Origin of the sequence: Winogradskyella poriferorum (assembly GCF_036553625.1) — a bacterium.
Classification (GTDB): domain Bacteria; phylum Bacteroidota; class Bacteroidia; order Flavobacteriales; family Flavobacteriaceae; genus Winogradskyella; species Winogradskyella poriferorum.
This window is the reverse complement of sequence record NZ_JAZHOU010000001.1, coordinates 519045-576715: the sequence shown is the minus strand read 5'-3', so window position 1 is coordinate 576715 and position 57671 is coordinate 519045. Positions and strand designations below refer to the sequence as shown.

The 57671-nt window shown below is 32.4% G+C and carries 56 protein-coding genes and 1 tRNA gene (2 of these 57 cut by a window edge); 41 read left to right on the top strand and 16 right to left on the bottom strand.

Annotation, left to right across the window (positions count from 1 at the left end; all coding sequences use genetic code 11):
* Positions 1 to 47, top strand: partial view of a phosphoenolpyruvate carboxykinase (ATP) gene (gene pckA, locus V1468_RS02645; RefSeq protein ID WP_331808703.1) — the 3' portion only. 1570 nt of this gene lie to the left of the window's left edge; the window shows 47 of its 1617 coding nt (coding positions 1571-1617); its start codon lies beyond the left edge, outside the window; the stop codon is at positions 45 to 47.
* A gap of 85 nt (positions 48 to 132) precedes the next feature.
* Here pckA and V1468_RS02640 read toward each other — a convergent pair whose 3' ends face one another.
* Positions 133 to 882 carry a uroporphyrinogen-III synthase gene (locus tag V1468_RS02640; RefSeq protein WP_331808702.1) on the bottom strand — a complete coding sequence of 250 codons (750 nt, stop codon included), beginning with the start codon at positions 880 to 882 and terminating at the stop codon, positions 133 to 135.
* A gap of 17 nt (positions 883 to 899) precedes the next feature.
* The gene (locus tag V1468_RS02635) at positions 900 to 1550 is read right to left on the bottom strand and encodes a DUF4271 domain-containing protein (protein ID WP_331808701.1); all 651 of its coding nucleotides are present in this window, start codon (positions 1548 to 1550) and stop codon (positions 900 to 902) included.
* 141 nt (positions 1551 to 1691) lie between these two features.
* Between V1468_RS02635 and V1468_RS02630 the strand changes: the two genes are divergently transcribed.
* From V1468_RS02630 to V1468_RS02620, 3 genes are read left to right on the top strand one after another with little or no spacing between them, the layout of a single operon-like run.
* Positions 1692 to 2417: a polyprenol monophosphomannose synthase gene (locus V1468_RS02630; protein WP_331808700.1), complete on the top strand. Its 726-nt coding sequence runs from the start codon at positions 1692 to 1694 to the stop codon at positions 2415 to 2417.
* Between the two features lie 5 nt (positions 2418 to 2422).
* On the top strand, positions 2423 to 3766 hold the full coding sequence (locus V1468_RS02625) for a dihydroorotase (RefSeq protein WP_331808699.1): 1344 nt from the start codon (positions 2423 to 2425) through the stop codon (positions 3764 to 3766).
* On the top strand, positions 3763 to 4215 hold the full coding sequence (locus V1468_RS02620) for a DUF4296 domain-containing protein (protein WP_331808698.1): 453 nt from the start codon (positions 3763 to 3765) through the stop codon (positions 4213 to 4215). The genes V1468_RS02625 and V1468_RS02620 overlap by 4 nt, the downstream gene beginning before the upstream one ends.
* Before the next feature lie 11 nt (positions 4216 to 4226).
* On the opposite strand, the gene V1468_RS02615 is transcribed toward V1468_RS02620, so the two are convergent.
* Positions 4227 to 5240 carry an NAD-dependent epimerase/dehydratase family protein gene (locus V1468_RS02615; RefSeq protein WP_331808697.1) on the bottom strand — a complete coding sequence of 338 codons (1014 nt, stop codon included), beginning with the start codon at positions 5238 to 5240 and terminating at the stop codon, positions 4227 to 4229.
* A 126-nt stretch (positions 5241 to 5366) separates the two neighbouring features.
* Between V1468_RS02615 and tyrS the strand changes: the two genes are divergently transcribed.
* The gene (gene tyrS / locus V1468_RS02610) at positions 5367 to 6659 is read left to right on the top strand and encodes a tyrosine--tRNA ligase (protein ID WP_408647348.1); all 1293 of its coding nucleotides are present in this window, start codon (positions 5367 to 5369) and stop codon (positions 6657 to 6659) included.
* Between the two features lie 105 nt (positions 6660 to 6764).
* Here tyrS and V1468_RS02605 read toward each other — a convergent pair whose 3' ends face one another.
* Positions 6765 to 7745, bottom strand: coding sequence for a LuxE/PaaK family acyltransferase (locus tag V1468_RS02605; protein ID WP_331808696.1), 981 nt, complete (start codon positions 7743 to 7745; stop codon positions 6765 to 6767).
* A gap of 73 nt (positions 7746 to 7818) precedes the next feature.
* Positions 7819 to 10254 carry a lamin tail domain-containing protein gene (locus V1468_RS02600; RefSeq protein WP_331808695.1) on the bottom strand — a complete coding sequence of 812 codons (2436 nt, stop codon included), beginning with the start codon at positions 10252 to 10254 and terminating at the stop codon, positions 7819 to 7821.
* A 229-nt stretch (positions 10255 to 10483) separates the two neighbouring features.
* On the opposite strand from V1468_RS02600, the gene V1468_RS02595 reads away from it, so the two are divergent.
* Positions 10484 to 11167 carry a response regulator transcription factor gene (locus tag V1468_RS02595; protein ID WP_331808694.1) on the top strand — a complete coding sequence of 228 codons (684 nt, stop codon included), beginning with the start codon at positions 10484 to 10486 and terminating at the stop codon, positions 11165 to 11167.
* The gene (locus tag V1468_RS02590; protein ID WP_331808693.1) at positions 11167 to 12210 is read left to right on the top strand and encodes a sensor histidine kinase; all 1044 of its coding nucleotides are present in this window, start codon (positions 11167 to 11169) and stop codon (positions 12208 to 12210) included. Before V1468_RS02595 ends, V1468_RS02590 begins: the two co-directional genes overlap by 1 nt.
* Here the strand turns inward: V1468_RS02590 and V1468_RS02585 are convergent.
* Positions 12193 to 13236 (bottom strand): glycosyltransferase, encoded by a 1044-nt coding sequence (locus V1468_RS02585; RefSeq protein ID WP_331808692.1) that lies wholly within the window; start codon positions 13234 to 13236, stop codon positions 12193 to 12195. The genes V1468_RS02590 and V1468_RS02585 overlap by 18 nt on opposite strands.
* Before the next feature lie 65 nt (positions 13237 to 13301).
* On the opposite strand from V1468_RS02585, the gene trmB reads away from it, so the two are divergent.
* The 8 genes from trmB (at position 13302) to V1468_RS02545 (ending at position 18833) form a co-directional block, all read left to right on the top strand.
* Positions 13302 to 13976, top strand: coding sequence for a tRNA (guanosine(46)-N7)-methyltransferase TrmB (gene trmB / locus V1468_RS02580; RefSeq protein ID WP_331808691.1), 675 nt, complete (start codon positions 13302 to 13304; stop codon positions 13974 to 13976).
* Between the two features lie 3 nt (positions 13977 to 13979).
* Positions 13980 to 14612 carry a LysE family transporter gene (locus V1468_RS02575; protein ID WP_243473750.1) on the top strand — a complete coding sequence of 211 codons (633 nt, stop codon included), beginning with the start codon at positions 13980 to 13982 and terminating at the stop codon, positions 14610 to 14612.
* A complete protein-coding gene (locus V1468_RS02570) occupies positions 14612 to 14941 on the top strand; it encodes an MGMT family protein (RefSeq protein WP_299097269.1) in 330 nt (109 codons plus the stop codon). The genes V1468_RS02575 and V1468_RS02570 overlap by 1 nt, the downstream gene beginning before the upstream one ends.
* A 26-nt stretch (positions 14942 to 14967) precedes the next feature.
* Complete coding sequence (locus V1468_RS02565) at positions 14968 to 15846, top strand: hypothetical protein (protein WP_331808690.1); 879 nt, start codon at positions 14968 to 14970, stop codon at positions 15844 to 15846.
* Between the two features lie 129 nt (positions 15847 to 15975).
* Positions 15976 to 17112, top strand: a complete 1137-nt coding sequence (locus V1468_RS02560) for an Mrp/NBP35 family ATP-binding protein (protein WP_331808689.1) — start codon at positions 15976 to 15978, stop codon at positions 17110 to 17112.
* A 3-nt stretch (positions 17113 to 17115) separates the two neighbouring features.
* Positions 17116 to 17355 carry a NifU family protein gene (locus tag V1468_RS02555; protein ID WP_331808688.1) on the top strand — a complete coding sequence of 80 codons (240 nt, stop codon included), beginning with the start codon at positions 17116 to 17118 and terminating at the stop codon, positions 17353 to 17355.
* Positions 17356 to 17424: 69 nt separating this feature from the next.
* Positions 17425 to 18486: an NAD(P)/FAD-dependent oxidoreductase gene (locus V1468_RS02550; RefSeq protein WP_331808687.1), complete on the top strand. Its 1062-nt coding sequence runs from the start codon at positions 17425 to 17427 to the stop codon at positions 18484 to 18486.
* Between the two features lie 11 nt (positions 18487 to 18497).
* Positions 18498 to 18833 carry a 2Fe-2S iron-sulfur cluster-binding family protein gene (locus tag V1468_RS02545; RefSeq protein ID WP_331808686.1) on the top strand — a complete coding sequence of 112 codons (336 nt, stop codon included), beginning with the start codon at positions 18498 to 18500 and terminating at the stop codon, positions 18831 to 18833.
* 2 nt (positions 18834 to 18835) lie between these two features.
* On the opposite strand, the gene V1468_RS02540 is transcribed toward V1468_RS02545, so the two are convergent.
* The 6 genes from V1468_RS02540 to V1468_RS02515 form a co-directional block, all read right to left on the bottom strand.
* Positions 18836 to 19732 carry a metallophosphoesterase family protein gene (locus tag V1468_RS02540; RefSeq protein WP_331808685.1) on the bottom strand — a complete coding sequence of 299 codons (897 nt, stop codon included), beginning with the start codon at positions 19730 to 19732 and terminating at the stop codon, positions 18836 to 18838.
* Between the two features lie 51 nt (positions 19733 to 19783).
* Complete coding sequence (locus tag V1468_RS02535) at positions 19784 to 20515, bottom strand: SGNH/GDSL hydrolase family protein (RefSeq protein WP_331808684.1); 732 nt, start codon at positions 20513 to 20515, stop codon at positions 19784 to 19786.
* Positions 20516 to 20626: 111 nt separating this feature from the next.
* Complete coding sequence (locus V1468_RS02530; RefSeq protein WP_331808683.1) at positions 20627 to 21805, bottom strand: acyl-CoA dehydrogenase family protein; 1179 nt, start codon at positions 21803 to 21805, stop codon at positions 20627 to 20629.
* Between the two features lie 111 nt (positions 21806 to 21916).
* Positions 21917 to 22630: a tRNA1(Val) (adenine(37)-N6)-methyltransferase gene (locus tag V1468_RS02525; RefSeq protein ID WP_331808682.1), complete on the bottom strand. Its 714-nt coding sequence runs from the start codon at positions 22628 to 22630 to the stop codon at positions 21917 to 21919.
* A gap of 31 nt (positions 22631 to 22661) precedes the next feature.
* Positions 22662 to 23195: a ribosome maturation factor RimM gene (gene rimM, locus V1468_RS02520; protein ID WP_331808681.1), complete on the bottom strand. Its 534-nt coding sequence runs from the start codon at positions 23193 to 23195 to the stop codon at positions 22662 to 22664.
* A 66-nt stretch (positions 23196 to 23261) separates the two neighbouring features.
* Positions 23262 to 23762 carry a 30S ribosomal protein S16 gene (locus tag V1468_RS02515; RefSeq protein WP_331808680.1) on the bottom strand — a complete coding sequence of 167 codons (501 nt, stop codon included), beginning with the start codon at positions 23760 to 23762 and terminating at the stop codon, positions 23262 to 23264.
* Between the two features lie 215 nt (positions 23763 to 23977).
* On the opposite strand from V1468_RS02515, the gene V1468_RS02510 reads away from it, so the two are divergent.
* The 8 genes from V1468_RS02510 (at position 23978) to V1468_RS02475 (ending at position 34012) form a co-directional block, all read left to right on the top strand.
* Positions 23978 to 25234: a DUF6252 family protein gene (locus tag V1468_RS02510; protein WP_331808679.1), complete on the top strand. Its 1257-nt coding sequence runs from the start codon at positions 23978 to 23980 to the stop codon at positions 25232 to 25234.
* Positions 25235 to 25416: 182 nt separating this feature from the next.
* Positions 25417 to 25881 carry a ferritin-like domain-containing protein gene (locus tag V1468_RS02505; RefSeq protein ID WP_331808678.1) on the top strand — a complete coding sequence of 155 codons (465 nt, stop codon included), beginning with the start codon at positions 25417 to 25419 and terminating at the stop codon, positions 25879 to 25881.
* 164 nt (positions 25882 to 26045) lie between these two features.
* Positions 26046 to 30431 carry a DNA polymerase III subunit alpha gene (gene dnaE, locus V1468_RS02500; RefSeq protein WP_331808677.1) on the top strand — a complete coding sequence of 1462 codons (4386 nt, stop codon included), beginning with the start codon at positions 26046 to 26048 and terminating at the stop codon, positions 30429 to 30431.
* A 114-nt stretch (positions 30432 to 30545) separates the two neighbouring features.
* On the top strand, positions 30546 to 30863 hold the full coding sequence (gene trxA, locus V1468_RS02495; RefSeq protein WP_331808676.1) for a thioredoxin: 318 nt from the start codon (positions 30546 to 30548) through the stop codon (positions 30861 to 30863).
* 68 nt (positions 30864 to 30931) lie between these two features.
* On the top strand, positions 30932 to 31861 hold the full coding sequence (locus V1468_RS02490) for a DUF58 domain-containing protein (RefSeq protein ID WP_331808675.1): 930 nt from the start codon (positions 30932 to 30934) through the stop codon (positions 31859 to 31861).
* 75 nt (positions 31862 to 31936) lie between these two features.
* A tRNA-Asp gene (locus V1468_RS02485) sits at positions 31937 to 32010 on the top strand.
* Between the two features lie 296 nt (positions 32011 to 32306).
* Positions 32307 to 33512: a site-specific integrase gene (locus tag V1468_RS02480; protein WP_331808674.1), complete on the top strand. Its 1206-nt coding sequence runs from the start codon at positions 32307 to 32309 to the stop codon at positions 33510 to 33512.
* Between the two features lie 47 nt (positions 33513 to 33559).
* Complete coding sequence (locus V1468_RS02475) at positions 33560 to 34012, top strand: hypothetical protein (RefSeq protein WP_331808673.1); 453 nt, start codon at positions 33560 to 33562, stop codon at positions 34010 to 34012.
* A gap of 52 nt (positions 34013 to 34064) precedes the next feature.
* On the opposite strand, the gene V1468_RS02470 is transcribed toward V1468_RS02475, so the two are convergent.
* Positions 34065 to 34295, bottom strand: coding sequence for a helix-turn-helix domain-containing protein (locus V1468_RS02470; protein ID WP_331808672.1), 231 nt, complete (start codon positions 34293 to 34295; stop codon positions 34065 to 34067).
* A gap of 109 nt (positions 34296 to 34404) precedes the next feature.
* Here V1468_RS02470 and V1468_RS02465 point away from each other — a divergent pair, with 109 nt between their 5' ends.
* The 9 genes from V1468_RS02465 (at position 34405) to V1468_RS02425 (ending at position 41533) form a co-directional block, all read left to right on the top strand.
* Complete coding sequence (locus V1468_RS02465; RefSeq protein WP_331808671.1) at positions 34405 to 34854, top strand: lipocalin-like domain-containing protein; 450 nt, start codon at positions 34405 to 34407, stop codon at positions 34852 to 34854.
* A gap of 11 nt (positions 34855 to 34865) precedes the next feature.
* Positions 34866 to 35795 (top strand): hypothetical protein, encoded by a 930-nt coding sequence (locus V1468_RS02460; RefSeq protein WP_331808670.1) that lies wholly within the window; start codon positions 34866 to 34868, stop codon positions 35793 to 35795.
* A 188-nt stretch (positions 35796 to 35983) separates the two neighbouring features.
* Positions 35984 to 36328, top strand: coding sequence for a hypothetical protein (locus V1468_RS02455; protein WP_331808669.1), 345 nt, complete (start codon positions 35984 to 35986; stop codon positions 36326 to 36328).
* A 118-nt stretch (positions 36329 to 36446) separates the two neighbouring features.
* A complete protein-coding gene (locus V1468_RS02450; RefSeq protein ID WP_331808668.1) occupies positions 36447 to 37352 on the top strand; it encodes an AAA family ATPase in 906 nt (301 codons plus the stop codon).
* Positions 37324 to 38343, top strand: a complete 1020-nt coding sequence (locus V1468_RS02445) for a DUF3871 family protein (protein WP_331808667.1) — start codon at positions 37324 to 37326, stop codon at positions 38341 to 38343. The genes V1468_RS02450 and V1468_RS02445 overlap by 29 nt, the downstream gene beginning before the upstream one ends.
* A 56-nt stretch (positions 38344 to 38399) precedes the next feature.
* Positions 38400 to 38654: a hypothetical protein gene (locus V1468_RS02440; RefSeq protein ID WP_331808666.1), complete on the top strand. Its 255-nt coding sequence runs from the start codon at positions 38400 to 38402 to the stop codon at positions 38652 to 38654.
* Positions 38655 to 38831: 177 nt separating this feature from the next.
* Positions 38832 to 39563: a hypothetical protein gene (locus V1468_RS02435; RefSeq protein WP_331808665.1), complete on the top strand. Its 732-nt coding sequence runs from the start codon at positions 38832 to 38834 to the stop codon at positions 39561 to 39563.
* A 246-nt stretch (positions 39564 to 39809) separates the two neighbouring features.
* A complete protein-coding gene (locus V1468_RS02430) occupies positions 39810 to 40838 on the top strand; it encodes an AAA family ATPase (RefSeq protein ID WP_331808664.1) in 1029 nt (342 codons plus the stop codon).
* 11 nt (positions 40839 to 40849) lie between these two features.
* Positions 40850 to 41533 carry an NUMOD1 domain-containing DNA-binding protein gene (locus V1468_RS02425; protein ID WP_331808663.1) on the top strand — a complete coding sequence of 228 codons (684 nt, stop codon included), beginning with the start codon at positions 40850 to 40852 and terminating at the stop codon, positions 41531 to 41533.
* Positions 41534 to 41671: 138 nt separating this feature from the next.
* Here V1468_RS02425 and V1468_RS02420 read toward each other — a convergent pair whose 3' ends face one another.
* On the bottom strand, positions 41672 to 42700 hold the full coding sequence (locus V1468_RS02420) for a competence protein CoiA family protein (RefSeq protein ID WP_331808662.1): 1029 nt from the start codon (positions 42698 to 42700) through the stop codon (positions 41672 to 41674).
* 205 nt (positions 42701 to 42905) lie between these two features.
* Here V1468_RS02420 and avs2 point away from each other — a divergent pair, with 205 nt between their 5' ends.
* The 5 genes from avs2 (at position 42906) to V1468_RS02395 (ending at position 52437) form a co-directional block, all read left to right on the top strand.
* Positions 42906 to 47714 carry an AVAST type 2 anti-phage system protein Avs2 gene (avs2, locus tag V1468_RS02415; protein WP_331808661.1) on the top strand — a complete coding sequence of 1603 codons (4809 nt, stop codon included), beginning with the start codon at positions 42906 to 42908 and terminating at the stop codon, positions 47712 to 47714.
* 1 nt (position 47715) lies between these two features.
* A complete protein-coding gene (locus tag V1468_RS02410; RefSeq protein ID WP_331808660.1) occupies positions 47716 to 48804 on the top strand; it encodes an MBL fold metallo-hydrolase in 1089 nt (362 codons plus the stop codon).
* Between the two features lie 549 nt (positions 48805 to 49353).
* On the top strand, positions 49354 to 49527 hold the full coding sequence (locus tag V1468_RS02405) for a hypothetical protein (RefSeq protein ID WP_331808659.1): 174 nt from the start codon (positions 49354 to 49356) through the stop codon (positions 49525 to 49527).
* Between the two features lie 129 nt (positions 49528 to 49656).
* Positions 49657 to 51684 carry a tetratricopeptide repeat-containing sensor histidine kinase gene (locus tag V1468_RS02400; protein WP_331808658.1) on the top strand — a complete coding sequence of 676 codons (2028 nt, stop codon included), beginning with the start codon at positions 49657 to 49659 and terminating at the stop codon, positions 51682 to 51684.
* Positions 51685 to 51768: 84 nt separating this feature from the next.
* Positions 51769 to 52437, top strand: a complete 669-nt coding sequence (locus tag V1468_RS02395; protein WP_331808657.1) for a DNA-binding response regulator — start codon at positions 51769 to 51771, stop codon at positions 52435 to 52437.
* Positions 52438 to 52683: 246 nt separating this feature from the next.
* On the opposite strand, the gene V1468_RS02390 is transcribed toward V1468_RS02395, so the two are convergent.
* Positions 52684 to 53181, bottom strand: coding sequence for a DUF456 domain-containing protein (locus V1468_RS02390; RefSeq protein ID WP_331808656.1), 498 nt, complete (start codon positions 53179 to 53181; stop codon positions 52684 to 52686).
* Positions 53182 to 53306: 125 nt separating this feature from the next.
* Here V1468_RS02390 and V1468_RS02385 point away from each other — a divergent pair, with 125 nt between their 5' ends.
* From V1468_RS02385 to V1468_RS02370, 4 genes are read left to right on the top strand one after another with little or no spacing between them, the layout of a single operon-like run.
* Positions 53307 to 53666: a BlaI/MecI/CopY family transcriptional regulator gene (locus V1468_RS02385; RefSeq protein ID WP_331808655.1), complete on the top strand. Its 360-nt coding sequence runs from the start codon at positions 53307 to 53309 to the stop codon at positions 53664 to 53666.
* Between the two features lie 2 nt (positions 53667 to 53668).
* The gene (locus tag V1468_RS02380; protein WP_331808654.1) at positions 53669 to 55522 is read left to right on the top strand and encodes a M56 family metallopeptidase; all 1854 of its coding nucleotides are present in this window, start codon (positions 53669 to 53671) and stop codon (positions 55520 to 55522) included.
* A gap of 16 nt (positions 55523 to 55538) precedes the next feature.
* Positions 55539 to 56672, top strand: a complete 1134-nt coding sequence (locus V1468_RS02375) for a tetratricopeptide repeat protein (RefSeq protein ID WP_331808653.1) — start codon at positions 55539 to 55541, stop codon at positions 56670 to 56672.
* 41 nt (positions 56673 to 56713) lie between these two features.
* Positions 56714 to 57190, top strand: coding sequence for a hypothetical protein (locus V1468_RS02370; RefSeq protein ID WP_331808652.1), 477 nt, complete (start codon positions 56714 to 56716; stop codon positions 57188 to 57190).
* 86 nt (positions 57191 to 57276) lie between these two features.
* On the opposite strand, the gene V1468_RS02365 is transcribed toward V1468_RS02370, so the two are convergent.
* Positions 57277 to 57671 carry the 3' portion of a Bax inhibitor-1/YccA family protein gene (locus V1468_RS02365; protein ID WP_331808651.1) on the bottom strand. The gene runs 343 nt beyond the window's last position, so the window shows 395 of its 738 coding nt (coding positions 344-738); its start codon lies beyond the right edge, outside the window; it ends in the stop codon at positions 57277 to 57279.

Here is a 57671-nt window from a genome sequence, read left to right as displayed (position 1 = left end):
CTTCTGAAGAAATAAGAAGAGGTGGTCCGCAACGTTATGCATTTTAAAATAAAATATTAATAGATAAAAAAAAGCGATTCTAATTAATTATTAGAATCGCTTTTTTTATGTTAAGTTTTAAATTAAATAAGGTTATTTTCCTTTGTTAACACTGTCAATGTACTTCTGTAGGGCCATAGTCATTGAAGGTGTTTCTGGAGTTGGTGCTGCAATATCTACACGTAACCCTTTTTCTTTTACAGCTTTTATTGTTGTGTTTCCGAATACTGCGATACGCGTATTATTTTGCTTAAAGTCAGGGAAGTTGTGGAATAAAGACTCAATGCCAGAAGGACTAAAAAATACTAAGATATCATAATAAACATTAGCTAAATCAGATAAATCACTAATTACAGTTTTATAAAATGTAGCTTGTTTCCAATTTACCTCTAAACTATCTAAAGTTTCAGGTATAATAGGTTTTACCTTATCTGTGGTAGGTAATAGAAATGCTTCGTCCTTATACTTTTTGATTAGAGGTGTTAAGTCTTCAAAAGTACGTTTACCAACATATATTTTACGCTTTCTGTAAACCACATATTTCTGTAAGTAATAAGCAACAGCTTCAGACTGACAGAAGTATTTCATAGTATCTGGTACCTTAAAGCGCATTTCGTCTGCAACTCTAAAGAAATGATCTACTGAATTTCTACTAGTAAGTATAATAGCAGTAAACTTGCTAAGATCTATTTTTTGTTGTCTGATTTCTTTTGCTGAAACACCTTCTACATGTATAAAAGGTCTAAAGTCTACTTTTACTTTTTGCTTCTCTTGCAAGTCAAAGTACGGAGAATTCTCTATTTTAGGTTCTGGTTGCGATACTAAAATCGTCTTCACTTTCATATATAAACCCCTTTATTTTAAACGTTATACTCGCTAATCACCTTGTATAAAAGCACATAAGGTGCGATTTCGAGAGCGCAAAGATACAATAAAAAATAGAAAAAATTGGGATTTATTATTTTTTGATAGTTTCTGAATGAAGTCATAAACCCAATAAGATTTATTAAAAAAATCACAACAAAACTTGTAATTATTACAATTTTAGGATTTGTAATGGTATAGAGTAAGAGTAAGTTAGTGATTATTAAAACCAATCCAGAATAATTAAGAAATGTGATTTTTTGAAACAGGTAGGCATCAATAATGCTATCAATCTCAAATAGACTTGCAATGAGTCGTTCTAAAAGTGTTTTTATAATAACAACTGTTGCTACGGCTAAGAGTAATTTTAAAAATGATATTAATTCAAATGTTAGCGGAGACACAAAAGTTGAGTAGCAAAAAAACAAAAAGATACTTCCTGAAAAAGCAAGGTTAAGAAATAGTAAACCATCAAAAGGATCTATAAATTTTTGGTCCTTACTATAGATTTTCAGGTATTTAGAATTTCCTATTATAGATATAAAATCACCAAAACGTAATGTGTTGAGGTACTTTGCCACAGCTATGGCAAAAATCCCAAAAACAGTAAGTATTGTAAACCACTCGTGAGTAACATAATCCCTCATATTGCTAAATTATAAAGAAAATAAGGCTTTACATAATTAAAATCTTAATAAAGCTATAACAGTTTTTAATCCACTAAAAACTTTACATTTGTCAAAATTCTATCAGTTACAAAATAATCTAGTTTTTTTAAAAGTATTTGCATGTCTGACGCACTTGTTATCATTCCAACATATAATGAGATTGAAAATATAGAAACTATTTTAAAATCCGTATTTTCACAAAATAAGTCATTTCATGTACTGGTTGTAGATGATAATTCTCCAGACGGAACAGCCGATAAGGTAAAGTCTATGCAAGATGAGTACTCTGAGCAGCTCCACCTCTTACAACGTGACAAAAAAAATGGCTTAGGAGCAGCTTACATAGCAGGTTTTAAATGGGCATTAGAACATTCGTATAATTTTATTTTTGAAATGGATGCTGACTTTTCACACAATCCAAATGATTTAATAAAGTTGTATGGTGCTTGCGCAAGTAATGGAGCAGATATCGCAGTTGGCTCTAGATATGTTAAAGGAATTACTGTGGTTAATTGGCCATTATCTAGAATATTATTGTCTTACGGTGCTTCACGCTATGTAAGATTTATAACAGGTATGAAAGTAAAGGATTCTACAGCAGGTTTTATTTGTTACAAGAGGAAAGTTTTAGAGTCCATAGCTTTAAATAAAATAAAATTTGTGGGTTATGCTTTTCAGATTGAAATGAAATTTAAAGCCTATAAAAAAGGCTTTAAAATTGTTGAAATTCCTGTTATTTTTAAGGATAGAATTAAAGGAAAATCAAAAATGAGTGGAAGTATTATTTCTGAAGCTATTTTTGGAGTTATTAGTTTAAAATTGAAAAGTTTATTTACTAAGTCTTAGGAAGAATGAAACGACAAATCCTCATAAAAAATGCTAAAATCGTAAACGAAGGAAAAACGATTGAAGGTGATATACTTGTAGAAGGAGATATTATAAAAGAAATAGATAGTTCTATAAGCGTTAAGTCTGCTGATATAACTGTGATAGATGCTGAAGGTAACTATGTATTACCAGGTATGATAGATGATCAGGTACATTTTAGAGAGCCTGGTTTAACACACAAGGCCAATATAGAAACAGAATCTAAAGCAGCATTGGCAGGCGGTATTACATCGTTTATAGAGATGCCAAATACGAATCCTCAAACAACAACAGTAGAAAAACTAGAAGAAAAGTTTGCTATTGCAGCAGAGACCTCATACGCCAACTATTCTTTTATGTTTGGTGGAACCAATGACAATTTAGATGAAATTTTAAAAGTAGATCCAAAAACGGTAGCGGGTTTAAAATTGTTTTTAGGTTCTTCTACAGGAAACATGTTGGTAGATGACCCAAAAGTTATCGAAAAGATATTTTCTAGCACAGATATGGTTATCTCAGTACATTGCGAAGATGAGGCTACCATAAGAGAAAATCTAGCGAAATACAAAGCGGAATTTGGTGATGATATTCCTATGGAAAAGCATCCAGTAATAAGAAGTGAAGAAGCTTGTTATTTATCATCTTCCAAGGCTATTGAGCTAGCAAAAAAAACTGGTGCCAGATTACATGTGTTTCATCTGTCAACAGGAAAAGAAACGAGTCTGTTTTCAAACAAAATTCCATTAAAGGATAAAAAGATAACCGCAGAGGTTTGCATCCATCATTTATGGTTTTCAGATGAAGATTATGCTAAAAAAGGAAGTCATATAAAGTGGAATCCTGCAGTAAAAACATCTAAGGACAGAGAACAATTACTTAAGGCATTACTCGACGATAGAATTGATGTTATAGCAACAGACCACGCACCACATACTCTTGAGGAAAAAAATAATCCATATACTAGCGCACCTTCGGGTGGACCGTTAGTACAACATGCTCTGGTAGCGTTGTTAGAAATGCATCATCAAGGCAAAATTTCTATCGAAAAGATTGTAGAAAAAGCATGTCATAATCCTGCTATTCTTTTTGATGTAGAAAAACGCGGCTATATTAAAGAAGGGTATTTTGCTGATTTAGTTATTGTAGATCTCAATAGTCCTTGGACAGTAAATAAGAGTAATATTTTGTATAAATGTGGGTGGTCTCCTTTTGAAGGCAATACCTTTAAAAGTAGAGTAACACATACCATTTTAAATGGACAGTTGGTTTACAACAATTTTAAAGTATTAAACGTTAAAGCTTCAAAACGATTAACCTTTAATAGATGAAAAAATACCTGTTCATAATAGTTTTGTTGGCTTTGGTTTTTTCTTGTAAAAGTGAAAATAGACCACCAAAGCCAAGTAATCTTATATCAAAAGATAAGATGGAAAAAATTCTTTACGATCTGTATGTAATAAATGCGGCTAAAGGTGTTAATAGAAAACTATTGGAGGACAAGGGAATTGTACCAGAGTCTTATGTTTTAAATAAGCATCAAATAGACAGTACTCAATTTGCCCAAAGCAATGCTTATTATGCTTATGATCCAGACTTGTACAAAATAATGGTAGAGAAAATAAAGGCGAGATTAGAGAAGGATAAAGAGGCTTACGAAGACGCTGAAAAAAAAGCAAGTAAAGAGGCCAAACGAAGACGAGATTCTATTAATAGAGTTAATGAAAAGAGGCGAGATTCTATAAAAAAAGCTTTAAAAAAAGAGGTGAGTAATAGTTAGTTTTGCATTAACTACAAATCTTTCAGATATAACTCACAAACTTCTTTTACGGATTGATCAATAGGTTTAAACTTAAAACCTAGTGCGTTTTTAATTTTTGAGTTATCATATTTGGTAATGCTAATGGCAGATTTTGCGGTATGCTTTACAAAGCTTCTCCTAGAGCCAGTAAGTTTATGTCTTAACCAATCTAAACGCCAAACAATATTAAGAAGCCATGGTTTAGCTTCTTTTATAGGTGGTTTTACATTTAGCTTCTTTGCTACTTTATATTGAAAATCTTTGAAACTGAGATTTTCGGAAACTAAAATGTAATTTTCATTTTTAATGTTGCTATTCATAAGCAAAACCATAGCGTCAACTACATCAAATACATCAACATACCCAACAACTCCATTCACATAGTATTTCATGCCTTCATGTATTTTTCTGAATAAATTGCCGCTACTACCACCTTTCCAATAGCCAGCACCAAGTATAATTCCAGGATTAACAATAACAGCATCCAAACCTTCTTGTGTGCCACGCCAAACTTCGAGTTCTGCACCATATTTAGTAATGGCATAGACACTGTTATCGTCTTCAGGATTCCAGGCTGTTTGTTCGGTAATAAGTTTTGATGAATCTTCATGATGTCCAATGGCAGCTATTGAACTTACATAACATAGTTTTTTAACGGAATAACTGATACACAGATTAACAATGTTTGCTGTGCCTTTTATATTAATTTTTCGTAATTGATGGTATTTGTTAGGTTCAAATGAAACAAAAGCTGCACAATGATACACATGTGTAATACCCTCAAAAGCTTTCTGAAGTTTTGGTATATCATTGAGATCTGCTTCTACCCAGTCAATAGAATTAAATAAGTTTTCAGCATTATCAGAAAAATAACCAAAAACATGAGCAACGCGCTTTAAAGTTTTTTCACGTCTGTAAATTGCACGTACATTTTGTCCATTTGAGACCAACTTGTAAAGCAAATGTGAGCCTACTAATCCTGTTCCTCCTGTAACTAATATCATCAAAAAAGTATTCTTAAATTCATGTTTGGTTACTGAGCGTAGCCGAAGTAAAATTACGTTAAAATTGTCTTTTGTCTTTTAATGTGGAAACATATCTTTGCTCTTATCTAACACACACTATATATAATGAAGAATTTTGTTGAAGAATTAACATGGAGAGGTATGTTGCACCAAAGCATGCCAGGAGTAGAAGAACATTTATTAGAGGGTATGCAAAGTGCTTATGTAGGTATAGATCCTACAGCAGATTCATTACATATTGGTCACTTAGTTGGTGTTATGATGTTACGCCATTTTCAGTTAGCAGGTCACAAACCTTATGCCTTGGTTGGTGGTGCTACTGGAATGATTGGTGATCCATCAGGAAAATCTGCAGAACGAAACTTATTAGACGAAAAAACACTGCGTCATAATCAAGAAGCTATAAAAAATCAATTATCTAGATTTTTAGATTTTGATAGTGATGAAGCTAATTCAGCCGTTTTAGTAAACAACTACGACTGGATGAAAGAGTTTTCGTTTTTAGAGTTTATACGAGATGTAGGTAAGCACATTACAGTTAACTACATGATGGCTAAAGACTCTGTGAAAAAGCGTTTAAGTTCTGAGGCTAAAGAAGGAATGTCGTTTACAGAATTTACATATCAATTAGTACAAGGGTATGACTTTTTGCATTTGTACAGAGAGAACAATTGTTCTATACAAATGGGAGGAAGTGATCAATGGGGAAATATTACCACAGGTACAGAGTTGATTCGTCGTATTGGTGGAGGTAAAGGTTATGCTTTAACCTGTCCATTAATTACCAAGGCAGATGGTACTAAATTTGGTAAAACCGAAGGAGGTAATATTTGGTTAGATGCCAAAAGAACATCGCCGTACAAATTTTACCAATATTGGTTAAACTCTAGTGATGACGACGCGGAGAAGTACATTAAAATCTTTACGTTTTTAACAGAGGAAGAAATCTCTGATTTAGTAAAAACACATGCAGAAGCACCTCACTTAAGAGCATTACAAAAGAAATTAGCAGAAGAAATTACCATAATGGTACACTCTAAAGAGGATTTTGAAAATGCCGAAAAAGCATCAAGCATTTTGTTTAGCAAGTCTTTTAAAGAAGATATTAGAACATTAGATGAAGCTACCTTTTTAGATGTTTTTGAAGGTGTGCCACAAGCTTTTATTTCAAGAGATGAGTTTAATGAAGGTTTAGATATGATTGGTGCTTTGGCAGCAAAAACTAATTTCTTGAATTCTAATGGTGAAGCAAGACGTGCTTTAAAAGAAAATTCAATCTCAGTCAACAAAGAAAAAGTAAAAGAAGATTACCAATTATCTTCTGAAGACTTAATAAACGATACATATATTATACTAAATAAAGGAAAGAAAAACACCTATATCATAAAGATTGACTAAATAAAAGTGCCCAAAATCTCTTTTGGGCACATCTAACCAATCAATCAACTATTGAAAATCTCTCTTTTCGATAGCAATTGTTTAGTCGTAATAGTTGCAGAAACCTTACAAGGCCATTAAATTACAACCTCTAATATCAGAGTTGTCAAACCTGCCAATAATTTCAAATTGATTATTTTCTGAAGTTTTGCCTAAATCTTGTGTAGCAATAAAGGCACAAGAGTTGACGTTGGCTAAGTCTATAATATTTATACCACCTGTTTTGTTGGTTGGTAATATTGTTAAAGCGTCCTCAGTATCTCTTGTTAAAATTTTCATCCAAGGAGGACATTCAAAAATACCATAACCTTTAGAATAAGCTTGACTCAGAAGTTCAGTCATACCATATTCGCTGTGTATTTGATTAATGCCAAAACCTTTTTGAAGCTTGTCATGCAGTTCTTGTCGTATGATTTCCTTTCTTCTGCCTTTCATGCCACCAGTTTCCATTACAATGGTGTGTTTTAGGCTAAATTGAAACTGTTCAACTAAATCTAACAGAGCAAAAGAAACACCGATTAAAAGAGTTTTTTGTCCTTTAGCTTCAAGTCTGTTTAGTGTTTTAGCAAGGTCTTGAAGATTATTGAGGTAAAACCCACTTTCAGGATGATTAGATTTTTGTATTAAATCATCTACCATATAAATAAGTGATGAGCCATCGCGTTCTAAGTAAGAAGGCAATAAAGCCAATACCACATAATCTTCAATATTGCCATAAAAATATGTAAAGCCTTTTAAATAGCTTTCCTCGTATATGCTTAGGTTGGTAACTTGGTGCTTACTAGTTGTGCTTCCTGTTGTGCCAGAACTGGTAAAGATTTTTTCAACTTTAGCCATAGAACTTAAAACGTTATGTGTTTTAAAAAACTGAATAGGTAAAAAAGGAATTTCGGTAAGACTTTTTATGTCTGAAGGATGCTTGTAAAGTAGGTCGCAAAATGAACGATAAACACCATTGTTTTCAAACTGAAATCTAAAGATATCAAGTGCTAATGCCTCAAACTCGGCATTGTTTTTAATATTGAAAATGGCGTTTTTAGAAATCATTGTGCAAAAATATTGAAAATAAAAAAGCGCAGCTAAATCTTAGCTGCGCTTTATTTATATATAAAAACAATGATTATTTAATAACTAACTTTTTAGTCGTAGTAGCATTGTTTTGAGTAATCTTTAAAATATATACACCTGTGTTTAAATCAGACACATTAAGTGTGTTATTTGTTAAAGTTTGATTTTTAACTTGCTTACCAAGAACATCAAATACTTGTACACTTATAGTGTCAGTATTAGACGATGTAATCGTTACTTTACCAGTACTTGTTGGGTTAGGATAAATACTAAAAGTTGTATTAGTAACATTTCCTACAGAAAGTGTAACGTCATTTTCATTACCTGGTGAGAATAACGCACCACCATTACCTGAAATAGTTGAGTGGTCTACAAACATACCTGTAAAATCAGGGCTACGTCCTACAGATTGGTCTGTTGCACCAACATAAGTATAAGAAACAACTACTATACCAGAACCATTTTTAACAATAACATCATCACCACCATTATTTAATCCTAAACCTCCTTCACTAGCAACTTGAACAATGCCTGGGATACTTGATGAAGGTGTTCCTCCACCAAAAACAGTTATAAAACCATTGCTAGGTACAACAGTTCCGGCTGGGAAAGTGTGTCTCAAACCAAAACCATCTTCAATGGTAAATCCAGAAATATCTAAGCTACTAGTACCTACGTTATATAACTCTACAAATTCATCCTGAGAACCATCTCTGGTGCCATCTCCATTTGCATCACCAGTAATGTCGCCAGCAGGATCAGCTAAGATTTCATTTATAACCAAATCTGTAGTAACTGGATCACACTGAGCGGCAAGGATGGTTCCTGATAGAGTTGTGCCATCACAATCGCCACCATTAATAGTTAAATCCCAAGCATCACCTTCACTTAGACCAGTAATTGTAATAGTACCATCTGCTATTGTTGCAGGATTATCTCCTCCAACTGTTCCTGTCGAAGTTGTTGAAACAGAAGTGATAGTAGCATCAGAACCTGTATAAGGAATATTTACAGTTACACTATCGTTGTTATCGCCAGTAGTATTAGTGTTACAAGTGTAAGATTCTGTACCTAAAGCTACATCGCAAACTGCACAATTAGAAGTAGGTCTTACTCCTAAAGTAGGACAAGAACCAAATGCAGCTAAGCTCACATTTGAAACATCCCAAGAAGAGAAACTTCCGTCACTATCTAAATATTGTATCCCTACAAAAACATCTGTTCCAGATACACCAGATAAATCTGCACTGTATGAGCCAGATGCACTAACGGTTAAAACAGAGTTCCAAGCAGCACCATCAGGACAGTTAGAACTATAGTCTGTTGTATATTGAATGTTTAATTCCGAACCATCAAAACCTTCGGTAGCGTCAAAAATTAATTCTAAATCAGATACACCTGTCATATCTAATGGGCCAAAAATTAACCACGTATTAGACTCTTCCATACATCCACCACCACAGAAGCCATTCATAGAGTATGTTCCTCCAGCTTCAGTCCATTCATCATTATCAGAATTTGATGCTACAGTAACTAATTCGAATAATTCAGGACCAAAACTAAGGTCATAACATGTACTTGGAGTTGGATCGCATTGTGCAGCTGGCACTATACCAGAAGTCGTTGTACCATCGCAGTCACCACCATTTAGAGTTACACTCCATGCATCTCCTTCAGTTAAACCAGAAATAGTGATTGTACCATCAGCAGTAACAGCTGGGTTATCACCGCCTTGCGTTCCTCCTGTCACTGAAACAGATACAATAGTATTATTAGAACCAGTGTAAGGAATTTCTAAAGTAACACCATCATTATTATCACCAATAGTGCTACTTTGGCACAGGTATGTTTCAGCGCCTAAAACAACACCACAGGGTGATCCTGAATAACTAAATGTACCGATAGGAAAAGGTGAAGTACATGTGGCGTTAGTTGCACCCCCTTCTAATTGGTTTGTGCCACTGTAAGTCCAATTGCTCGAAGTAAATGTTGAGCCTTCAGGTCCTGTACTATCTAACCTATATGCCCATCCATCTGTATGTTCCCACTCAGGACACGTAGATCCACCTGCATTAGGATCGCAATCAATAGTTCCAAATACATCGATTACTACTGGAGTTGTATCAACATTAGAGAACAGTTCTACAGCGTCATCACCATTGATACCCATAGCACCTGTAGTATAATTTGGAGCGAAACCAAAAAAGTTCGCAAATTCAACAGCTTCAGTTGCAACATAGATAAAGGAACCAGCAGTAACAGCATCTGCAGGGAATGTAAATTCTACACCGTCAGTTCCACCTCCATTATTTGCACTTCCTATACCGTAAGTACTTAAATCTGCAATGTCATTAACAACATATATTTCAACCCCTTTTGGTGTACCACCAGTAAGAGGGCCATCAAAAGCTCCGGTAATAATTAAATCTTGCCCGAAAGACAATGAAGTAACTAACATCGTTACAAACAAAAAGTAAAGTTTTTTCATAATTGATTTTTAAATAATTAGATTGTAAATATACTAACAAATACTGAGTTTTAGAGGGTGTTTTTGTCAACAATGTGCTTTTTTACAATAAGTTAACATGCGTGTCTGAGTAATTGTTTTGAAATCATATCATTAAATTTCAATGTTAGAGAATTGTTATCAATTTTCATAAAAGACCTACTTAATGAGATATATTTTATCTTTACGCAAGCTTAAAATTATCTTAACAGTGAAAAAAAAGGATATTAAGATACTATTGGTAGATGACGAGCCAGATATCTTAGAAATTGTAGGTTATAACTTATCTTCAGAAGGTTACCAAGTTATAACGGGTGAAAACGGTGTAGAAGCTATTGAAAAAGCTAAGAAGCACAAACCACATTTAATTATACTTGATGTTATGATGCCAGAGATGGATGGTATTGAAGCTTGTGAGCGTATTCGTCAGGATTCTAAACTCAATAATACCATTATCACGTTTTTAACCGCAAGAGGAGAAGACTATTCTCAGGTTGCTGGTTTTGATGCAGGTGCTGATGATTATATAACAAAACCAATAAAACCAAAAGTGCTTGTTAGCAAGGTAAAAGCACTGCTTAGAAGACTTAAGGATACAGAAAATCCTAATGAGTCTATTAAGATAGGTGATTTAATAATCAATAGAGAAGAATATAAAATCACTAAAAATGGTGAAGAAATTATTCTGCCTAGAAAAGAGTTTGAATTATTATCTTTGTTAGCAACCAAGCCTGGTAAGGTTTTTAAACGTGAAGAAATTTTAGATAAAGTTTGGGGTAATGAAGTCGTAGTTGGTGGAAGAACGATAGACGTACACATTAGAAAACTTCGCGAAAAGATTGGTGATAAATCTTTTAAAACTGTAAAAGGTGTTGGGTACAAGTTTGTAGACTAATGCAGAAAAGAAACATAAAAAAAACATATAAGTTCGCTTTTAGAACTTCGTTGTATGTTACAATTTTTACAACACTCCTAGTGAGTGTTTTTTTGTATTACTATCACACATTTAATTGGCAGGTTGTTTTTTTTCCTCTCATTTGCTTTTCATTGTGTTTTGTAATTATTCAATATAGGGTAGAACGTTTCATTTATAAAAGAGTTAAGAAAATCTATGATGATTTAACGCTTTTAGAGTCAACTAGTCTAAGGCGACAACCTATAACAACAGATATGGGAACCCTAACAAGGGAAATTGATAAATACGCCAGAGATAAGAAAATAGAAATAGAAACATTAAAAGTAAGAGAAGAGTATAGAAAGGAATTTATAGGTAATGTTTCGCACGAACTTAAAACACCTTTATTTACGGTTCAGGGTTACATAGACACTTTGTTAGATGGTGGTATAGATGATGAAAAAATAAGAAAAAAGTATCTGCAAAGGGCTAGTAAAGGTGTAGAACGCTTAACGTATATTATTAAGGATTTAGACATGATTACCAAGCTAGAGGTAGGAGACCTTAGCCTTAATAAAGAGAAGTTTGATATTGTAAAACTTGTTCAAAATGTTTTTGAGCTTTTTGAAATGAAAGCTGCAAAAAAGCGAATTACACTTACTTTTGATATGGAATATCCAGAGCCAATTATGGTTTACGCAGATATTGAAAGAATACAGCAGGTACTAACCAACTTAATAGTTAATTCTATAAAGTATGGTAGAGAAAAAGGAACGACAGAAGTAAGTATAGAGAACCTTATAAAAAACAAAGCTATTATAAGAGTAACTGATAATGGTGAGGGTATAAAAAAAGAAAATGTACCTCGTTTATTTGAGCGTTTTTATAGAGTTGATAAGAGTGGTTCTAGAAAAGAAGGTGGCTCAGGTTTGGGTTTATCGATAGTGAAACATATTATTGAAGCTCATGATGAAAAGATGTACGTAGAGAGCGAGTTGGGTGTGGGTAGTGAGTTTTCGTTTACCTTAGAAAAGGCCGAATAATTTTTTATAATTAAGATTGTACTGCAAATATTTAAAGCCAGAGTAATTTTCAATTTCATTCAGCATTTCAATTTTAAAATCGTTTTGTTTACAGCTAGGTGCAACACGCTCTTCTTTAAATTTTCTTGCTAAATATTCTTGTTCAAATTGTCCTGGTGTAGGTATTAAAAATGCTTTCTTTTCAAGCTTTGCATAATCCATAATAGAGGTGTAGCCAGATCTGCTTAAAACAAGTTTACTTTCGTTTAAAGCAGTTTCAAGTTCTTGGCTTGCCATAAAATTGTAGGTGGTTATGTGATTAATTTTTGTTTTGCGTTGTTCATTTTCAATAACACCTTTTACAAAACAAACTTTACCATCAAAGGACTGCAGCTCATCAAGTAGCTTTACTTCTAAAAATGAACGTTGAGGCTCTGGTCCAGATAGAACAACAAGAAGATCATACTGTTTTTCCAAGTCTTTTTTTTCAAATCTGCTTAAAGGACCTAAGTATTTAATAGAAGATTCAAATCCTTCAATATGCCCTAAATTTCCACTTAAATTCTTTGTTCCTTTGTGGTCTGGTACCCAGCATTCATCAAACTTAGAAATTATTTTTTGATGTAGTTTAGAGCTTAACCAAGTTGTACTTCCGCTTAATACACGCAATTGGTGTGTAACAAATGCAGATGGAACACCTTTATCTCTAACACCAAATCTATTGTCAGAAATTATTCCAGAAATATTTTCAGATTTTACAAGGCTTTCAGTAACCTTTTTCTCTCTTTTTATTGTTTTTAATAAACTAGGAGAGTCTTTAATAAGCTTTAGTTTAAAACTATTTGCTTTTTTAGAGTATGTAATATTGTATGAAGGAAGCTCAAGAGCCTGAAGTTGAGGAAACTCTTTTTTTAATAGCCTAAGCGCTTCACCATCACTGGCAATAACGGGTTCAAAACTATTTGCTATTAAAGCATTTATTATAGGAATGCTTCTGGTTGCATGTCCTAAACCCCAATTTAATGGAGCTACTAAAATCCTTTTCATCAAAAGCAAAGATAAACCTTAAAATGTTTCCTTAATTTTACCAAATTATTAATAAGCAGTAAAACGTGGGAAGTAAAAATAAACTCAAAAGATTTAAAGAAAACGAAACCTTTAATAATGTGTTTCAACCGGCCAGAAAAGAGCTAACAGAAGCAACGTATAATTTAAAAGGAAAATGGCGAGAGAAAGTATTTAAAAACGAAAATCCACTAGTGCTAGAGCTAGGTTGTGGTAAAGGTGAATATACAGTAGGCTTAGCTCAACGTTATCCAAATAAAAATTTTATTGGGATAGATATAAAAGGAGCCAGGTTTTGGAGAGGAGCAAAAACAGCAATTGAAGAAGATATTGATAACGCGGCTTTTATAAGAACCCAAATTGAACTTATAGAATATGTTTTTGAAGAAAATGAAGTTGATGAAATTTGGATTACGTTTCCAGACCCTCAAATAAAGTATAAAAGAACAAAGCACAGATTAACAAACATTCAGTTTTTGGATCGTTATAAAAAAATTTTAAAACCAGATGGTCTAATGCATCTTAAAACCGATAGTGAGTTTATGCACGGTTATACGTTAGGACTATTACATGGCTTGGGTTATGAAGTATTATACGCAAATCATAATGTTTATAAGTTAGAAGGTAGTCCTGAAGAAGTTACACAAATACAAACTTTTTATGAGAACCAGTATTTAGAAAAAGACAAAGCAATTACGTATATTAGATTCAAAATCAACTAAAACTTGAGTATTACAGTTGTTTTCTTCCTCGGACTTTTTGTGGCACTTGTTGGTGTAATTCCGCCAGGTTTGCTTAACATGACAGCCGCTAAAATTAGTTTAAAAGAAGGTCCAGGTCGTGGTATTACGTTCTCATCAGGTGTTTGCTTAGTAGTATTTATTCAGACGTATTTGGCCGCTATTTTTGCACGCTATTTATCTAACAGACCAGACATTGTAGAAATACTTCAGCGCGTTGCTTTTGTGATTTTTGTACTAATAACTATTTACTTTTTGGTTATAGCAAGAAATCAAAAAGAAACCAATGTAGAGGAAGCAGATGTTATGAGTAAGCAAAGTCGCTTTTTTCATGGTATGCTTTTGTCTGCGCTCAATGTGTTTCCAATTCCTTATCAGGCCTATATGACAATTACCTTGTCGTCTTTTGGTTGGATGAATTTTGAAAAAACTAGCATCGTAACCTATGTAACAGGCGCAGCTATGGGAACATTTGTAATGTTGTATTTCTATATTTTCTTTTTTGATAAGATAAAAGACAAGAAGTTTACCTCTCAAAAAAGCATGAATTATAGTATCGGTATCATTACAGGTTTAGTAGCATTAGTTACATTAATTAATATTCTCAAAGAGTTATAATGAAACCTGAAACCCTTGGTTTTTTTGAAAAGGTTTATGAAGTGGCAAGGCAAATCCCTTCAGGAAGAGTTACGAGTTATGGTGCAATCGCTAAGTATCTCGGCGCAACAAAAAGTGCTCGTATTGTTGGTTATGCAATGAATAGTTCTGGAGAAAAAGATGTACCAGCACATCGTGTTGTTAACAGAAAAGGATTATTAACAGGTAAGCATCATTTTGAAGGTACAAACCTTATGCAACAATTGCTCGAAAATGAAGGTGTTGAGGTTGTGGATAATCAAATACAAAATTTTGAAGCTTTGTTTTGGGATCCTTCAAAAGAAATCTAGGTATGGTTTTTGCTTTTTCCTCTCCTATGAAAAAGAGTATCGTTGTATTTTTTCTTATTTGTCTGTTTTCATGCACAGGCAGAGATAGTATTGAGGCCTATCCTATAATTACAACTCAAGAATTTGATAGTATTATCTCGGAGGATTCAAAATTAATGTTAGCAGCAAATCCTGTTGTTTATGCAATAAACTTTAAGGATTCTGTTAATTTGAATGACAAAGAAGAAAATGAACAAAACTATTTTAGTGAGTACGATGAAAACTTCTATACTCACGACAGTTTAAAAGTTTTTGTAGATGATAAGAATTTAGATTTTCATACTAGTGAGTTTAATTTTTTTAGTATTCCGCCACCTCCACCACCTAAGATCAAGGATTCTATTTATGATAATGAAAATGGGGTTTATGAGTATGAATACGAATATGATACTGATAAAGAGTTTGAGGAATTATTATTAAAAATGGAACAAAGAAAAAGAGTCCATTATAAAACTTATCCAGTATACATATATAATTATGGCGAGAGTCAAACTGTAATTCAAGCACCTATAGCAACAGAGCTCTTTATTTTACTTGAGGCTAAGGATAAAAATAATGAGTGGAAACCTGTTGAATATTTTGAGCAATACGGATTTTTATGTGGAACAGGTCACAGAGATTATGTTTTAAAGCCTAAGCATTATTTACTTACTACTGTTAAAAGATATAAAGGGGATTATAAAACAAAGCTACGTGTTAAGTTTAGATCCTTTGACAAGGTTTTTTATTCAAATGAGTTTGAGGGCTTTATTAACTATTCCCAATTTCAATCAGACTCAATTATTGAGAAGACAAAACAAAGGCTAGCTAATAGAGATTCAATAACGATATCTCAGAAACTGAAATGGATGTTTTTGAATGACTAAATTTTTATAATTGTGCTAATAAACAAGTATTTGTTCTGTCAATTTGTATATAAATAACTTCAAGTATTCCTCTTCTCAAATCTAGGTTTATTGCGTATCTTTGCATTTAGATTAAATCTAGATAAAAACGTGAAACTTAATAAGAAAGATATATTAGAAGCCTTAAAAACCATAACAGCTCCAGGTGAGGGTGAAAATATGGTAGATAGTGGTGCAGTAACTAATGTTGTAACATTTGCAGATGAGGTTATAGTAGATATAACTATAAAGAATCCAAGTCTGCAGGCCAAGAAAAAAACTGAAGTAGAAATTCTACAGACTATTCATAAAGAGGTTTATGAAAAAGCAAAAATAAAGGTAAATGTAAAGGTTGATGCTCCGGCAAAGCCAATAACAAATGAGATAAAAGGAAAACCAATTCCTGGTATTCAAAATATCGTTGCTGTTGCATCAGGTAAAGGTGGAGTAGGTAAATCTACAGTTACGGCGAATTTAGCGGTTACCTTGGCCAAAATGGGCTTTAAGGTTGGCGTTTTAGATGCTGATATTTACGGTCCGTCCATTCCTATTATGTTCGATGTGGCTAACGAAAGACCACTTTCAGTTAACGTAGATGGTAAATCTAAAATGAAGCCTATAGAAAATTATGGAGTTAAAGTATTGTCTATAGGATTCTTTACTAAACCAGATCAGGCCGTGATTTGGAGAGGTCCTATGGCTTCAAAAGCGTTAAATCAGATGATTTTTGATGCCGCTTGGGGTGAATTAGATTTTCTGTTATTAGACCTGCCTCCAGGAACAGGAGATATTCACCTTAGTCTTATGCAGGCAATGCCAATTACAGGATCTGTAGTAGTAAGTACACCTCAAAATGTAGCCTTAGCAGATGCTAAAAAAGGAGTTGCAATGTTTCAGCAAGACAGTATCAATGTACCTGTGTTGGGTATCATTGAAAATATGGCGTATTTTACACCTGCTGAGTTGCTAGAAAATAAATACTATATTTTCGGACAAGAAGGCGCAAAGAATTTAGCTGAAGATTTAGAGGTGCCATTCTTAGGTGAGGTACCTATAGTACAAAGCATCAGAGAAGCTGGCGATTTAGGAAGGCCTGCAGCTCTACAAACGGCAACACCAGTAGAAAAAGCCTTTGAAGATATTACAAGAAATGTAGTGCAGGAAGTTGTGAATAGAAATGAAAATTTACCAGCAACCGAAGCAATAAAGATAACAACAATGGCAGGATGTTCTGCAGTAAAGAAATAATAGATGAGCTCAGAAGAACTTAAAATAAACGTAGAAAAGGCGCTAGACGAAATTCGTCCGTTTCTACAAAGTGATGGTGGAGACATCAATTTATTATCTATTGATGATGATAAGTTGGTAAAAGTGCAATTAACAGGTGCGTGTACATCTTGCAGTGTTAATCAAATGACCTTAAAATCAGGTGTTGAGATGACAATTAAAAAATACGCTCCACAAATAGAAAGAGTCATTAATGTTGAATAGTATTGTGTGACTTTTGTCACAATTTAGATTGCAATGCATTCATAAATTTGTCTCCAATTCTTTTTTTACATGATTACAACAGATATAATTATAATTGGCGCCGGACCAACAGGTCTTTTTGCTGTATTTGAAGCAGGACTTTTAAAATTAAAATGTCATTTAATAGATGCATTACCACAACCTGGCGGTCAGTGTTCAGAACTTTATCCTAAAAAACCAATATACGATATACCAGGGTTCCCTGAGATATTAGCAGATGATCTTACAAAAAATCTGCTAGAACAGTGCAAACAGTTTGAGCCAGGTTTTACATTAGGTGAACGTGCTGATACTGTAGAAAAACAAGAAGACGGTACATTTATTGTTACAACAAATAAAGGAACAAAACACCAAGCACCAGTTGTTGCTATAGCAAGTGGTTTAGGTAGCTTTGAACCTAGAAAACCTTTAATTCATAATATTACAGATTTTGAGGATAAAGGAGTAGAGTATATGATTAAAGAGCCAGAACTCTACAGAGATAAAAAAGTTGTTATTGCTGGAGGAGGAGATTCTGCATTAGACTGGAGTATATTTTTAAGCGATGTTGCTTCAGAGGTTACCTTAATTCATCGTAGAAATGAGTTTAGAGGTCACTTAGATTCTGTTGAGAAAGTACAGGAGCTAAAAAATAAAGGGAAAATTAACTTAATCACTCCTGCAGAGGTTATCGGTATTGTTGGTGATAAAAAAGTAAATGCGGTTGTTGTCAAACAAGCGCAACATATTGAGAAGGAATTCGAAATAGAGTGTGATCATTTTGTGCCACTATTTGGACTTTCCCCTAAGTTAGGGCCAATTGCAAATTGGGGACTGGAAATAGAAAAGAATGCTATTAAGGTTAACAATGCGTTAGATTACCAAACTAATATTCCTGGTATTTTTGCTATTGGTGATGGAAATACTTATCCAGGGAAATTAAAATTAATTCTTTGTGGTTTTCATGAAGCTACTTTAATGTGTCAGGCAGCTTACAAAATTATTAATCCTGGCAAACGCTATGTGTTAAAATATACAACAGTTTCAGGTATCGATGGTTTTGATGGTACGCGTAAGGAAGCACCAAAAGCAGTTGTTAAAGCAATAGAGTAAGTAATTTGAATTTGGAAAATCAAGACGTTAATATAACAATTATAGATCGGGATGGCGTAACCCATAAGATTGAAGCACCAACAGATATGGCTATGAATCTTATGGAAGTAGTTCGTTCTTACGAGCTTGCTCCAGAAGGTACTATTGGTGTTTGTGGTGGTATGGCTATGTGCGCATCGTGTCAATGCTATGTTCTAAGTGATACCGAGTTACCCGAAATGCAGGACGACGAAGAAGCTATGCTTTCTGAAGCATTTTATGTAAAAGACAATTCTAGATTAGGTTGTCAGATACCAATTACGCCAGAGTTGGAAGGTTTAGAAGTAGAGTTGGCGCCTGAGAGCTAAAATTATTCGGTTTTATATTCAATCAAAGGCGTAGGTCCTTCAAGCAAAAAGCGATCTATTTTTAGAGTACCATCTTCGGTAGTCACAATTTGCCATTTAATGAGTGAAATACTTCCGTTCTCAATCTCAAGTCCTGTGATGCTTCTTGGGTGTACACAACTACCATCATTAAAAAAAGCAATATCTCCAGGCTCAGGAAATCGTGGTCTGTGTGTATGACCAGTCACTGTGATTAAGTTATTATTTTCGGTAATCCATTTTTTAGTGCGTCGTTCTACTTTTATAAGTTCTTTGTAGTTTTTGGCAGGACTTGTTGGGTCTGCAATACCCATAACATTTAGCGGTTTCCATAAAATACGAACCATAAAACGACTCCACCTCCAAAATAAGTAATTCCACCAATCGGCTTGATGACCATGACAGAGAAATAATTCTTGTTCTGTTTTTGTGTGTTTTAAGACGATACCTTCATGATAGTTGATGTCGCAAAAGAGCTCAACATCTTCACCTACTTTTGGATCAAAATAAGTTGATAAGGTTTTTTCAACATATTTAGGGTCACGATATACCATATCATGATTTCCCCAAATCATATGCAGTCTGTTTTCTTCATGAAATTGCTTCATAAGCAAATAGACATTTTTGTGTGCGTTGAGTATAGATTCAAAGGAAAGATTTTCCCATAGTTCATCGCCATCACCAAGTTCGCAATAGCTAAAACCTTCATTGTAATAATGCTTTAAGGCATGAAAGTAAATATTTCTATTGTTCGCAAAATCATCAGCAAAACTATTATCGCCTCTATGACAATCACTAAAGAGTATAAACTTGCTCGTATCGTCAAATGAAATGATTGGTGCATTATTATATGCTTTATCTAATCTGGTTTTTGAAGACATTCAGAAACATTTTCAACTAAAATAAACAGAAATCAAATGATGTTGGTAATCTCATTCAATTTTTTCTAAAGCACGTGGAAGTATACGTTGAACAAATTTTGAATAGGCTAACTCAGAAGGATGCAAACCATCTGATGCAACCAACTCAGGCTGCTCTATACCTAGCCTTGTTATATCAGTAATATAAACATAGGTTATATCTAAAGCTGCGCAATAGTCTTCAGCATAAGTGTTGTACTGGTCTATTTCAGTAGAAATAGTTTCAAAAGATGAATTCTGTTGTCCAAAAGGAGTGTATGCGTAATCAGGAATTGATACAACAATGAGTTTGTCTTTATTGCCATTTACTGCATTAATTGCCATTTGAACTAATTGAGGAAATTCTGATTCATATAGTGAAAATTCCTTGTTTTGATATTGATTATTCACACCAATCAACAATGTAACCAAGTCGTAATCGCTTTCTAGGTTTTCATTATTTATAGCGTTTATAAGGTTTGTTGTGGTCCAACCTGTTTGAGCTATGACTTTTAAATCAAAATTCTCAAAATCTGTCGAATTCATAAGGCTATCCTTTAATTGTTCAGGAAATTTGCAGGTGTCACAAACGCTTTGGCCAATAGTGTAGCTGTCACCTAAACTCAGAATTGAGACGATGCTATCACTAATTTCGTCTATCGGATTTTCATCTGAAATATTAAAACTGTATTCGTAATCGTCATTCTTTTCACAAGAAAACAGAATTAAAACAAGGCTTATTAGTACTGTTGTTATGTTTTTCATGATAACTAAATATACGTAATTAGGCTCATTAAAGTTTTTAGATTACCTTAAAATGAAAAATGCTTCTCTGATTCAGAGAAGCATTTTTGGTATTTAGAAAATAATATTTTTTTATTTAAAAGCGTTTAAGCCAGTAATATCTAGACCTGTGATTAGCAAATGGATGTCATGTGTACCTTCATAAGTAATTACACTTTCTAAATTCATAGAATGACGCATTATACTGTACTCACCGGTAATTCCCATACCTCCAAGCATTTGTCTAGCTTCGCGAGCAATGTTTATAGCCATATCCACATTATTACGTTTTGCCATAGAAATCTGAGCTGATGTTGCTGTGCCTTTTTCGCGCATTACGCCAAGTCGCCAAGCCAATAATTGTGCTTTTGTAATTTCGGTAATCATTTCGGCTAACTTCTTTTGTTGTAATTGAAATTGGCCAATTGGCTTACCGAACTGAATACGTTCTTTGCTATATCTTAAAGCTGTATCGTAGCAATCCATAGCTGCACCAATTGCTCCCCAAGCAATACCATAACGTGCAGAATCTAAACAACCAAGTGGTGCACCTAAACCAGATTTGTTAGGTAATAGATTTTCTTTAGGAACTTTAACGTTATCAAAGATAAGCTCACCTGTAGCAGAAGCTCTAAGCGACCATTTGTTATGTGTCTCAGGTGTAGAAAATCCTTCCATACCACGCTCAACAATTAGACCATGAATACGACCTTCTTCATTTTTTGCCCAAACCACAGCTACCTGGCAAAAAGGAGCATTAGAAATCCACATTTTAGCACCATTTAAAAGGTAGTGGTCTCCCATGTCTTTATAATTGGTAGTCATGCCACCTGGATTACTTCCATGGTCTGGTTCAGTTAAACCAAAAGAACCCATCCACTCACCAGAAGCTAATTTTGGTAAGTATTTTTGACGCTGCTCTTCATTACCATATTTCCAAATAGGATACATTACTAAAGACGATTGTACAGATGCTGTACTTCGTACACCAGAATCTCCACGTTCAATTTCTTGCATTATTAAACCATAAGAAATCTGGTCTAAACCTGCTCCGCCATATTCCTCAGGAATATATGGCCCGAAAGCGCCAATTTCAGCTAAACCACCAATAATAGATTTTGGAAATTCTGCTTTTTGAGCAGCCTCCTCGATTATTGGAGAAACATCGCGTTTTACCCATTCTCTGGCAGCATCACGAACCAATTTGTGTTCTTCAGTAAGTAATTCGTCTAAGTTATAATAGTCAGGAGCTTCAAATAAATCTGGTTTCATTCTTATTATGATATTTATAACTTCTAATTTTGAAGATTTATCAAAATAGAAGCTGTTATTTTATAAGTTTCACAAAAGTAACGAAATCGATATCATTGCCCAATAGAAGCGTTACATTTTCAAATAAAAATCTTTGGTAAGATTGATGTAAACTTTAGTGTAGTTATGACGTTCAGTTTCAATAATTAATTCTGAAGTTTCAACCTCTTTTTGAGTATAACTGAATTCAATTAAGCTGCGTTTTACATCAGCATCAGGATTGCCCCTTACATGGAGGATGCGCTGTGGAAATAGTCCTATAGTATTGGCTAAAGCAACAAAATCATCTTCCTCTTTTTTAGGAATAACAATTGAAAATAAACCATCTTCGGCTAGTAAATGTGCCACAGCATAAATAATATGTTTAAAAGGCATAGCATCGTTAAAACGTGCTAAGTCTCTGGATTTATTTTCGGTTTTATAATCTTCGGAATAAAATGGTGGGTTGCAAATAATTAAATCGAAAGCATCTTCAACTTCTTCAACAAACTCTAAAAGAGAAGCATGATAACAAAACAAGCGGTCGTTCCAAGGTGAGTTTTCAAAATTTTCAGAGCATTGCTCGTAAGCATCGTCATCAATTTCTATCGCTTCAATTTGCTCAGCATAGCTTCTTTGAGCTATCATAAGGCTCAGAATTCCTGTGCCAGAGCCAATGTCTAAAATGCTAAAAGGGTTGTGTTTTACAGAAGTCCATGCACCTAATAAAACTCCATCTGTGCCAATTTTCATAGCACAGCGATCTTGTTTTATTGTAAACTGCTTGAATTTAAAAGGTTTTTCCATAAGAGTGAAAGTCCTTCCCTTTGGGAAGGATTTAGGATGGGTTTGTATAAAGTTCTATTAACCCGTCAGGTGTTTCAACTTCAATGGTTTTGTTGGGTTTGTCAACTTTAACGATAAACTCATCATTCATAGGGATTAAAATTTCAGTGCCATTTCTGTCTATTTCAAAAAGCGCTTGGGCTGTACTGTCGTTAATGGCTTTGATGACTCCAACTTCTCCAAAGTTTTTGTCTTTAATGGTGAAGCCAATAACCTCGTGATAATAAAATTTGTCTCCTTCTAATTTAGGGAGTAGGTCTAATGGCAAGTAAAGTTCGGACTTTATTAAGGCATCTGCATCGGCTTCGCTGTCTACATCCTCAAACTTTAATCGTAGTAAATCTGATTTGTGTAACTGCGAACTTTCCACAAAAAAAGGAACAAGATTTCCTCTAAGATCCATAAAAACGGCATCAATGTTTTCGTAAAGATCTGGTTCGTCAGTGTCTAGTTTGGCTAAAAGCTCTCCTTTGTAGCTATACTTTTTTACGATTTTCCCTAAGTAAAAACAATCTTCTTTTTTCATAAGTGTTATCAAACAAAAAAACCCTGACAATAAAAGCCAGGGTTTAAAAGTATAAAAATAAATTTTTTATTCTTCTTCGTTAGAAGCAGTTTCCTCTTCAGCAACTTCTTCTTCAACTACAGGAGCATTTGCTGCGATACGAGCTTCGTTTACAGCTTTTTCTGCTTCAAGTGCTTTTGCTTTAGCATCGGCATCTGCTTTAGATAAGCCATCAGCTTTAGCTTGTACTTTAGCTGCTTTTTCTTCTAACCAAGCGTTGAATTTAGCTTCTGCTTGCTCTTCAGTTAAAGCCCCCTTTTTTACACCACCTGCTAAATGCTTTTTTAATAAAGCACCTTTGTAAGATAAAATTGCTTTAGCAGTGTCAGTTGGTTGTGCACCATTTTCTAACCACTTTACAGCTCCATCTACATCAAGGTCAATAGTTGCAGGGTTTGTGTTTGGATTGTAAGCACCTAATTTTTCTAAGTATTTACCATCTCTTTTAGCGCGAGAATCCGCTGCTACGATCCAGTAAAAAGGCTTTCCTTTTTTACCGTGTCTTTGTAATCTAATTTTTACAGGCATAATAATTAATTAATGAGGTTCTCGACCTCTGTTATTAATGAGGGCGCAAAGATAATACATTTTTTTGATTTTAAAGCCTTTTGCCCATTTTAACTAAAAGATTACCACTTTAAACAAAAGTGCAGTCTAAGAGTGAGTCTAGTATAAAAAAATATTATACTTTTGGGATTCTTGTTTCGTTATATTTGAAACAACCATTAATTTCCGCTTTAATAATGAAAAAATTAATAGTCTTATCTCTTATCTTATTATCAGTATTTAGCTGTGGTGATGAAGTTGAATTTAATACTCCTGCATTTCAAGGGTCGTTGGACGGAACGTCTTGGCGAGCAAAAGCCTTTTCAGCAAGTATTGATGAAAATGGATTTTTAACACTTTTTGGAACTAATAATATAGAAACCCTAGAATTGATAATACCTACAGTAGCTGTAGGTGTTTATGTTTTTGGAGATGTTAATACTATAGAGGCTCGTTTTACGACTGCAGATGGTACTGTGTTTTCTACTAATAATAGACCACATCCTGATGTTTCTATATATCCTGAATATGGTGAGATAAGATTAAACGAGATTGATAATAATAGGTTTACAGGCACCTTTAGATTTACGGCTTTTAATGCGTCAGGCTTACAGTCAGTTAATTTCACAGGATTAACAGGTGAAACAGGTGTGGATCCTGTAACAGGACAAAATGGACCAATTTATGGCGGTGTATTTTACAAAGTGCCTTTAATTTCTGGTTCAATTCCTGCGGATCCAGTTACTTGTGTAGATACCCAAATGGCTTCGGAAGCTGCAGAAGCTTCATATGTTATGGCTCAACAAGTTGGTGATGACGGATTTATAGATGCTACAGGTTTTGAAACTGCTTGTGAAGCATATAGGCAAGCTTTAATGACTCAGCGTGATTATTGTGGAGATTTAGATGGTTCAATTCAGCAAATGATAGATGATTTAGGAGCATGCCAAATAAGTTGCGAAATGGCTACAACTAATAGAAACGAAGCTGAAGTACAGTACAATACGGCAACCATGGGTGAGTTTGATGAGAAATGCGCTCAGTACCAACTATATCTTCAGGAGCAGATAAATTATTGTGGAGATGAAGATGGTTCAATACAAGCTGAAATAGATGGTTTAGATTGTGGTGATGATGATGGTGATGGAGTACCAAATGTTTTTGAAGATTTTAATGGAGATGGTGATTTAACCAATGACGATACTGATGGAGATGGTGTTGCAAATTATTTAGATAACGACGATGATGGCGATAATGTCCCAACCTCTGTTGAATTACAATTAGATGCTGATGGAAACCCTACAGATACTGATGGTGATGGAGATGCAGACTATTTAGATACAGACGATGATGGAGATGGTATATCAACTATAAATGAAGATGCTAACATGGACGGAGACCCAACTAACGATGATACAGATGGCGACGGAGTGCCAGATTATCTTCAGGTTTAATAAAAGTACTGAATTATATATAAAAGCGCTATTTGAAATTTTCAAATAGCGCTTTTTTGTTAAAGGCTGTTAAAGACTATTAAATGGTGTTAAATAACTTGACTTCAAGGTATATGAATGTTATACTATAAATGCAGATGTGAAACAATACGCATCTATAAAGAACTTATTGAAATTAAAAAATGAATAAAGATATTATGAAGTACGAGAAAAAAATTTCAGACAAGTTAAATGAACTGCTAGTGAAAAATTACGACGCCGAGAAAGGTTACATTAACGCAATCTCCGAAGTGGATAATGTAAGTGTAAAAAATTTCTTTAAAAACATGGCAGAGCAACGTTCTAAATTTGCGCGCCAATTGAGAACAGAAATCATCACTTATGGCGAAATTCCGGAAGATTCAGGAAGTTTTAAAGGAACAATGCATAGAAATTGGATGAGTTTAAGAGCAACCTTTTCTTCAAATAATGAAGAAACAATTCTAGAAGAAGCCTTAAGAGGCGAGAAAGCTAGTTTAGATGAATATAATGAATTGTTAAGTAATAATAATTTTCCATCAAGATTAATTGAATTGTTGCGTGAGCAAAGAAATTCGATTGAAGCAGCAATCAATTCTGTGAAATTATATGAAGAAGTATTGTCATAATTCCTTCTAGGTTAGGTTAAGATGAAGCCACGCTTTTGCGTGGCTTTTTTTATGTTTAAAACTCTTAACAACTTACCTTCAAATAAGTCGAAATTCTATGTAATTTTAAGGGCTATTTTTACGACAAATTCATACTCTTTTTCAAGGTCTAAAACAGGTAATTTATGTACTTAATCTTCGATACTGAAACCACAGGTTTACCAAAGCGTTGGGATGCACCAATCACAGATACAGATAATTGGCCAAGGTGTATTCAGATAGCATGGCAGTTGCATGATGCGATGGGTAATTGTATAGATCATCAAGATTATTTAGTTAAACCAGATGGTTTTAATATACCTTATGATGCTGAGAAAATTCATGGTATTTCTACAGAATTGGCAGCAGAACAAGGTATTTCTCTTGCCGAAGTTTTAGAAAAATTTAATGCTGTTTTAGAGAAAACTAAATTTGTGGTTGGTCAGAATGTTGGATTCGATCTTAACATTATGGGAGCCGAATTTGTAAGAGAGGATGTCGCAAACCAACTACAAGAATTACCAGTATTGGATACCTGTACAGAGCATACGGCCGAATTGTGTAAAATTCCTGGTGGTAGAGGAGGAAAGTTTAAGCTTCCAACATTAACAGAGTTGCACGAGTTTTTATTTAATCAGCCATTTGCCGAAGCACATAATGCAACTGCCGATGTTGAGGCTACAACACGTTGTTTTTTAGAATTAGTTAGACGAAAAGAATATACTAAAGAACAGTTAGATGTTCAACCAGATTATTTTGAGAAATTTTCAGAAGCCAATCCACAACCAATTCAGTTAATTGGACTAAAACATCTTAATCTTAAACGCGAAAGTGCTAAGATTAATGCGAGGCTTCAAAAAGAGCAAACTCAAGATACTCCGACACACACAAACAAAGAGGCTGTTGCAAAGTTGGCAGATGCTGAGTTTGTTCATCTGCATAACCACTCGCAATTCTCAATCTTACAATCCACTATTAGTATTAAAGATTTAGTTAATGCTGCAGCTAAAGAAGATATGCCTGCTGTTGCGCTAACAGATCACGGAAATATGATGGGAGCGTTTCACTTTGTAAGTGCAGTTTCGGCTCATAACAAAAGTGTAAAAAGCCAGCATGCAGAAGCCGAAGAGAATGGTGAAGAGAAGAAAGGAAAACTAATAAAACCTATTATTGGTTGTGAGTTTTTTGTTTGCGAAGATCATACCGATAAAACCCGAAAAGATAACGGTTACCAAATCGTTCTTTTGGCAAAGAATAAAAAAGGGTATCACAATTTGGCTAAGCTGTCTTCTGCAGCTTTTACAGATGGCTTTTACTATGTGCCAAGAATTGACAAAAAACTCATAGAGCAATACAAAGAAGATATCATTTGCTTAACAGGAAACCTTTATGGTGAAGTGCCAAGCAAGGTGCTGAATATTGGTGAAAACCAAGCTGAAGAAGCTTTGATTTGGTGGAAAGATACCTTTGGAGATGATTTGTACATTGAGTTGATGCGTCACAATCAGGAAGATGAAAATCGTGTCAATCAAGTACTCGTTCAATTTGCTCAAAAGCATGATGTAAAGCTAATTGCTACAAATAACACCTATTATGTTGAGCAAGAAAATGCCAACGCACACGATATTTTATTGTGTGTAAAAGATGGTGAAAAACAAGCCACACCAATAGGTCGTGGTCGTGGTTACCGTTACGGATTACCAAATCAGGAATACTATTTTAAGTCAACTGAAGAGATGAAAGCCCTCTTTAGAGATATTCCTGAGGCTATTGTGAATATCCAAGAGGTGGTTGACAAAATAGAACCTTTTGAATTGGCTCGTGATGTATTATTACCTGCTTTTGATATTCCAGATGAATTTAAACATGAAGAGGATGAAGTAGATAATGGTAAGCGAGGAGAAAATGCCTATTTAAGGCATTTAACATACGAAGGTGCCAAAAAGCGCTATGGAGAGATTACACCAGAAATAGCAGAGCGCCTCGATTTTGAGTTAAGCGTTATTGAAAATACAGGTTATCCTGGATACTTCCTTATTGTAGAGGATTTCATTCGTGAAGCTCGAAAAATGGATGTGTCAGTTGGTCCTGGTCGTGGTTCGGCAGCAGGTTCGGTAGTAGCATACTGTTTGTGGATTACCAATATAGACCCAATAAAGTACGATCTGCTTTTTGAGCGTTTCTTAAATCCAGATCGTGTGAGTATGCCAGATATCGATATCGATTTTGATGATGAAGGTCGTGGTCGTGTAATGCAATACGTTATCGATAAATATGGTGCCAATCAGGTGGCGCAGATTATCACTTATGGTACGATGGCTGCCAAATCTTCAATTAGAGATACAGCACGTGTGTTGGATTTGCCATTAAATGAAGCAGATCATATTGCTAAACTAATACCAAATATGTCCAAACTCGGAAAGATATTTGGTAAGAGCGAAAAAGAGTTAGCAAGCAAGTTTAGAGCTGAAGAATTAGAGAAGGTAAATCAACTACTTAATATTTCTGATGGTTCAGATTTACAAGCAGAAACAGTTAACCAGGCAAGAGTATTAGAAGGTTCTGTTAGAAATACAGGAATTCATGCTTGTGGTGTTATCATTACACCTGGAGATATCACTAATTACGTTCCAGTTTCGGTAGCAAAAGATTCAGATTTATACGTTACCCAGTTCGATAACTCCGTTGTAGAAAGTGCTGGCTTATTAAAGATGGATTTCTTAGGACTTAAAACTTTAACCTTAATTAAAGATACAGTTAAGATTGTAAAAGCAAAGCATGGTATTGAGCTCGACCCAGAGAATTTTCCACTAGATGACGAAGAAACCTATGCATTATTCCAAAGAGGAGAAACGGTTGGGATTTTTCAATATGAATCACCAGGAATGCAAAAACACATGAAGCATTTAAAACCAACGGTTTTTGATGACCTTATTGCTATGAATGCTTTGTATCGTCCAGGTCCAATGGAATATATCCCGAGTTTTATTCGTCGTAAACACGGAGATGAAGAAATTGTTTACGATTTACCTGAAACAGAAGAATATTTAGCAGAAACCTACGGGATTACCGTTTACCAAGAGCAAGTAATGTTGCTGTCTCAAAAACTGGCGGATTTTACCAAAGGTGAAGCCGATGTTTTACGTAAAGCCATGGGTAAAAAGCAAAAGGCAGTACTAGATAAAATGAAACCTAAATTCATTGAACAAGCTGCTGCAAAAGGCATGGATAAAACCAAGCTCGAGAAAATCTGGAAGGATTGGGAGGCTTTTGCGAGTTATGCATTTAATAAATCGCACTCTACTTGTTATGCTTGGATTGCTTACCAAACGGCTTATTTAAAAGCACATTATCCGGCAGAATATATGGCAGCGGTACTGTCTAATAATATGAACGATATTAAGTCGGTAACCTTCTTTATGGAAGAGTGTAAGCGTATGCGACTTCCTGTTTTGGGACCTAGTGTAAACGAAAGTTATTACAAGTTCTCGGTAAACCAGGATAATGCAGTTCGTTTCGGAATGGGAGCCATTAAAGGTGTTGGTCATGGAGCTGTTAAAACCATTGTAGAAAACAGAAAAGAAGGTGGTAATTACAAATCAATTTTTGATTTGGCAAAGCGTGTAGATTTAAGAGCAGCCAACAAAAAATCATTTGAAGGTCTGGCATATGCAGGCGGATTTGATTGTTTTGAAGACACACATCGCGCTCAATATTTTGCTCACGATGGTGATGGTGTTACCTTTTTAGAAAAGGCAATGAAATATGGTGCTAAACATCAGGAAAACGAAAATTCTGCACAAGTGAGTTTGTTTGGTGAGGCCAGTGGAGTGGAGATTGCAGAACCGCAAGTACCACCTTGTGAAGATTGGGGAACGATGGAGAAACTTTCAAGAGAAAAGGAAGTGGTTGGTATATATATTTCTGGTCATCCGCTAGACGATTTCAAAATTGAAATGAAGAATTTCTGTAATGGTACAGTTTCTGTTTTTAATGATTTGGAAGCTGTAGTCAATAGAGAAATTACTTTTGGTGGTGTTGTTACAGATGTACAGCATCGTGTAAGCAAGCAAGGTAAAGGTTGGGCATTGTTCACAATTGAAGACTATACAGATAGTTATGAATTTAGAATTTTTGGAGAAGATTATCTAAAGTTTAGGCATTTCTTTGTGGTAAATTCATTTGTCTATGTGCGTGCTTTTGTGCGCGAAGGTTGGACTAATAGAGATACTGGCAAGAAGGGAGATCCAAGAATTCAGTTTAATAATTTTCAATTATTGCATGATGTTATGGAAACCTATGCAAGAAAATTATCCATTCAGTTAAATATTCATGATTTAGAAAAAGATACAATTCTAAAGCTTCAAGATCTTATAAGAATGCATGAAGGTACCAAGAGTTTAAACTTTTTGGTTTACGATAATTCCGAAAAGTTAAAACTAACCATGCCAAGTAGAATTCAGAAAGTAAACATATCACAAGAGTTGCTAAATGAGCTAAAAGGCCTCGATGTAAAGTACAAGTTAAATTAGTATAAGTCAAAACAATATAAGCATAACCAAAACAAATACGAGCATTGTAAGGTTTGGCAGAATTTTTGACTAATTTTGTGTAATTAAAGTAGAATTAAATTAATATTAGATATTATGGCATTAGAAATAACAGATGCAACGTTTGAAGAAACAGTATTAAAAAGTGACAAACCAGTAATGGTAGATTTTTGGGCGGCCTGGTGCGGACCATGTCGTATGGTAGGGCCAATCATTGACGAAATCTCATCAGAATACGAAGGTAAAGCTGTTGTGGGTAAAGTAGATGTAGATGCTAACCAAGAGTTTGCAGCTAAGTATGGTGTAAGAAACATACCTACGGTTTTAGTATTCCAAAATGGAGAAGTTGTAGGTCGCCAAGTGGGTGTAGCGCCAAAGAAAGCATACGCAGAAGCAATCGATGCACTTTTATAAATAGACTTTCAAAAAGAAATGATAAAAGGTTTGTCTTTACGGCAAACCTTTTTTAGTTTCGATAATTGATGGATTTACAGTTAGAACTTAATAAAGCTGGTGGTTTTAAAAACCTTGAACTTTTAGCAAAGCAAGTTGTTGAAGGGTTCATTGCAGGTATGCACAAAAGTCCTTTTCATGGGTTTTCTGCAGAGTTTGCAGAACATAAGATTTACAATCAAGGTGAAAGTACAAAGCATATTGATTGGAAGCTTTTCGCTAAAACAGATCGATTGTACACAAAACGATATGATGAAGAAACCAATTTAAGATGTCATCTCATCTTGGATAACAGTACTTCTATGCATTATCCAGAATCTGCTGGAACAACAATAGATAATCTTAATAAGTCGGCATTTTCTGCCTTGGCTTGTGCGTCCTTAATGCACATTTTAAAAAAACAACGTGATGCAGTTGGCTTAAGTATTTATAGTGATGCTTATGATTTCTATTCGCCAGAGAAAGGAAGTGAACGTCATCATCAAATGTTATTAAGTAAACTGAGTGAGGCTGTAATATCAAAACCAGAATCAAAGAGTACAGAGACATATATGTTTCTTCATCAAATTGCAGAAAAAATACACAGAAGATCTCTAATTTTTGTTTTTACGGATATGTTTCAAACATCTGAAGATGATGAGAAATTATTTGAAGCATTAAGACATTTAAAGCATAATAAACACGAAGTTGTGCTCTTTCATGTATTTGATAAGAAACAGGAGTTAGACTTTGAATTTGATAATAGACCAAAACGTTTCATAGATGTTGAAACAGGTGAATACATCAATTTGTATCCAGATAATATAAAAGAAAACTACACAAAGGCTGTAAATACTTATTTTAACACATTAAAATTAAAATGTGGTCAGTACAGAATAAAGTATGTAGAAGCCGATATAAGGAAAGGGTTTAATCAAATATTGACGACCTATATGATTGAGCGTCAAAAATTTATTTAAATAGATAAATATTTTTTTATTTTTTGTTTGTGGAATTAAAAAGACAGTGTATATTTGCCCTCGCAATTATGCAACGGTCTGGTAGTTCAGTTGGTTAGAATATCTGCCTGTCACGCAGGGGGTCGCGGGTTCGAGTCCCGTCCAGACCGCAAAAAGCTTCTGGTAATAGGAAGCTTTTTTAGTATAAAAGACGTTGTGTTGTGCTCAGATTAATTTCTGAGACGTAGTAGAAATCCAAGTATATTGGATATTTACCAATGAAAGGCTTTCCTTTTTTCTTTATAGAAAATCGGGATGCTTTTTTGTTTTTTAGAGGTGCCAAAACTTACTAAAAAGGTGTCCAACAAGGTGTACACAAATTATCTGAGGTGTGCATCAGTAAATTATAGTAAAATCAGCTGTCCTGCTGATTATTGTTTAATCAATATTATTTAGAATAACTATTATGAGTAATCATATAATAAGAGTATTGTTCATGCCTGCCAGGAGTAGGTTGAATAAAGGTGGACAGTCTGTTTTAAAATGTAGATTGACCTACCATAAAAAGAGAAAGGAGTTTTCAGCAGGATTGCAAATAAATCCAAAGAACTGGAACTCTAAACAACAACGAGTAGAACCACCAGAACCTGATGCAGAATTAATAAACACTCAATTGAGCCTGATTAAGACAAAACTTAGTCAGGCTTTTTTATTTTTACAAGTCAAGGGTTCTGAATTTGATGTAGATGATATCTACAAACAATATAAAGGTGAAACACCTAAAAAAGAGCTTGGTGTTATGGAAGTATATAATATCCATAGTGACAGAATTAAGAAACTTGTAGGCATAGATATAAAGCAAGTTACCTATTCTAAATATGTTGAATCAGGTAGACATCTACAGTCTTTTTTAAAGCATAAGTATAATGCTAAAGACATTAAATTAAAGGCTCTTAAAAGCAGTTTTTTGGAGCACTATGAATATTACCTTAAAACTGAGAAGAAGTTTCAGCAAAGCACCTTAAATAAAGCTATACAGAGGTTTAGAAAGGTTGTTAAATATGCTATATCTGAAGATTATCTAGATAAAGACCCATTTATACTTTATAAAGCTAAAAGAGTTAAGAAAGAAGTAGTTTTTTTATCGCCAGAACAGCTCAAAAAATTAGAAGAGACTGACTTTAAAATAAAGAGGGTACAGCAGATAAAAGATATGTTTGTTTTCTGTTGTTATACAGGCTTGGGATTTACAGAAATGAAGCAATTAAGAAAGTCTGATATTTCTACAGAGTTTGATGGTGAATTGTGGATTACTGTGAGAAGAGAGAAAACTAATAGAAGTTATAAAGTTCCTTTGTTGCCTAAAGCTAAAGAAATAATGGTTCAATATAATTCTGAGGAAAATGAATATGTCTTTCCAAGTATATCTAATCCTAACTTTAATGCTTATTTAAAAGAAATTGCAGATATAGTAGGGATCAAGTTCAATCTAACCCATCATATTGCCAGAAAAACCTTTGCAAGTACTGTATTACTTTATAATAATGTCCCAATTGAAATAGTGAGTAAATTATTAGGTCATTCCAAGATACAAACCACTCAAGATAGTTACGGAAAGATTGTAGAAAAACGGATTAGCGATATAATGAAAAAGTTGAAAAGTCTTGATTGATTTTAGTCTAGAAATTATATGTAAATTGGGCTATTAAATTGTTTAAAATGAAAAATGTTGTATTGATACTAGTTAGTTTCTTATTTATAGCCTTTACAATAAAGACAATAGATATTGGAAAGTATACTTTAGAAGTTGAAGAGGTTATAAATAAAAAGACTGTTTGGGAGGCTGGTGGTGCAGTTACTGCAAAAAACAAGCATAAATATGTTGGTGTTAAAGCAGTTTTTACACCTAAAGATAAGAAAGATAATAGTCTTAATGTTGATGATTTTACATTGCATGCTGGGGATGAAGAATATGCTATGACAATTCCCAAGAAACAAGATGTATTCTTTAGTGGTGCTAATATGATTAAGGTAAGAAAACCTAAAAAGAAATCAATAATAGCTGTTGTGCCAAAAAGCTTTAAAGAAGGAACACTTTATTATAAAGACAAGAAAATTGGTAAGATTATCTGTGATAATGATAAAGGAGGGAGTTTTTTGATGGAGGAATAGTAATGAAAAATTAAAAAATAGGTTGGTGAATTCTTATGATTAATTTTAAAAATTAATGAGTGGAGAAATCATAGAATTCTTTGATTTCAACACCAATTGCGTTACCGATTTTTAAAAGTGTTAATGCTGTAACATTTTGCCTGCCATTTTCTATTGCAGATAAATTAGATTTTTCCATATCAATTAAAGCACAAACGTCTAGTTGACTTAGTTTTTTAGACCTACGTTTCTGTGCAATCTTTTTGCCTAGGAATTTGAGATGTTCTTTCTCTTTATCTGTCATATTCATGACAAGATGTAGAATAAACACACTGACAAGGTTATGATATATAATAACCTTTTATATATTTGATATTCAATATTCTATTAATCAACTTTTAAAAAATAATAAAATGAAAACAAATTTGTGTAAAATATTATCAATACTCTTTTTAATAATGTCATGTAGTAATGGTGATTCATCAAATAATGAAGATCAGGAGAATCCAATAATTGGATCATGGCAACCTGTTCAAGCAATATTTATAGATGAAAATGGAGTTCAGGATATTGAAATTTATGATGAATGCCAACTCATGGGAAATATTGATTTTTATGTAGATGGAATATTTGAACAATCGGGATTTTATTTAAACTCTGGTGTATGTGAAATAGAATTTGATAATACAGGTAATTGGGAGATAATAAACGAAAATATTTTAAGGGTTACATTGAATGGTCAAGTTGATAATGGAGCAATAGGAGATTATTTGATATTGGAGTTAACAGATTCTATGCTAAGAATAGATGCTGATTTAGACCCAGAGTCGATAGAACAAGAAGTATATATATTTATAAAATAACCTATTTAAAGATGAGCTTTTTATACTTCTTAATAGCTGTAGTTGCTGTCATAATTATCTTCAAATTTATTTATGATAGTTATCTAACAAACAATACAGAGAGAAGATGGCAAGAGTTTAAGAAAGTTGATCCCAATTGGGCTTCAAGAATTGAAAATTCCAAATTTGGTCGGAAAAAAGTAAATATTAAGAATGAGGAAAATTCAATATTTCAAGGTATAAAAATTACAGACAAAGAGACTGCTCTTAATATCTTGAAAGGTAAAAGGGTTTTAGAAATAGGTTTAAATAAAAATGTAGATATCTTTAGAATTTCACATACCAAATCCGAGTATATATTGTATCTAGACGCAATGACTCAAAAAGAAATACATTTAGCAAAAGAACTTTTCAAACAAGAGGAATACGATATAGCCATAAATCAAATAGCAAACTTGATTATTGAGGAGAAACAGGCTAAATTTTTGGAGGACAAAATAAAAGTTGATATCATTTTAGAAGAAGGAGGTGATATAAATAAAATTAGTCTAAAAATCCAACCAGAGATTTCTGATGATTTAGAAATTAATTTTGATGCAATTTTTTATTATGATTTTACGGATCTATACAAATTGCTCTTTTTTAAGACAGAATATGTGAGAATGAATAATTTAAGACCAGTACCTAAAGTAGAGTTGGAATTGATTCAAGAGGGACTGGAACGGTATATTCTTTTTTTTCAAAGTAAATTAGGTGAACTTGAAGATAAATTATTTGAAGACCCAAAAAAAGGCTTAAGACTATTTCAAGATGAATTAAGAGAAGACCTAATACAGTTAATAGAATATGATTTTCACTATAATGTTGATGATTCTTATATTTCTGCTCAGATAAATAAATTAAATGATAGATTTTTTTCTTTAGAAAAATTATTCCCAATAGATAAAGACAATCCTTTTTAAAAATTTTTCTAAATTTTTTTCCTGACTTTTAACTATCAATAGAAGTTTACTTATTCAAAATAGTATCCCCCCCCTATAAATTCTATATAAGTTTCTTTTAAGTAGGGAACCTAACATCAATCCCCACTCTTTGTTGGTTTTGGGCAATAGCCCGTATCTAATGTTTAACCAAAATAATTTAAAAGACTATGGTAAAAATTATTTCATTTAAGACCAACCAATCTGAGGATGGTAAAGAATTTTGTACTCTAATGGTGCAAGGCGGAATTGAAGCTGTAAAAAGTAAAAAAACAGGTAGAACATACTTGACTGCAAGAAAAGCTTCAGTACCCTGTACGTTCACTAAGGAAGTATGTGAAACCCTTATTGGAACAGACCTAGAAGGCGGTATTAAAAGGATAGAAGTAGAACCCTATGAATATACTGTTGAAGAAACAGGTGAAGTTATTGAATTAACCCACAGATACGAGTATCTAGATGATTCAAGTACTATTATTCAACAAAACGTTATTGAGACTCAAGAGGTTTTCTAGGATGTTTTTAAAACCAAAAAATAAAGCTCTGACTTAGGTTGGGGCTTTTTTTATTTTTTCTACTTAATCCTGATATACAACAAATAACTAACAAGTATAATTTATAAATCGAAAATATATGGAATTACAACAAGCAAAACGCCATCAAGTTAAACTAAGGCTTGGTTTGAGCGGAGCATCTGGCTTTGGTAAAAGTTTTAGCGCTTTATTACTAGCCTATGGCATAACCAATGATTGGACAAAAATAGCAGTTATAGATACTGAAAATGGAAGTGCCAGTTTATATTCCCATCTAGGGAATTATAATGTTCTATCATTGACAGAACCCTTTAGCCCAGAAAGGTATATTGAGGCTATTAATACCTGTGAAAGAGCTGATAATATTGAAGTCATAATTATCGATTCTATCACTCATGAGTGGAATGGAAAAGGTGGTTGCTTACAGATTCATGAGCAACTTGGTGGAAGATTCCAAGATTGGGCAAAATTAACACCACGTCATCAAGCATTTCTCGATGCAATATTGCAGTCTAAATGCCATGTTATTACCACCGTAAGAAAAAAGATAGATTATTCTTTGGACAGGGATTCAAATGGTAAAACAAAGGTAGTCAAGCATGGTCTAAAGGATATAACAAGGGAGGGATTTAGTTATGAGCTAACAGTTGATTTTGAATTAATTAATGAAAACCATTTAGCTAAAGCCTCAAAAGATAGAACAGGATTGTTTATGGACAAACCTGAGTTTGTTATAAATCATGCTACAGGTAAAAAATTGATAGCATGGTGTAATCAAGGTGTTAGTGTCGAGGATATAAAAATTGAAATTGAGAGGTGTAGTGATATTGAAAATCTTAAGCATATATATAATAAATACTCAAGTGTTCAAAATCAAATAAAGCCATTCATCATCAAGCGCAAGGAAACTCTAGAGTCATCAGATAAGGTGTTTATAGATCCTAAAACAATCGTAGAACCAATTAAAGACCAATCAAATGGAATTGACAGCAGTACATCACAATAAAAATTTAAAGCCATTAAATAATCATATTCAACCTCAAGAGAATATAGAACCATTAGAGCCTCAAAGGATCTCTAAGAAAACACCGTTTATAGAATCCAATACCCAAGCAGTTAGCTTTGAGCATCTTAAAAATGATTGTATAATACCAAGTTTTGCCAAGGACTTAGAATCAACAATTGCTCATTTTGAATTTATTGAAACAGTGTGTAGCGTTGCACAATCTGTCTATTCAGATACAGAGATATTAGTGCCTGAAATCAGAGTGAGTCACCAAATTAAGGGTAGAATACCTTCTGCAATAGGAAAACCAGTAAAGGAACTCAAAGACCATGAGAAAACACAATACTGGGAACGAATGGCTTTTGTTGTTGAAGTGCCAAGCATAACAACATATATTAACGGTCAGGAATTAAAACTAACTATTGGTGGTGTACGTTCCTATTCTGAACAAAATCTCTACTCTAAAAAGAGTATAGAGAAATTCAAGGTGTTTATTGGATTTAAGAATATGGTGTGCACAAACCTTTGTGTCAATACAGATGGGCTGATGGATGATTTAAGGGTTAGCAGTATTGATCAGTTGAGGAATGGAGCCTTAGAGTTGATTCAAAACTACAGTCAACAAGAACACATTGAGCAAATGCAACAGTTTTTAGAATATAACATGTCTGAAAATCAATTTGCCCATTTAATTGGTAAAATGAAACTTTACCATTGTATTGATAAGAGCAAAAAAACAGGTTTGTTTAATCTTAAACTAATGGATTCACAGATCAGTAATGTGGTAAAAGATTATGTAGAGGATGATAATTTTAAATGTGAGATAGATGGTTCAATAAACCTATGGAATTTATACAATCTATTTACAAATTCTGCAAAATCAAATTACATAGATAATTTTTTAAACCGTAACTGTAACTCACACGAGTTTACTAATCACATCAAAAACAAGCTAAAAAGTCAATCTGAAGATTTCTATGTCTTTATTTAATATATAGCTATCTCGTGTTTTTGTGATTTTAAAATTTATTCAAAAATATAAATCAAATGAATGACAAAGAGCTAGCAGATTTACTAAAGTACAGCAGCCCAAAAGAGCTTTATATAATAACTTGGAACAATCTGTTAAAGATGTTAGTATGCCCCTTTGAGGTTATTGTCCTTAGGGATATAGGTGTCTTAAGTCAAGGACAAACTGTGCAAGTGGATATGATTAAGGTTACATATGATTTAAAAACTGTTTATGTAATAAATGGGTATGCATATTACTATTGCTATTTTGATATAGTAATTGATGAATAGAATCAAATTTGATTATGGACTTTAAGCTGTATTTTGTTTGAAAAAATCTTTTGAGACGGTTTAGTCCTTAAAGAAAACCACTGAAAATGATTTATATTATTGCATTGTGTGCATTATGTGCATTTTAATATATTGTGTAGATAATGCATATTGTGCAGTTAAAGATATTATTTAATTATGGATACAAATTTTGGTTTTTCCAGTTTTATGGATTTAGATTCTTATTGTAAACTTCAAACAAAGTTTCTACTAAATGATTACTCTCAATGGCATGACAATGTAAAGGAGCCATTTAAAGATAAGGTAATAATTTACAAAAGTTTTGAAATTGAGGATGGAAAGGAAGATTACATTAAAAAAGAATTTATAAAGGATTTTATAAAACCAGGGATTAATAATTTAAGTAATAGACACTATCGTAATTTTATCAATAGAATTATTTCCAAAAATTTATTAACGAAAGAATTACAAGAAGGGTTAGCTAAATTATATTTAGATAACATAAATAAAGCAAATGAAACTTTCAAAAAATCTAAATTCTTATCACCGGGAATTATCGTTTTACTTCTAAAACAATTAAGACTACTACAAGACCAAATTGAAGGCTTTCTTGATAATCCTTATCCCAATATTAAAACCAAAATTGAGTTCAATTGGAGTAGGACAGATTTGATTTATTTTTTTCATCTACTTAGAGTGAATAAGCAAATAGAATTTATTTCAGATGGGGATCTAGGAAGGATAATAGATTCAATAGCTCAATGTAAGAATAAAGAGGGCGATAGTATAGATATTTCTAATTCAAGAAAACATCTAAACGCTTTTAAAAATGTAGAGGGAAGACCTGAAAACCTTGCTAATGGAAGATTAAAGAATATTTTTCTGAATGATGATTTTTATAATGTTTAAAAAAAATGGGGACATTGAATTGTCCCCAAAATCCAATTAAAAAGTCCGTATGTTTGTGTAAGATTTTGATTTGAGTCTTTAAAATGAAGAGGGATTATGCAAAAAGAGGGAAATACAAATCATATTGAGAAAAAACTAATAAAGTCTTCACGCATTTATAATTTCTTTTCTGAAATTAAGATTAACCGCAACAAATCTTACTAAATTAATTAAAATTCTATTCTTGCGGTTAGGAAATAAAAAATTATGGAAAAAAGAAAGAATAAAGGATATATTTCCTTTAAGCAAATGATGGATGAATATGAAAAACGACCAAAAGTTAATTTTTTATGGAATGGAGTAAAAGAAAAATCTTTTGGACTTGTCTTTGGTCCTAGTAAAAGCGGAAAAACTATTTTTTGTGAGAATTTGGCCATGAGCATCGCTATTGGCAGAAAAGAGTTCTTTGGTTATAAATTATCTGGAGAACCTAAAAAAGTACTCTTTATAGGGTTAGAAGAGTTTTGGGAAAATAGAATTGAAAGAAATTCTAAACAATATGGTTTTTTAAGTCAAAATGAAAAAGAAATACTAAATCATAATTACCTATATCAAGCTATAGACTATTCAAGGTATATTCATGATGTATCAGAATGGAATGAATTAAAAAATACCATAAGTGAATCACAAGCGCAAATAGTATTTATAGACAGTATTACTAGAATGAATCATGGTATTTTGGAAGATAGTAAAACAGCTGAGCAAATCATGCAGAGGCTTAGGGGGATATGTCATGATTTGGGTATTACATTGATTTGTGTACATCATACCCCAAAAATGTATGACAAACCATTGCTTATGGACTCAATAAAAGGAAGTTCTGTTTTTGCACAAGAATCTGATTTTGCAATTGGAATCAATCAGACCAGTAAAGGATATAGATATTTAAAGAACATCTTTTTTAGGTATTCTGCTTGCGATGATGAAGTGGTTAAAGAGTTTAGTATTGATGAAAATGTTTGGTTAAATTACTTTGATGATTCTGATGAGGATTCAATTATTGCACGAAGTGATAGAAGGAGAAAAACTCATAATAGAGACCAAATAGTTGAATTCATAAATGAGAATAGTTCTTTAACTCATAAAACTAAGGATCTTGTGGATTACTTTACTAATAACATGGATATTCAAGAAAGACAGGTAAAAGCTTATTTGAAAAAATTAAGTCAAGAAAATATTATTTTAAATCCTAAACATGGATTTTACGGGGCAGTCAAAAAAAATATGTCAGATTAAAAAATATACTAATGATGAAAAATGAAAATGACAAAGTAGGAAATATTATGATTGGTTTAATATATAAGGTAGTAAATAAAGATAACGGGAAGGTATATATAGGTGCTTCTACAAAAGCTTTACATGATAGAAAAAAGGATCATATACAGAAGGCTAATAGAAACTCCAAAAATCTATTTCATGAGGCTATTAGTACATATGGTCAAGATTCCTTTATGTGGGAGACAATTGATACAGCTACAACTAACGATGAATTAGCTGAAAAGGAAGTGAAATACATAAGCGAATATGCAGAAAACTCTGAGCTATATAACTCTGACCGTGGAGGTGGATTTAAAAAAACAGTCTATCAATATGATTTAAATGATGGTAAATTAGTTAGTAGCTATGATTCATTAGAAGAAGCTGGCAAAGTTGTCAATGCAACAAAAAAGCAAATTTCTAGAGCTTGTTTAAGTGTTAGTAAAAAAATCAGTGGATTTTTATGGAGTTATGAGTATCGAGAGCCTTTCAAACCAGAATTGGATAGTAGAGTAAAATCTGTAATTCAATTAGGTAATGATAATGTTGAACTAAGAAGATTTAGTTCAGTTTCAGAAGCATCTAAAATAACAGGCTGCAATAAATCAAGTATTGCAAAAGTATGTAGAGGTGAAAGAAATCATGCAGGCGGTTTTAAATGGTGCTATAAATGAAGTATTAGTCTAGTTTAAAAGAAAAGGACATCTTTTAGGTGTCCTTTTTTTAATATATCCTTGGAAAGTAGAGTAATACAAGTATTTCAATAGTTCATTTGCGGTCTTGGTAGGACTGTGTTTTCCTTTTATTATATGTCAATTTTTTTGTGAATACAACTCATAAGCCTTTTTGACAAAAAAATCAAAAATGTCTGGACAATTTAATAGTTCAAGAATTTCAACGTGTTCCAACTCATATCGATGTCTACGCAGAAATTCTTTACGATCAATATAAATGACTTCACCGTTCCGTCTGAATTCTTCCTTGAATTCACAAAGAACATCCATTTCAAATATTTTTTTTATTTCAATAAGTACTTTAGTAAATTCTTCAATAATTTCATTTTTCTTTGAATTTATGAAATTTCCTATTTTTTGGATATTTATCCACCTTTTGGTGATATATTCTTGGAATTGATTTCTTAAGAAATACTGTTCTATATGTTTTTCTGGAGTATCGAAGTTTTTATAGTAGCCTGAAAGGTCTATTTCCAAGACGGTAAAATCTTTTTCTTCAATTTTTTTTCTTTTATGTTCATCCACTAGGTGTGTGACACCAACTTCTATATATATTTTTTCTGTCGATTGCTTGTCCACCAAAGTTATATCTGGTACTATGCTACCTTCTAATTTCTCACTTAAAATAGTGTAATTATTTAAATTAATTCTTTTAGACTCAACAACTGTAAAATCTACCCATTCATATCTTCCGTTGAATTTGTTGAAGTATTCATTAAGGGGATAAAATTCAATTTTATTTTTAGCAAGAATATTTTTGTAAATATTGAAATCATATTCCCTCTCTATTTTTGAAATTTCATCTTGTAAAGCATAATACAAAATATCAAGATTTAAGCTATATTTAGGTGTGTCGAGATAGCCTATTTTCTGTAATATTTCCTTTGTTCTTAAGTGAAGAGCCGTCTCTAATCCATAACAGCTAGGGGAATTTGATTTATGTGCAAAGTGGTGTGTTCTTATATTTCCCTTTTTAGCTACTAATGGGGAGTTACAGTTTTCATCTGGGCAAAAGCAATCGTCAAAATAAGACCTGTCTTCACTATCATATATTGAAATAGTTTTTCCGTTTTTAATAGCAGTTTGAATTTTGATTCCTTTGCTCATAGAATAATCTAAGATGATGTAATTTTAAATGTTTGTCAAAATTATAAGATATATAATAATTACAATTTTCAATTGTTCAAAAGTTTATATCTACAGCTAACATTTGGATGTCTCTTTTCAATTTAACTTATTTATTGAGAGGTAAAGGTCTAGGAAAGGCTATATATAAATTTCTATCTTTAATTTTTAAAAGAAAATTTGAAACATGATTACTGAAAATGATGATAAATTAATTTCTAAAGTTACAGTTAGGTTAAAAAAAGCTAACGATGAAGGAGTAATAGGAACAGGTGTAATATACTATCAAGACAATCTAAAAGATAACGTATATATTATTACAACTGCACATTCATTGTACAAAGATTTAGATGAGTTTCAAGATAAATATGAATCAATAGAAATAGACTTTTTAAATGCCACAAATAATTCTTACAAAAGCTTAACTATTGAGAATGTAGATGAGAATCTAATTTCAAAAAGTAAAGACAGTGACTATGCTGTGTTGATTTTAGAAAAGGAAATAGTAGAAAACTTAATTGGTGAAATACCAAAAATAAAAGTAGTTAGGGAGAAGTTAGATTTTTCAAAATTTATTTGTAAAGGTTTTCCAATGGCAACTATGGGCAAGGAATTAGATGCAATATTTCCTATTTGGAAGCAAAGGATGACAGAAGTAGATAAGTTCCAATTAGAACTTCGAGAAAACTATAGTGAGTTTAATATGAAGGGTTTTTCTGGTGGTGGAACCTTTATAGCTGCAAATGGTACTATTTATTTGTATGGTATGTTTACAAGATTTAGGGAAGAAGAGAAAGGTAATGTTATTTACTGTCAATACACTCATTCTATAAACCATTTGTTGCAAAGTAAATATCTTCCGACTATTTCATTTGATTATTTAGGGAAAAATAATCTTACTAAAGGTTTTTTTGAAAGTCAAGTAAATAAAGCGGTTATAAACTTAGGTCCAAGATTCAGTAAGCAGTTAAATTTTAAATTACCAATTGCCAAGTTATTTAATGATTTAGCTTTTGACAATGATTTTAAGTTTCGTTTCCAGAAAGTTTTTGATATTTGGTTATTAGAAAGTATCTACAATCCATTTTCAGCAGAAAGTGATCTCAATTACTTGAAAGATAAATATTTAGATCTTAAACTAAGAGTTAAAACTTGGGTTCTTGAAAACTCTTATATAGTAGGAGAGGATATAGACTATAAATGGATAGAACAAGAAATCAAAGCGTTTAATGCAGAGCTTTATGAAGAGGAACGAAAGCTTTATGATTTACAATATGAAGAAGAGAAAAAAAATAAGGAAGAAAATAAAAGCAAAAAAACATACTCTCATAGAAGACCATATGAAAATGAAATTCATAGATTAAGTAAAATACAAAGGACTAACAGAGATTTACTTTATAATCTTGATGAAAAAATTAATATTTCTGTAACAAATAATCCAATCTTAATAATTGATGGAGAGGCTGGCTCTGGAAAATCACACTTGATGGGAGATATAGCAAGTAGAAGAATAGAATCAGGTTTACCAACACTTTTGTTTTTAGGACAAAATTTTAACTCAAGTAATAATGTAGAAAACAACATCATTCAGTTTTTAGATGTGAATTGTACATTTTCTGACCTATTAGATAGTCTTAATGATATTGGTAAACAGATTGGTGAGAGAATAATAATATTAATTGATGCTATTAATGAAGGTCCAGGCGCAAAGTTATGGAGAGACCAACTTCATGGTGTTATAAATGAAGTACTTACAAGACCCTATATTGGCTTATGTGTTTCAATTAGGACAACATATATTAAGTCAATTATTACAGAATCATTGAAAGAAGATGATAGGGTTAATTTTATAAAGCACGAGGGTTTTAAGGGGAATGAATATGCTGCACTAAAAATGTTTTGTGATTTTCATAATTTGAAACAACCTAGTTTTCCCATCTTATCCCCAGAGTTTACTAATCCACTCTTCTTAAAGATTATTTGTGAAGGTGTAAAGAATTCTGTATCAAGAGAATTTCCACAGGGATTTCAAGGTGTGCAAAAGGTTTTTGATTTATTCTTAAAATCTATTGATGTTAAATTAGAAGAAAAGAGAGACTTATACAAAAATAGAAACATTACCAATAAAGTAATTAAAGAACTAGCTTTTAAAATTTTTGAAAGTGATTACAAACGGATTTCATTGGAAGAAGCTAATCAAATAATGGATTGCAAATTTTCACGATATCCAAATCTCTTAAGTGACTTAATAGAGGAAAGCATATTAATAAAAAACATATATCAAGATCATTCCTCAGACGAGGAAAATGAGGTTGTATATTTTGCTTATGAAAGATTTGGAGATTTTTATTTAGCCAATGAGTTATTAAAAAAGTATAAAAAAAAGGAGGAGGTTTATCTGGCATTTCAAAAAGATTCAGAGTTAGGTAAACTATTAGAAGATAGTTATTATATGCATGATGGTATATTGGAAGCTTTGGCGACCATCCTACCAGAAAAATATGATTTAGAGATATTTGAGGTCTTTAATTGGATATATGAAAAAGTTAAAGCTCTATATAATCTAACCTATGAAGATAGGATGTCTAATCATGATTTTCATTCTTATAGAAATCTTGTATCGTGGCTTAATGGATTCTTTTTAGATAGTCTCAACTGGAGAACAGTTGATAGCATAGACGATGATAAAATTACTACTTGGTTTAAAAAGGATATGCATAGCCTAGGGGATGAAGAATGGTTCTTAAAATTGGTTGAGTTAACTGCTGTAAAGGATCATCCGTTTAATAGTGATAGGTTACATAGAATTTTGAAAAGATATTCTATGGCTGAGAGAGATAGCTTTTGGCAAATACATTTGAGATGGTATAATGGACATGATGATGATAATAATGGTTTCCCAATTAGAAGATTAATAGATTGGGCATGGAGAGAAAATATAAGTGGTTTAATAGATGAGGAAACGGCTAGACTTTGTGGTCAAACTTTATCTTGGGTACTATCTTCAACCAATAGGGTTTTAAGAGACCAAACCACTAAAGCATTAGTCAACCTTTTAGAAAATCAATCTGGTGCCTTAATAAAGATTTTAAAAGCTTTTGAGAATAATGATGACTTTTATATTAAGGAAAGATTGTATGCAATTGCTTATGGGTGTGTTTTAAGAACTGAAGATGATGCTAGCATAGTTGATATAGCTAGTTATGTTTATGATTTAGTATTTAAGGATGGAAATCCACCTACACATATCTTACTACGAGATTATGCAAGAAATATTATAGAATATTGTGTCTATAAGGAACAGAAGTTAGACTTTGATTTAAGTTTAGTACGCCCACCTTACAATACAAAATTGCCAAAGCTACCCTCTATTGAAGAAATAGCTAAATATGATGTTGATAATGACAGTAAAGAATTTGATAAGGAATACGGACATGTTTTAAACCATATTTATTTTCAGGTTATTGAATGGGATTTTGGAACAAAAACTGTGGAGCCAGAATTTAAACATTTCTACCCTATTAGCTTTAAGTCTAAAAATGAATACAAGGAATTTAAAAGAGGATTAAGCAAAAAGAAAAGAAAACAATTAAAATCCTTGAAATCTATAATTACAACAAAAACTAGTTTTAAAAGAAATAAAAGACGCCACTTACATTTTTTCACTGAAGAACAATATAAAGACCATATTAATACGATTGAAAAGCTTTACGAAAAAATCATCGAACTTATAAATGATAAATTTAATGGTGATGAATTAGATTTTATTAAAAATACTCTTATACCATATTTCCAAGGTAAAGCAGAAATGAAAGAAGATAGAACTTGGTATAGATTAAATAGTCAGCCATTTAAAAGATGGATTGTTCAAAGAGTTTTTGAGCTGGGATATGATGTCAAGTTGCATGGAAATTACGATAAGAATTTTTCAAAGTACGGTAGTGTTTTTTCAGATGAAACAGAGAGGATTGGTGAAAAATATCAATGGATATCTCTGCATGAAATTTTAGCAATTGTTGCTGATAATTTTAAAATAAAAAATGAAGATTTTGATGGAGATAGGTATTCTTTTTACGATGGACCTTGGCAACTTTATACCCGTGACATTGACCCAATAGCCACAACTAAAATTGATTCAGATAAGAGATTTGAGGATGTATTTGAGCTAGATGATCCTGATAAAAAAGAATGGTGGTTTGATGTGGAGTATAATTTTTGGAATAAATCAAATCTAGAATGGTCTGAGAGTATAGAAGATTTACCTAATATAGAAGATTTATTAATTAAGACAGATAATTTAGGTCAAGATTGGTTTTTCATAGAGTATTTTCCAGAATGGAGAGAGCCAAAAAGATTAGGTGAAGAAAAATATATGAGTGATAGAAAAGACTTAAGTTTTGGTGTAAGAGCTTATTTGGTTGAGAATGAAAATAGATTAAAATTGTTGAAATTTTTAAAGGGAAAAAATTTGGATGGTGATTGGATGCCTAGAAACCAAGGACATTACAGTAAATTATTTAATAGAGAAAAATTTTGGTCACCAGCATATAATTCAATATTAGATGAACAAGAATGGAGGTATATTTTAGATAAAGATACTGGCGCTCATACAGACTTTAAAATAATGGTTTCAACCACAAATGCTAAAGGAATAATAGATAAAGATAAATCAGGTGCTAACTACAAGTATGATATACCATGTAAAACTTTATTCAAAGGATTAAATTTAAAATACTCATCACAAGATGGTGATTTCATAAATGAACATGGTGAGTTGATTGTTACAAACGTTAATCGGAAAGGAACTTTAATAAAGAAGAAGTCCTTAATTAAGTATCTAGAGGATAATAACTTGTCTATAGTTTGGACGGTAATTGGAAGTAAAGTAGCTAAATCTGAAGATAATTTTTATCATTATAAAGTACCTAGTGGGGTTTATTATTTAAATGATGATAAGATAGAAGGTGACCTTAAAATGTTCTGTAGAGACGATTAATATGGAGCTATTTTTTTATCAAGCCGAGTGTGGGGACTCAGCAAGAATTAGATTTAAGGATTCAAATGGATTTTACAGAAATGTTTTAATTGATTCTGGATATGAAAGAACATTTAGGCATATTTTAAAAAGTGAGATAAAAGAAATTGCAAGGAATAATGAGCAAATAGATATATGCATTATTTCTCATATCCATGATGACCATATTGGGGGCATATTAAAGTATATTAAAACTATTAAGACAGGTGAATTAGAAGATGCGATTGTTAAATGGTTTTATAATCCACCTAGAAATTATGCTGTTTCAACAGGAAAAATGGAAGGGCTGATTAGTGTACCGGCTAGCATTGGTCAAGGAGATTATCTATTCAACTATATTAACTCAAAGAATAAGTTGTTAAATTATGATATTACAGATGAACTAAAACCTATAGAATATGATGTTTTTAAAATGTCTTTTTTGTCCCCATCTAAACGTAAACTAGAGTCATTAAGAAAGAAATATAAATCTAAGTATACTGTTCTAGAAAGAATAGAAGATGAATCAATTAGCGGAGCTGTATCTGCTAAGCAGTTTGATTATTCAATTAAAGTAGAGGATTTTAACTTAGAAGTTTGGGAAGAAGATCAGTCCATTGAAAATGGAAGCAGTATTTCGTTGTTAGCAGAATTAGGTGATAAAAGAGTATTATGGCTTGCAGATTCTCATCCAACAGATGTAGTTAATTCTTTAAAGAAACAAGGATACTCTAATAAAAACAAACTTGAATGTGAGTGGGTGAAAGTTTCTCATCATGGTAGTGCAGGGAATAGTAATAATGATTTATATAGTATGGTTAAGTGCAATAATTATTTAATAAGTGCTAATGGAATGAACAAGCATTATTTGCCAACTAAAGAATCTCTTGTGAGAATATTATTAAATAAGCATAGAAATTTTGAACAGAAGTACAATTTTCACTTTACTTATGACAATGAAATCTTAAGAAATATTTTTACTGTTGATGGTAAAGATATTTTTGAAAAATGGAATTTTGAATTAAAATTCCTCAAAGACAAGAAATATTTTAGGTTTGATCTGAACAATTAAATATCTAAGTAATTCTGAATCAATATTATTTAAAAGCGGGTTCGAGTCCCGTCCAGACCGCAAAAAGCTTCTGGTAATAGGAAGCTTTTTTAGTATAAAAGACGTTGTGTTGTGCTCAGATTAATTTCTGAGACGTAGTAGAAATCCAAGTATATTGGATATTTACCAATGAAAGGCTTTCCTTTTTTCTTTATAGAAAATCGGGATGCTTTTTTGTTTTTGAGATGTTCTAGACGTAGAAAAATAGATGGTTTTTCTATGAGGTAATAATAAGTAAAGTGTACTTAAACGATATTTTATGACGTTTTATCGATGATTTATTTGCAGGTTTAACAAATACTTCTATATTTGTAGGCTCTTGAAAGCCCTCAAAATTTAACTTCCAAGAAATTATAATCCATTTAACTTATATCTAAAACGTCCCTCGTTTTATTTTAGTACAATTTAAGGTGTAAACCTTTAAAAGTTAATTATCCATTCCCTACCCTCATTGTAACGAGTATCGTTACAAAATATAGATGTTAACTATTTAACCCTAAATTGATACTTATGAAAACCCTAAAAATTACTTTCGCTGTACTAGCAGTTGCTATGTTAACCGTATCTGGTGTAAAATCAGAAAAAATTGAAACAGGTGAAAAAAGCAATATTCAGCAGCCAACAAAAATTGATTTATTGGCACATGAAGGCAAGAAAAATATAAAACTACCTGGACAAGGTTAATAAAAAAAGAAATTTATAAAAGCCCATAACCTCTGGATATGGGCTTTGTTTTTTATAATAAAATTTGATTTTAAATTTTTAAGAAAAATTTATTCTAAATTTGATTATTTCATCAAAAATGAATTTTTCTTGAAACACCTATTATTTATATTCTTTATTTTTTATATAGTCAATGTAAATGGACAATCAAATGATAAACTTTCTGATTCTATAAACTATTACAGAAAATTATCTACTGATGAATCTGAATCCCCAGAAAGTAGACTCGAAAGTGCTAAAAAGGCAAATAAATTAGCATTAGAAATTAAAAATGATTCAACAATACTTACAACAAGTAGGGATTTAGCATATTCTCATTTGATTAATGGTAATTTTGAAACCTTTAAGGATGTTAGTTTGATTAATTTACAGTTAGCAAATAAATTAGAAGATTCAACAGCAATTGCATACACCAATAAAAATTTGGGATGGTATTACTACCAAATAAAGGATGATAATACGAGTGCTTACCCATATTTTCTTAAAGCCCTAAATTATTTCGATAACCTGAAAATTTTAAAAGAGAAGGCTGAGATTTTATATAGTTTAGCTGTTATCCAAGATAATGAAAAAGATTATTTAGGCAGTGAACAAAACGCTGTAGAAGCATTAAGAATTTTTAACGCTACTAATAAAAGTAATTATGGTCTTGATAAATATCTGGTGCTCAATCTTTTGGGAAGTGTGTCGAATAAATTAGAGAATTATGATAAGTCGATTGAGTATCATAAACAGGCATTAGATATATCTAGAGAACTAAAAGATGATTATAATCACTACTTAGAATCAATGAATAATTTAGCTCTGCCTTACAGAAATAAAGGTGACTATTCTGTGGCGCTAAATATATATAGTGAATTGATTAATGACCCTAGGTTGAAAAAAGAAAACATCGTTTTGTATTCTTTAATTTTGAATAATTATGCATTTACAAAATTTCTAAAAGGTAATTATGATTATAAAACATTAGAAAAGGATTTCAAAAAAGCTTTATGGATTTCTGATAGTATTGAAGATCCTTATGTAAAACTTGCTTCAAGTATTGACTTGTCTAAGTTTTATGGTCAAAACCAAAAAAAGGATTCAGCTCTTAAATATGCTAAAGAGAGTTATAGAATTTCGAAGAAAATACCAATCAACGAATTGTATCTTGAATCAATGCTTTTATTGTCAGATTTGACAAATGAAGATGAGAGTAAAAAGTACCTTAAAGATTATATTGCTTTGAGCGATAGTTTATTGAAGAAAGAAAGAAAGAGAAGAAATAAATTTGCAAGAATAAAATACGAAACCGATCAACTAGAAGCCGAAAACGAGCAAATATCAAAGGAAAACTTTTATCTCCTTATTTTATCAGCAGGATTATTGCTTACTGCAGTTTTAGTGTATTTAGTTATCTCCCAACGCGCTAAAAATAGAAAGCTAAAACTTATCCAAGTACAGCAAAAAGCTAACGAGGATATTTATAACTTAATGCTTAGTCAACAAGATAAGGTAGACGAAGCCAGAACATTAGAGAAAAAACGAATCTCAGAAGAGTTACATGATGGTGTTTTAGGACGTTTATTTGGGACACGTCTTAGCTTAGACAGTATTAATTTTAAAGATGGTAAAGAAGCGATGATGACCAGAGCTAATTACATAGGTCAGCTTAAAACCATAGAAGAAGATATACGAAAGATTTCACATGAGTTGAATACAGACTTCGTCTCTGGTTCTGGGTTTATGGATATTGTTTCAGAACTTATTGAAAATCAAACTAAGGCATATGGCTTAGCCTATAAGTTTAACTATACTGATGATATAAGTTGGGATTCTGTATCTAATAAGACAAAGATTAATATCTACAGAATCATTCAAGAATCTATGCAAAACATATATAAGCATGCTAATGCAAAAGCTATAAAAATTAGTATTTCTTTAGAAAAAGATGTAATTTGCCTAGACATCATTGATGATGGAGAAGGCTTCGATACATCGAAAAGCAAAAAGGGTATTGGATTAAAGAATATGACGTCTCGCGTAGAAGACATTAATGGAAAAATAACCTTTACTTCTCAATCTGGAAATGGTACGACTGTTAATGTTAAGATTCCCTATAATAACCAATCGACATGACATGAATCAGTGCGTGAGTTTGAATTTTATCAAACTTTACATTGATGACTTGCATCTGTCTTATTAAAAACCAGAAATAACCAGATGAAACATATTAACATCTTAATGGTAGATGATCACCCAATAATTATTGAGGGTTACCAAAATGTGTTAATGGCCACAAAAGAAGAAGATCAAACCCTACTTATTGATACTGCTAATAATTGCGATACTGCTCAACTAATGATTAACAGAGCAGCAAAAGGCACACCATACGATGTGTGTTTTTTTGATATTAGTCTACCACCTTCAGAAGATGGAAGATATGCCTCGGGCGAAGATTTGGCGCTGCTAGCAAAGAGAGTAATGCCAGATGCTAAAATTATTATTTTAACGATGTTTAATGAATCCTTTAGAATTCATAATATAATTAAAGAAATAAATCCGGACGGTTTTCTCATAAAAAGTGATTTAACTTCTATGGAGCTAGCAGATGCATTTCAACAAATTCTTAAATATCCACCTTATTATAGCAGTACTGTGAGTAATTATGTGAAAAAGACCATCACTAGCGAAATTTATGTAGATGATATTAATAGAAAAATTCTTCACCTTTTGTCACAGGGAATAAAAACCAAAAGTTTAAGTGAATATATTCCTTTGTCTACCAGTGCTATAGAAAAACGAAAAAAGCAGCTAAAATTGTTATTTTCAGTTGAAGACGGAAAAGACGAGACACTACTTTATGAGGCAAGAGAAAAGGGGTATTTGTAAAAAAGAGAATAAAAACAGGTCTTTTTATAGTTTAAAAACCAGCTTGAAACCGTTGTTATTGTTGGTAATTACGGTTTTACCACATTAAGTCTATGGTTTTACCACACCTAAGTATGAATATGTTACTTTACTTTTACCACAGGTCAACAAGAATTAATTAATCCCTCATTAAGTAATTGTTGAGTTAATAGCAAGAAAAATTAAACCTAGTTGTACTTCTTACGGCTAGGTTTTTTTCTTGCTTTTTTATAGCCAACTTGCATTATGTTCTGATAGTTTAGCTATAAATAGTCCTAAATAAATAATGGCGACTATAAACTTTAAAAACGTTGAGGCTACAAAACCTAAAAATGAGCCAAAGGCAGCTTTCAGGGCTTTGTTAATATCATTTCTGTGAATCATTTCTCCAACTAAAGCTCCAATAAAAGGTCCGATGATTATTCCAAATGGAATAGGAGTTATAAGCCCTATAACCAAACCTAGAGTAGTACCAATCATACCTTCTTTACTACCACCAAAACGTTTTGTCCCTATAGCAGGTATAATATAATCTAGTACATAAATTAAAATAGCGATGACTAGGGTAACAATCAAAAAAGTATTGCTTAGCTGCACACCTTCAGTAAAATGTAAGACTAAGATTCCAAACCAACTTGTAAGTGGGCCAGGAATTATGGGTAGAAAGCTACCTAAAATACCAAGAATCATCAGCAGTACGCCAAGTGTTACAAGAAATATTTCCATATAAATTATTTGTTTTCAATTATATGACGCAATAATGATAGTTTAGTTACATTTTAACTAAAAGATTAGTTTAAACTAAATATTTAGTTATATTTGTTTAAATGTTCAACTAAAAACTTAGTTCAATGAAACAATTAACTAAAGCTGAGGAAGAGATAATGCAAGCGCTTTGGCAATTAAAAAAAGCTAACGTTAAGTCTGTTATTGAGGTCTTGCCAGAGCCAAAACCTGCTTATAATACTGTGTCTACAATTGTTAGGATTTTAGAGTCTAAAGGTTTTGTGGATTATGAAAAGGAAGGTAAAGGTCATACGTATTTCCCAATAGTGGCAAAAGAAGCTTACAGTAATCAGTCTATAAATAAGTTGCTAGACAATTATTTTCAAGGATCTTTTAAAAGTATGGTGTCTTTTTTTGTGAAAAAGAATGATGTTGATGTTAATGATATAGAAAGCTTACTTAACGAAATTAATAAAGACAAGTAGTTATGCTGTACAGTATCATTCAAATTGTATTGTTTCAAACACTTTTTTTGTTAGTGTACGACTTGTTTTTAAGACGCGAAACCTTTTTTAATTATAACAGAATCTATCTATTGCTAACATCTGTGTTTTCAATAGTGTTGCCATTTGTAAAACTTCCAGAATTACGAAAGGTTACAACACAAGAAACGGTTATAAGATTACCAGAAGTCTTTATTGGTGAGGCTTCAAACATTGATACGAATCCTTTTGTGGTTGAGCAAATAAACGAAGTAACCAATACAAACCCACAATTACCTGTATGGCTAATAGTGTTATACATTGGTGTGGTATTAGCAGCACTAGTGTTTATAGTAAAAATTGCAAAACTCTATTTTATAAAAAGCAATAATCCTAAACGTTGGAAAGGCAACATACTCATTGTTAATCTTCTTAAAAGTTCAGCGGCGTTCTCATTTTTTAACACCGTTTTTTTAGGAGACAAGATTCCAAGTTCTGAAAGAAATACAATATACGAGCATGAGCTAGTGCATGTGAAAGAAAAGCACAGTGTAGATCTGTTGTTTTTTGAAGTCCTCAGAATCCTCTTTTGGTTTAGTCCATTGGTATATATGTATCAAAGTAGAGTTAAGGAATTGCACGAGTTTATAGCAGATGCTAAAGCTGTGAAACATCAAGGTAAGTCTAGTTATTATCAAAGTTTGTTACATCAAATATTAGACACTAATACTTTGTCTTTTACCAATACATTTTTCAAAAAATCATTAATCAAAAAACGAATCATTATGTTACAAAAATCAAAATCCAGTCAAAAGAATTTGTTTAAGTATGCGCTTTTATTTCCTGTAATATTTGCAATGTTGGTTTATACCTCAACTGAGGTTAAAGCACAAGAAAAATCGGATGCTAAAACAGAAATGAATCAAAAGTTGACAGATGAGGAAGCGCAAATAAGAATTTATTATGAAGGGTTAGTCAAAAATTATAAAGATCTTACACATTTGTTAGAAATAACTAGAGAATATGATTACACAGAAAAAAAGTATATTCCAACAAGAGACGAGTATTTGCGTTATGTTGCATACACAAGATTTATAGGATTGAGATTCAAAGAATTTTTGCAAAAATCTAAAAAGGTAAAGTCTGATAGAGCTAAGTATTTTGATGAAATGATAAATTTTAACAGATCGTATCAAGATCATCTTGAATACCTTAAAACAGATGAAGCAAAAAAATCCCATAACGAGAGTGCTGACAATAGAACTTTAAGAGTTATTTCTGAAGATATAAATAACTTAACGATGGAGGAACATAGAGATGCTTTAGAAAAGGCTAAAGATGTTATACATGGTAGTTTTTATAGAAAACTAATTGTTAGTGATGACTCAGAAAGTATAGTTATAACTAAAGATAATTATGATGGTATTATTCAGTTGCTTACATCACATGAAATAAAAAAACTTTTAGAAAATTCTCAAACAAGAAAAGAAACTGCTAATAATTATTTGGATGAAGTCCCTTTTCATGTTGTAGACCAAGCACCATCACACAAAGAGTGCGTAAATTTAATATCAGAACAAGATAAAAAGGAATGTTTCTCAGAGTTTGTAAATGCTCATGTTAAGAAGAATTTTAATACAAAAGTAGAGACCAATGCAGAGCTACATAAAAAGCGCATTTTTGCACGTTTTTTAATCGATGCAGATGGAAATGTTACCAGAATACAAGCCAGAGCAGCTAGTAAAGTTTTAGAAGAAGAAGCAATACGTGTTTTAAGCTTGTTGCCACAATTTATACCTGGTCGTCAAAAAGATAAAGCTGTCGCTGTAGCATTTTCTTTACCAATTGTATTAAATTAAAAATAGAAGTCAGTTTATGAGATTTCGAGTAATTATTGTTTCTGTATTATTGGTGTCTTGTGTGGTTAATTCTCAAAGTATCAAAGAAAAGGCTGACCAATTTTTTGCGATAGGTAACTTTTCAAAATCAATTGAAACGTACAAAACTCTAGAAGTCTTAGATGATGTGTACGATGATATAGCAAAGGCATACGTTGCTATTGGTAATTATGGCGAAGGTTTAGCTTACTATAAAAAAGCAATTTCTGTAAGCCCAGAAGATCTTTTGTTACAATATCAGTATGCCAAGCTATTGTCAAAAACAAAGAATTATAAAGAAGCCCATAAACGTTTTTCAGATTTAATCAAAATAGATAGCCTCAATCCAAATTTTCATTATGAGTTAGGTGTAACATTAGAAAAACTTCAAGATAGCACAGCCTTAGAGCGTTTTAAAACCACCTATCAGTTAGATTCAACACATCAAAAAGCAATTTTTAAAATTGGTAAAGAGCATCTTGTAAAACGAAGGTTTAAAGAAGCACATACAATTATAGATGTAGGTTTAGAAAGCTACTCAGACAATATAGAACTTATAAGTTTAAAGGCGCAGACTTATTATTATCAAGAATACTATACGTATGCTGTAGTTTGGTTTAACAAGCTTTTAGATTTAGGTGAAAAATCAGAATTTATTCACGAAAAACTCAGTCTAAGTTATGCTCAAAACTCAGATTACAAAGAGGCAATTTACCAGAGAGAAGAAGTTTTAAAATACAATCCTAAAGATGCTAATGCCTTGTTTGTTTTAGGTAATTATTATGCGGCTTTGAGTGATTTTGAAAAGGCAGAAGACTATTATAAAAAATCACTGAAGTTACGTGATGTGTCATTATCTAATGAATATCAAAAATTAGGTATAGTTTTAAATAGACAGAAAAAGTACAAGGAAGCTATTGAGGCTTTTCAAAAAGCACAAAAAGAGGATCCTGATGATATTATGAATTCATTTTTTATTCTGAGATCAAAGGATGAATATTATGCAGATGTTGATGCCAAAATAAAATTATATGAGGACTTTATAAAAAAGGAAAAAAATGCTCCTTTGAAACCCTATGCAGAACGAAGGTTGAAAGAGTTAAAGGAGGAAAAATTCTTAGAAGAAGACTAAAACCTAAAAATATTGTACATTTCGCTATTAGAAATGTGCTAATGAACCGACTAGCTTGTTTTTTATTAATTTTTCTGTTAACCGCTTGCGACTATTTTGAGAAGCAAAAAGTAAATTCAGAAGATTTACTAGAAGAAGAATTACAAACCTTCAATTGGAACGATGTTGATACGTATCCAACCTTCAATAGTTGTGAGGGTATGACAACTAAAGAGGATAGTAGAGTTTGTTTTCAGAATACCTTATTGCAGCACGTTAATGACTATTTGGGAAGTCAAAACATTGTCGTTTCAGAAGATGTTTATGATACTATTCGATTAAAATTAATTATAGACAACAAAGGACTTTTACAAATTGAAGATATCATCTTAAAACCAGAAACCGAATATCAAATTCCTGAAATAGACAGCTTGTTACGTCAAAGTTTAAAAGATGTGCCAAAAATATTTCCTGCTATAAAAAGAGGACAGCAAGTTACGACTGCGTTTGAATTGCCTGTAATTGTCAGGATAGATTAGTTTTGTTAGAAGTTAGAAGTTAGAAGTTAGAAGTTAGTGGATGAAAACAGGAAAACTTGGCATCTTTGCGTCTTAGCGAGAAAAAACTAAAATCGTATCGCCAATTTCTGCATCAATCGTAATACTTCAACATACAGCCAAATAAGCGTTGCTAAAAGTCCCCAAGTAGCCAGCCATTCTTTGTGTTTTGGCGCTTTGTTTTTGTAACGTTCTATATAGTCAAAATCTAAGAGCAAAGCAAAGGAAGCTGCAATAGCAGCCAAAACATTAAAAACAATAGCAAACCACGATGTACCTCTAATGTAGGTTTTTATACCAAAAAAACTCAAAATCCACGAGATAAGATAAACTACCATAATACTTACAGTAGCTGTAATAATAACGCTTCTAAGCTTTTTAGTGACTACTATAATTCTTAATTGGTAAAGCAACAGCATTACAAAAAATGTAATGATAGTTACACCAATAGCTTGGTATGGCA

Coding starts and splice junctions, on each gene's coding strand:
- V1468_RS02640 (WP_331808702.1), bottom strand. CDS start 882: ATGAAAGTGAAGACGATTTTAGTATCGCAACCAGAACCTAAAATAGAG.
- V1468_RS02635 (WP_331808701.1), bottom strand. CDS start 1,550: ATGAGGGATTATGTTACTCACGAGTGGTTTACAATACTTACTGTTTTT.
- V1468_RS02630 (WP_331808700.1), top strand. CDS start 1,692: ATGTCTGACGCACTTGTTATCATTCCAACATATAATGAGATTGAAAAT.
- V1468_RS02625 (WP_331808699.1), top strand. CDS start 2,423: ATGAAACGACAAATCCTCATAAAAAATGCTAAAATCGTAAACGAAGGA.
- V1468_RS02620 (WP_331808698.1), top strand. CDS start 3,763: ATGAAAAAATACCTGTTCATAATAGTTTTGTTGGCTTTGGTTTTTTCT.
- V1468_RS02615 (WP_331808697.1), bottom strand. CDS start 5,240: ATGATATTAGTTACAGGAGGAACAGGATTAGTAGGCTCACATTTGCTT.
- tyrS (WP_408647348.1), top strand. CDS start 5,367: ATGAAGAATTTTGTTGAAGAATTAACATGGAGAGGTATGTTGCACCAA.
- V1468_RS02605 (WP_331808696.1), bottom strand. CDS start 7,745: ATGATTTCTAAAAACGCCATTTTCAATATTAAAAACAATGCCGAGTTT.
- V1468_RS02600 (WP_331808695.1), bottom strand. CDS start 10,254: ATGAAAAAACTTTACTTTTTGTTTGTAACGATGTTAGTTACTTCATTG.
- V1468_RS02590 (WP_331808693.1), top strand. CDS start 11,167: ATGCAGAAAAGAAACATAAAAAAAACATATAAGTTCGCTTTTAGAACT.
- V1468_RS02585 (WP_331808692.1), bottom strand. CDS start 13,236: ATGAAAAGGATTTTAGTAGCTCCATTAAATTGGGGTTTAGGACATGCA.
- V1468_RS02570 (WP_299097269.1), top strand. CDS start 14,612: ATGAAACCTGAAACCCTTGGTTTTTTTGAAAAGGTTTATGAAGTGGCA.
- V1468_RS02565 (WP_331808690.1), top strand. CDS start 14,968: ATGAAAAAGAGTATCGTTGTATTTTTTCTTATTTGTCTGTTTTCATGC.
- V1468_RS02555 (WP_331808688.1), top strand. CDS start 17,116: ATGAGCTCAGAAGAACTTAAAATAAACGTAGAAAAGGCGCTAGACGAA.
- V1468_RS02550 (WP_331808687.1), top strand. CDS start 17,425: ATGATTACAACAGATATAATTATAATTGGCGCCGGACCAACAGGTCTT.
- V1468_RS02540 (WP_331808685.1), bottom strand. CDS start 19,732: ATGTCTTCAAAAACCAGATTAGATAAAGCATATAATAATGCACCAATC.
- V1468_RS02535 (WP_331808684.1), bottom strand. CDS start 20,515: ATGAAAAACATAACAACAGTACTAATAAGCCTTGTTTTAATTCTGTTT.
- V1468_RS02530 (WP_331808683.1), bottom strand. CDS start 21,805: ATGAAACCAGATTTATTTGAAGCTCCTGACTATTATAACTTAGACGAA.
- V1468_RS02525 (WP_331808682.1), bottom strand. CDS start 22,630: ATGGAAAAACCTTTTAAATTCAAGCAGTTTACAATAAAACAAGATCGC.
- rimM (WP_331808681.1), bottom strand. CDS start 23,195: ATGAAAAAAGAAGATTGTTTTTACTTAGGGAAAATCGTAAAAAAGTAT.
- V1468_RS02515 (WP_331808680.1), bottom strand. CDS start 23,762: ATGCCTGTAAAAATTAGATTACAAAGACACGGTAAAAAAGGAAAGCCT.
- V1468_RS02510 (WP_331808679.1), top strand. CDS start 23,978: ATGAAAAAATTAATAGTCTTATCTCTTATCTTATTATCAGTATTTAGC.
- V1468_RS02505 (WP_331808678.1), top strand. CDS start 25,417: ATGAATAAAGATATTATGAAGTACGAGAAAAAAATTTCAGACAAGTTA.
- dnaE (WP_331808677.1), top strand. CDS start 26,046: ATGTACTTAATCTTCGATACTGAAACCACAGGTTTACCAAAGCGTTGG.
- trxA (WP_331808676.1), top strand. CDS start 30,546: ATGGCATTAGAAATAACAGATGCAACGTTTGAAGAAACAGTATTAAAA.
- V1468_RS02490 (WP_331808675.1), top strand. CDS start 30,932: ATGGATTTACAGTTAGAACTTAATAAAGCTGGTGGTTTTAAAAACCTT.
- V1468_RS02480 (WP_331808674.1), top strand. CDS start 32,307: ATGAGTAATCATATAATAAGAGTATTGTTCATGCCTGCCAGGAGTAGG.
- V1468_RS02475 (WP_331808673.1), top strand. CDS start 33,560: ATGAAAAATGTTGTATTGATACTAGTTAGTTTCTTATTTATAGCCTTT.
- V1468_RS02470 (WP_331808672.1), bottom strand. CDS start 34,295: ATGACAGATAAAGAGAAAGAACATCTCAAATTCCTAGGCAAAAAGATT.
- V1468_RS02465 (WP_331808671.1), top strand. CDS start 34,405: ATGAAAACAAATTTGTGTAAAATATTATCAATACTCTTTTTAATAATG.
- V1468_RS02460 (WP_331808670.1), top strand. CDS start 34,866: ATGAGCTTTTTATACTTCTTAATAGCTGTAGTTGCTGTCATAATTATC.
- V1468_RS02455 (WP_331808669.1), top strand. CDS start 35,984: ATGGTAAAAATTATTTCATTTAAGACCAACCAATCTGAGGATGGTAAA.
- V1468_RS02450 (WP_331808668.1), top strand. CDS start 36,447: ATGGAATTACAACAAGCAAAACGCCATCAAGTTAAACTAAGGCTTGGT.
- V1468_RS02445 (WP_331808667.1), top strand. CDS start 37,324: ATGGAATTGACAGCAGTACATCACAATAAAAATTTAAAGCCATTAAAT.
- V1468_RS02440 (WP_331808666.1), top strand. CDS start 38,400: ATGAATGACAAAGAGCTAGCAGATTTACTAAAGTACAGCAGCCCAAAA.
- V1468_RS02435 (WP_331808665.1), top strand. CDS start 38,832: ATGGATACAAATTTTGGTTTTTCCAGTTTTATGGATTTAGATTCTTAT.
- V1468_RS02430 (WP_331808664.1), top strand. CDS start 39,810: ATGGAAAAAAGAAAGAATAAAGGATATATTTCCTTTAAGCAAATGATG.
- V1468_RS02425 (WP_331808663.1), top strand. CDS start 40,850: ATGATGAAAAATGAAAATGACAAAGTAGGAAATATTATGATTGGTTTA.
- V1468_RS02420 (WP_331808662.1), bottom strand. CDS start 42,700: ATGAGCAAAGGAATCAAAATTCAAACTGCTATTAAAAACGGAAAAACT.
- avs2 (WP_331808661.1), top strand. CDS start 42,906: ATGATTACTGAAAATGATGATAAATTAATTTCTAAAGTTACAGTTAGG.
- V1468_RS02410 (WP_331808660.1), top strand. CDS start 47,716: ATGGAGCTATTTTTTTATCAAGCCGAGTGTGGGGACTCAGCAAGAATT.
- V1468_RS02405 (WP_331808659.1), top strand. CDS start 49,354: ATGAAAACCCTAAAAATTACTTTCGCTGTACTAGCAGTTGCTATGTTA.
- V1468_RS02395 (WP_331808657.1), top strand. CDS start 51,769: ATGAAACATATTAACATCTTAATGGTAGATGATCACCCAATAATTATT.
- V1468_RS02390 (WP_331808656.1), bottom strand. CDS start 53,181: ATGGAAATATTTCTTGTAACACTTGGCGTACTGCTGATGATTCTTGGT.
- V1468_RS02385 (WP_331808655.1), top strand. CDS start 53,307: ATGAAACAATTAACTAAAGCTGAGGAAGAGATAATGCAAGCGCTTTGG.
- V1468_RS02380 (WP_331808654.1), top strand. CDS start 53,669: ATGCTGTACAGTATCATTCAAATTGTATTGTTTCAAACACTTTTTTTG.
- V1468_RS02375 (WP_331808653.1), top strand. CDS start 55,539: ATGAGATTTCGAGTAATTATTGTTTCTGTATTATTGGTGTCTTGTGTG.
- V1468_RS02370 (WP_331808652.1), top strand. CDS start 56,714: ATGAACCGACTAGCTTGTTTTTTATTAATTTTTCTGTTAACCGCTTGC.